This is a genomic window from Plasticicumulans lactativorans (assembly GCF_004341245.1).
GTDB classification, from domain to species: domain Bacteria; phylum Pseudomonadota; class Gammaproteobacteria; order Competibacterales; family Competibacteraceae; genus Plasticicumulans_A; species Plasticicumulans_A lactativorans.
Genome location: NZ_SLWY01000006.1, coordinates 114,518 through 170,949, shown reverse-complemented (window position 1 = coordinate 170,949; position 56,432 = coordinate 114,518). Strand labels below are relative to the sequence as shown.

Genomic DNA, 56,432 nt, shown 5'->3' with positions numbered 1-56,432 from the left:
GGCCGGCGAGGGCTGGGCCGCGCGCAACGCGGCCTACCGGGCGGCGCTGATCGCCGTGGCCGAGGCGGTGTTCGCCGACGTCGTCGCGCCGTACCGCCACGACCCCGAACTGCTCCATGCGATTGCCGCGGCGCGCGGCAAGCTCGCGCGTGACCTGACACCGCTGCGACCGCCGGCGCAAGAGGAGGCCGTCTGACCATGACCGGGAAAACCGACTTCAAGGCACTGTGGGAGCGCTGGAACCGGCTCGACAGCGGAGCGAAGGCGGAGCTCCGCCGGGCGCGCGATCCCGCGGCGCTGACGCAGATACCGGCCTTCTACCGCCTGAGCGGCGGGCAGACATGGGAGGGCTGGCAGCGGGTGGTGTTCTGCCTGCCCTGGGCCGGACACCGCGACGGTGCCGAACCGCTCGGCGCGGCGCTGGCCCGCGCCGGCCTTGGTGAGAAGCGCCTGTTCCAGGTGATCCGCAGTACCGAGCCGAACGATCTCGTGCAGTTGCGCCGCCTACTGCAGCACGTCCGGCCGGTGGTGGACTGGGCGCGCTTCGGGCCGCAGGTGTTCTGGTGGGGCGACGACGACAAGCGCCGCCTGCTCGAGGACTTCTATCGCATGCCTTACGCCGACCGCCCCGCGGCCGGTGCCTGACCCCCGTCCGCAAAGGAGCCTGCCGTGCACAACTTCATCAATTTCCATGTGCTGATCACGCACAGCCCGTCGTGCCTGAACCGCGACGACATGAACATGCAGAAGTCCGCGACCTTCGGCGGGGCGCGCCGGGTGCGCATCTCCAGCCAGAGCCTCAAGCGCGCGATCCGCTGCAGCGACGAGTACCGGCGCCGGCTCGGTGAGCGTTCGGTGCGCACGCGCGATCTCGCCCGCCTGGCCGAACGCTTCGCCGCCGCGCTGGACGGCCGTTATCCGGCCGGGCGCGTGCAGCAGGCCATCGCCTGGATGGCCGGCAAGGACGGCCTCGCCGAAGACGCCGAGGCCAGCGCGGTCGCGCCGTGGGCGGTCGCCGAGGTCGCGCGCATGTGCGAGGCCATCGCGGCCGGCGAAGCCGAGGGGCTGGAGGTGAAGAAGCTGCAGAAGCAGATCGAGAAGGACGCCGCCGCGTTCCGCGACGCCGCGGCGCAGACCCTCGACATCGCGCTGTCGGGCCGCATGTCGACCTCCGATCTGCTGACATCGGTCGACGGCGCGCTCGCCGTCGCCCACGTCATCACCACGCACGCGGTCGACAGCGACATCGACTGGTTCACCGCCGTCGACGACCTGGTCAGCGAGGCCGGCGAAACCGGCGCCGGGCACCTGAACACGCAGGAGTTTTCCAGCGGCACCTTCTACCGCTACGCGAGCCTCAACCTCGCCCAGTTGCAGGAGAACCTCGGCGGCGCCACGCGCGGGCGGGCGCTGGAGATCGCCGGGCACCTGGCGTACCTGTTCGCGACCGTGGTGCCGCAGGCCAAGCAGCAGACCTTCGCCGCGCACAACCTGGCCGACGCGGTGCTGGTCAGCTTCGCGGACCTGCCGGTGTCGCTCGCCAATGCCTTCGAGGCACCGGTGAGCGCCGAGCGCAGCGGCGGTTTTCGCCAACCCTCCCAGGGCCGGCTGTTCGACTACTGGCGGCAGGTCCACCGTGGCTACGGCCTCGCCGAATCACCGGCCGCCTTCGTGCTCGACGGCACGCAGCCACCCGAAGGCATCGCCGCACAACCGGACCTCGCCGCGCTGATCGCGTGGATCGGCCGCGACGGGCGCGACTGAGCCGGGGGCGGAGCGATGGAAAGCTTCCTGATCCTCAAGCTCGCCGGGCCGCTGCAGGCCTGGGGCGGGCACACCTTCGAGGACTTCCGGCCGAGCCACGATGTTCCGACCCGCAGCGGCCTGCTCGGCCTGCTCGGCGCCTGCCTCGGCGTGCGGCGGGACGACCCCGACGGCCAGCAGGCGCTGGCGCGGTCGGTGCGCTTCGCCGTGCGCACCGACCGGCGCACCCTGGCCGACCGCTGGCATGCCGAGGGCGAGTTGAAGCGCCTCGGCGCGCGCTACGCCGGCCTGCAGCAAAGGCCGCTGCCGGCACAGCGCTTCACCGACTTCCACACGGTGCTGGATGCCCGCACCGTCGGTGGCGGCGTGCGCAAGGACCCGGTCGTGTCGCGGCGCGAGTATCTGGCCGATGCCGTGTTCACGGTCGCCGTGGGCGTGCATCCGCAGGCCGGTGTGACGCTCGACGCGCTCGCCGCGGCGGTGCGCCGGCCGGTGTTCACGCCCTCGCTCGGCCGGCGCAGCTGCCCGCCGAGCCGGCCGTTGTTCGAGGCGGTCGTGCAGGGGCGCAGCCTCGTCGCCGCGCTCGATGCGGTCGCCCCGCACGCCGGCCTGATCCACACCGAGGAGGCCGATGCCGACGGGCTGCCGCAACTGCGCGTGCGCGACGTTCCGGTGATCGCCAGGCCACGGCAGTTCGCCACGCGCGAGGTCTACGTCGACGCGCGCGTGCGGGGAGGGCGCGATGTTCCTGAGTCGGATTGAGCTCGACCCGCGCACGGCGCGGGCGCCCTACCAGTGGCACAAGGCGCTGTGGGAGCTGTTCCCCGGCCGCCCCGATGCCGGGCGCGACTTCCTGTTCCGCATCGAGACCGCCACCCCCGGACGGCCCGCGATCGTGCTGCTGCAGTCCGCGACGGCCCCGCAGCCGGCGGCGGAGCGGGCGGGCGTGCTGGCGACGCGCGCCTTCGAGCCGGCGTTCACGGGCGGTCAGATGCTGCGCTTTCGCCTGCTCGCGAATCCGGTGCGCACGGTGCGGGACGCCGACGGCCGGCTGCGCGCGGCCCGGGAGGCGGCGGGGCAGGCCATCGTCAAGCCCTGCCGCGTGCCCTTGCTGAAGGACGAACAGCAGCTCGCCTGGCTCGCGCGCAAGCTGGCCGGCGCGGCGGACGTGCTGGCGGCGACCGCGACGCCGTGCGAACCGCTGCACTTTCGCAAGCCGGGCGAGCCCCCCGGCAAGCTCGTGCCCTGCCTGTTCGACGGCGTGCTGCGGGTTGCCGACGCGGCGCTGCTGACGACGCTGCTGGCGGCCGGCATCGGCCCGGCCAAGGCGTTCGGCTGCGGCCTGCTGAGCCTGGCGCGGGCCTGAAGCATGCTCCCGCCGCTCAAGCCCCTGCCGATGAAGGAGCGCGTGTCGCTGGTGTTCCTGCGCTACGGCGAGATCGACGTGATCGACGGCGCCTTCGTGCTGGTCGACGGCAACGGCGTGCGCAAGCAGATCCCGGTGGGGAGCATCGCCTGCCTGATGCTCGAACCCGGCACACGGGTGTCGCACGCCGCGGCGGCGCTCGCCGCACGGGTCGGGACATTGCTGGTGTGGGTGGGCGAGGGCGGCGTGCGCCTGTATGCCTCGGGGCAGCCGGGCGGGGCGCGGGCCGACCGCCTGCTGTACCAGGCCCGGCTCGCGCTCGACGAGGCCGCGCGGCTCAAGGTGGTGCGCCGCATGTACGCGCTGCGCTTCGGCGAGGAGCCACCGACGCGCAGGAGCGTCGAGCAGTTGCGCGGCATCGAAGGCGTGCGGGTGCGCAAGACCTACCAGTTGCTGGCGCGCCAGTACGGCGTGGCGTGGGACGGCCGGCGCTACGATCCGCACGCCTGGGACACCTCGAACACCGTCAACAAGTGCCTGAGCGCCGCGACGGCCTGCCTGTACGGCATCACCGAGGCGGCCGTGCTGGCCGCGGGCTACGCACCGGCGGTGGGCTTCATCCATACCGGCAAGCCGCTGAGCTTCGTCTACGACGTGGCCGACATCTTCAAGTTTGAAACCGTCGTGCCGGTCGCCTTCCAGGTCGCGCGGCGCGAGCCGGCGCTGCCCGAGCGCGAGGTGCGGCTCGCGTGCCGCGACATGTTCCGGCAGAGCAAAATCCTCGGGCGCATCATCCCGGCGATCGAGGACATCCTCGCCGCCGGCGAGCTGCCGGTGCCGCCCCCGCCCGAGGACGCCATCGGCCCCGCCATCCCCAACCCCGAGAGCCTGGGCGATGCTGGTCATCGTGCTTGAGAACGCCCCGCCACGCCTGCGCGGGCGCCTCGGCGTGTGGCTGCTGGAGGTGCGCGCCGGCGTCTACGTGGGCGACTTCTCGCGGCGCGTGCGCGAGATGATCTGGGGGCAGATCGAGGCGGGGCTGGAGGAGGGCAACGCCGTGATGGTGTGGACCAGCAACAACGAATCCGGCTTCGACTTCCTGACCCTGGGCGCCAACCGGCGCATGCCGGTGGACCTCGACGGCCTGCGGCTGGTGGAATTCCTGCCGCCACCGAAACCCGACGCTGCTCTTTGAAAATCAGGAACTTGTAATCCAGACTCACGCCACCGCCGCGCCCTCCGGTTCGGGCGTTTCGTCGGTGGAATTTTCAGCCTCCTTTTTCGCCTTGTCTTTCAAGGGGATGGAGGAAGTCCGTTCCCCGCATGCGCGGGGATGAACCGATCGGCGAGCGAATCAGACGACTGCGCGAAGCCCGTTCCCCGCATGCGCGGGGATGAACCGGCTGCTGCGCGGCCTCTCGATCGTCGCACGCTCCGTTCCCCGCATGCGCGGGGATGAACCGTAGCGCCGTTCTCGCCCGCTATCGGGGCTGAACCGTTCCCCGCATGCGCGGGGATGAACCGCCGCCACCGGCTACAGCCGCAACGCGATCCACCCGTTCCCCGCATGCGCGGGGATGAACCGCCTCCGGCTACCGCTACCGGCTCCAGAACAACCCGTTCCCCGCATGCGCGGGGATGAACCGTCATTTTGCACGCATGAATTTTTCTCAGAGTTCCGTTCCCCGCATGCGCGGGGATGAACCGCTCGGCGAGACCTTTGCCCCGCTCGCGGTAGTCCGTTCCCCGCATGCGCGGGGATGAACCGCCGTCCAGGCAACTGTCCAGATCACTGCAAAACCGTTCCCCGCATGCGCGGGGATGAACCGCTCAGCGGCATTTCCGACCGCGGGCCAATGGCCCGTTCCCCGCATGCGCGGGGATGAACCGAAATTGCACAATTTTGTAGTCCTCGATGAGAGCCGTTCCCCGCATGCGCGGGGATGAACCGCGCGTCGAACTGCGCTTTCATGTCGGTCGTCGCCGTTCCCCGCATGCGCGGGGATGAACCGCGGTCGGGTTCTGAGGTAGGGGATTGGGTTCGCCGTTCCCCGCATGCGCGGGGATGAACCGTCATTCTGCCTGCGCTTAAAGCTTATCGCGAGCCGTTCCCCGCATGCGCGGGGATGAACCGTATTCCCGCTGGCGCCACTTTCACGTCTGAGCCCGTTCCCCGCATGCGCGGGGATGAACCGGCCGCTTGGGTGGGCCGCTCGATCCGCCCGCCCCGTTCCCCGCATGCGCGGGGATGAACCGCTCCGCCACCAGTCGGGGTCATAGCGGGTCGGCCGTTCCCCGCATGCGCGGGGATGAACCGAGCGTCGCTACCTGAGCGCAGAGGCATCCGCCCCGTTCCCCGCATGCGCGGGGATGAACCGCCCCACTCAGGCAGCCGGTACAGCACGTCGTCCCGTTCCCCGCATGCGCGGGGATGAACCGCGTTCGTTCCCCGAGCAGTCGCTGCGGATGCTCCGTTCCCCGCATGCGCGGGGATGAACCGGCCCTGCTATTTGGGTGCGTGGGCGCATTTCTCCGTTCCCCGCATGCGCGGGGATGAACCGCCTATCGCGAGGTTTGGACGAATATTCCGGTTCCGTTCCCCGCATGCGCGGGGATGAACCGCAACCTCGAGCGTCCGATAGTAGGAGCCAACCCCGTTCCCCGCATGCGCGGGGATGAACCGATCTCGGTACGGGTGCACACGCCGGTGGCGGTCCGTTCCCCGCATGCGCGGGGATGAACCTGTGCCATGCGCACCGCACACGCCCGCCCGGCCCCGTTCCCCGCATGCGCGGGGATGAACCGGTGACGGTGGAGGACGACCCCGCCGCCCGCGACCGTTCCCCGCATGCGCGGGGATGAACCTCCATGCGCAGCAGCCCCGGCAGGTGGAACAGGCCGTTCCCCGCATGCGCGGGGATGAACCGGCACTCTTCGCCGCGCTGCCCATCCCGGCCCACCCGTTCCCCGCATGCGCGGGGATGAACCGCCGACGCCGTATCCCTCGGTCTGCCAGTAGGGCCGTTCCCCGCATGCGCGGGGATGAACCTCGAGCTGCCTGGCGATGCGCCGGTGATCGCGCCCGTTCCCCGCATGCGCGGGGATGAACCGGCGACGGTGAGCTTCCTGGAGTTCGTCGAGGGCCGTTCCCCGCATGCGCGGGGATGAACCGCCTCGGGGTCGAGCAGGTCGAGGTAGCGCCCGCCGTTCCCCGCATGCGCGGGGATGAACCGCGCCGTCGATACGGCATTCCAGTGATCATCGACCGTTCCCCGCATGCGCGGGGATGAACCGAGCAACACCTACGGCTGGCTCGGGCAATTCCCCCGTTCCCCGCATGCGCGGGGATGAACCGGCGAGCTGGCCGGCGGCGTAGTTGACCGTGTACCGTTCCCCGCATGCGCGGGGATGAACCGGGCCGTCAACAAGCGCTCAAACGGCCCTCGATCCGTTCCCCGCATGCGCGGGGATGAACCGGCACACCTCCGGGCGGTGGCCACCGGTGCGCGCCGTTCCCCGCATGCGCGGGGATGAACCGATCCGCGGCAACCTGGGGCTGGTGATCACCGGCCGTTCCCCGCATGCGCGGGGATGAACCGTAGTCAGTGCCGCTGATCGTGGCGGTGTTGCCCCGTTCCCCGCATGCGCGGGGATGAACCGCCGGAGGAAGGAAATAGAAACCGGCGTGGCCGCCGTTCCCCGCATGCGCGGGGATGAACCGGCCTGGGCGTCATCGGCGCCCGCCCCGCCCCCCCGTTCCCCGCATGCGCGGGGATGAACCGGAGATCTGAGCCGTGCCGCTCATCGAAACCGACCGTTCCCCGCATGCGCGGGGATGAACCGCTCTGGCGAGTGCGCGCGACACCTCGGCGGGCCCGTTCCCCGCATGCGCGGGGATGAACCCAGTTCAAAATCACTCGGACCCATGATCAAGCCCCGTTCCCCGCATACGCGAGGATGAACCGAGTTGCCGGAATCTCCGGCCGGTGATCCGGTACCGTTCCCCCGCATACGCGGGGATGAACCGCTCGGCGACGACCTCTTCGACGCCGCCATGGCCCCGTTCCCCGCATACGCAGGGATGAACCGCAGTTTCAGCAGGCGGTAAAACGTGGGCTTGGCCGTTCCCCGCATACGCGGGGATGAACCGCGCAACGGCAACCCCTACAGCCGCACCGCCGTCCCGTTCCCCGCATACGCGGGGATGAACCGCCGGCCAGGACGGCCTGCTCAGCACCAGCCGCCCGTTCCCCGCATACGCGGGGATGAACCGACCCAGCTCGCCCTCACCGACGAGAGCTACCGCCGTTCCCCGCATACGCGGGGATGAACCGCGGCCACCTGCTCGCGCAGAGCGAGCTCGCCCCCGTTCCCCGCATACGCGGGGATGAACCGTGGGGCGATAGCTCGATCTTGAGATGCGCGCCGCCGTTCCCCGCATACGCGGGGATGAACCGGCTATATCCGGGCTGTCTTTCTGGAACTGCGGCCGTTCCCCGCATACGCGGGGATGAACCGGCTAGGCTTAATTGATTTCCGCTGTGCGGAAACCGTTCCCCGCATACGCGGGGATGAACCGCCATGCGCCGCGGAAAAGTCGGTCGCCAGTTGCCGTTCCCCGCATACGCGGGGATGAACCGAGCAGCCGGGATGACGAGCCAGAAAATCGGACCCGTTCCCCGCATACGCGGGGATGAACCGCAATTCGCGCTCATGCGTGCTCGCAGCGACGCCCGTTCCCCGCATACGCGGGGATGAACCGCGGCGAGAATCGGGGCGACCTGCTCATACAATCCGTTCCCCGCATACGCGGGGATGAACCGCGCCTCTCATCCAGGCATTCAGAGGCATAACCCCGTTCCCCGCATACGCGGGGATGAACCGCCATGACCACGCCCTGCGCCGCCGGCGGCTACCCGTTCCCCGCATACGCGGGGATGAACCGCGAGCTGCTTGTCCTCGCGGCAGGCGTTGAAGACCGTTCCCCGCATACGCGGGGATGAACCGCACTACACCGGCGTCGTCGGCAGCGACCTGCGGCCGTTCCCCGCATACGCGGGGATGAACCGCTCGCCGAGCTGGAGGGCGAGGTCGCCGCCTCCCGTTCCCCGCATACGCGGGGATGAACCGGCTTCGGCGATCAGCGCGTAGCGCTGACCGCGCCGTTCCCCGCATACGCGGGGATGAACCGACCTCGCGGTCTACGTGCTGCCAGAGAAACCCCCGTTCCCCGCATACGCGGGGATGAACCGATCGTCGGCGGCATCGAGTACGACCCCATCGGCCGTTCCCCGCATACGCGGGGATGAACCGAAGCAAGGGCGTCGCGGCTGCCGTCTACGGCACCGTTCCCCGCATACGCGGGGATGAACCGGGCACCGATGCCGCCAGCATCATCACGACCCGCCGTTCCCCGCATACGCGGGGATGAACCGCCGGTGGGAGAGGCAGCGTGATGGCCTACCACCCGTTCCCCGCATACGCGGGGATGAACCGGGGCGTCGCGTGCCCGTATTGGGCCCCGCAGTCCCGTTCCCCGCATACGCGGGGATGAACCGGCGGCAGATTTTGCCTCCCCCCCGGCAAAATCCCGTTCCCCGCATACGCGGGGATGAACCGGCCCTGCCGGCCGCGCCAGTTGTAGGGCATCGCCGTTCCCCGCATACGCGGGGATGAACCGCGGCGGATCGCGTAGTAGAAACACTCGCCGTCCCGTTCCCCGCATACGCGGGGATGAACCGATCCACCTCGCCGCGAAGGATCTCGCCCTCACCCGTTCCCCGCATACGCGGGGATGAACCGGCGGCGAGCGTGTCGACGCCCGCCGGCCAGTGCCGTTCCCCGCATACGCGGGGATGAACCGCCAATGCCATGCGGCCGGCGCCGCCGCGACGGCCGTTCCCCGCATACGCGGGGATGAACCGCCCCGGATCGCCGCCGGATCGGTCAGCCAGGTCCGTTCCCCGCATACGCGGGGATGAACCGAATGTGCGGGATCATTCGTGCTCCTACGCCGCCCGTTCCCCGCATACGCGGGGATGAACCGGCCGAATGCGTGAGGTCCGAGAACCGCGTGAGCCGTTCCCCGCATACGCGGGGATGAACCGACGGCGCAATAGATACGCCGTTCGTGATAGGACCGTTCCCCGCATACGCGGGGATGAACCGCTCGCCTAGGGTTTGGTGCCGCCCGGCGCAGCCCGTTCCCCGCATACGCGGGGATGAACCGGCGGTGACGCGCCGCGAGGTCGATCTGGTGGCCCGTTCCCCGCATACGCGGGGATGAACCCAGTTCAAAATCACTCGGACCCATGATCAAGCCCCGTTCCCCGCATACGCGAGGATGAACCGAGTTGCCGGAATCTCCGGCCGGTGATCCGGTACCGTTCCCCCGCATACGCGGGGATGAACCGCTCGGCGACGACCTCTTCGACGCCGCCATGGCCCCGTTCCCCGCATACGCAGGGATGAACCGCAGTTTCAGCAGGCGGTAAAACGTGGGCTTGGCCGTTCCCCGCATGCGCGGGGATGAACCGCGCGACGGCCAGCAGTACCGCCGCGCCTTTCCCCGTTCCCCGCATGCGCGGGGATGAACCGCCCGATGCGCTGGCGCGCCCGCTGGCCGTGTACTGGGATGCGCAGGACGAACGCCTGCTCTATCTGCTGACCCCGCCGACGGCGTCGGGCCGAAACAACCGCGGCTGGTGGTGCATCTCGACTTCATGGCCGGCAAGGCCGGCACCTTGAACTCGGTGCGCTCGGCCTTCCACATCAACCCGCAGGTTTTTGCGGACCAGAACCGTTTCGATCGCATCAGGTAGGTGCGCAGGTGGGAGGCCGGCTGTCCCTCCATCCCCAAGTGCCGATGCGATGGCCTTTGGTTGAACGGACGCCGAAAATTTCCGTTCGTCACCTGCGACTACCCCGAGCATAGCCCATGACCGGCACCACGATCACTCTCACCGTCGATGACCGCGCCGTGCGCCCGTTCCCCGCATGTGCGGGGATGAACCGTCCTTGTACTCGCAGGCGAGGTCCTTGGTCTGCTGCTGCAGCCGCGCGAAAGTGTCAAGCCTCGTAAGCTGCTGCCTGAGCGTGCGCGCGGTCTTGTCGAACTCGCGGCGCACAGCGGCCAGCGCGTCGGCGGCGCCACTGCCGTCGGCGCCGATTTCGATCTCGAACCGGGCTTTGTCGACCATGGGTATTCCACTCCTCAAAGGCGAAGCGCCCGCCCCCCGTTACCGCGCCTGGACGTTCTGGCGCGGGTTGGGGGCGGCCGTGGCGGTATGGCTGTGGGTCGGACTGGCCCTGCTGCTGGCCGGCAGCGGCCCCTGACAGGCGGCGGGCGCGCTGCTGCTGGCGCCGCTCGCGTGGCTGGGTGGGCCGGTGTTGCTCGTGACGCTCGCCGTCGTGGCGGTGCTGGGCTTGCGCGCGCTGCTACGGTAGCCGCGAAGGAAATGCCCGAAGGCACACGGATCGCGATCCTGAAACAGCTCGGCCTCGATTGAGGCCGAGTTTCTCGCTGCACCATCGCCCGCCCGCCACTCAGGAGGCGTGACATGTTGGCCTATCCGCTGCGCATCACCCCCGACACGGTCGGGTTCATGAGCACCTGCCGCGACCTGCCGGCGTCGGCGACACGGTCGAGGACGCCTGCCGGCTGGCCGTCGAAGGCCTGGAAACCACCCTCGGCATCTATATCGACGAGCGCCGCCCCGTGCCCGCACCGTCGGCGCCCGAACCCGGCGAGCACGTGGTGTACGTGCCGGCGCTGACCGCCGCGAAGGCACTGCTCAGCAACGCGATGATCGAGGCCGGCTGGCGCAAGGCCGACCTGGCGCGCGCACTCGACTGCCACGCGCCGCAGGTGGAACGGCTGCTCGACGTCAACCACCACTCGAAGCTCGACCAGATCGAGCGCGCGCTGGCAGCGCTGGGGCGCCGGCTGGTGGTGGACGTACAGCGCGCGGCGTAGCGGTTCGCACCCCGCCACCGCCGCGCCTGATCAGACGTGGCGGGCGCGCTCCAGCAACAGCAGCGCGCCCTCGGCGAGGAACCCGGAGCGCGACTTGAAGCGCGGGTTGTGGCCGACCACGTCGTCGATCCGGCGAAGGAGCCGCCCCGGCAGGGTCACGTTGATCTTCTCGGCCTTGCCGAGGTACGGCGTGATGTCCACGTTCGCCAGCGCCCAGACCCCGCCGGCGTAGTCGGGGCGAGCGACGTACGCCTGCACCGTGCCGGCGTGCGGGATATCGGCGCCCGCCTCGGCCAGCAGTTCGAGGTGCGCCTCGATGGCCTCGTGCGCGCTGGCCATAGCCTCGTCGAGCGTTTTGCCGGACGAGAAGCAGCCGGGAAGGTCCGGCACCGTCACGCCGTAGGACGATTCGCCTGCCTGGTGAACCACGATGGGGAACAGCACGTCAGCCTCCCGGGAAGCCCGCCGCGGGCTCACTTGAGCCCGGCCTGCAGGGTTATTTATGGGCGCGCGCCTGCTCACCAGCCGGCCTCATCCGCCTGGCGATGCACGACCCGCTGCAGGCGCTCGACGGCGCTGAGGGTGCGCAGCGGGCCCCACGCCGTGGCGTGGCTGAGCACGGTGTCGAACGTGTTGTCGTTGCGCAGGGCGACGGCGCATGCGCGGGGATGAACCTGAATGCCCGGCGGGTCGGCATACCTGCTGGATGCGCGGGAATGAGAGCGCCCTTGCCGCCCTGCACGGCGGCCGGCACCCGGCGCGGTTCATGGGGTGCAGCCCAGCGCGCCTTCGTGCCTGAAGCCTAGCCCATGACCGGTACGCACACAGTTCGCGACCTGAGTCGACACGGTGCACGCCAGTGGCAGGGTCGAGAGCCGCCACCGCCGGCATCGTCGTCAAGGATCGGCTTCTGGTCGGGTGCAAGGGCGCGCGATGCTGCTGCCGGCCGTGTACTGGGATGCGCAGGACGAACGCCTGCTCTATCTGCTGGCCCCCGCCGACGATGGCACGGGGCCGAAACAACCGCGCCTGGTGGTGGCGCTCGACTACCGCGAGAAGAAGGCCGGCACGATCAACGCGGTACGCAGTGCCTTTCTGACCGATCCGCTGATCCTGGAAAGCGCACCGCGCTATGACCGCATCCGCTAGAAAGGTGCCGCGGGTGGGAGGCCGGCTACTCCCCTCCATCCCCGAAGGGCCGAGAGGCCCGACGGTTGAACGGACGCCGAAAATTTCCGTTCGTCACCCGCGACTGTCCCGAGCATAGTCCATGGCCGGCACCACGATCACCCTCGTATTTCCCGCATGCGCGGGGATGAACCGCGCCGCCGGTCGTGGCGTTGGGGCCGCATCGGCGCTGCCGCTCACGTGCGCAGGAGCACCTCGGCGCCGAGGATGATGATGACCAGGCCGCCGAAGAAGACGACGAGGGGATGCAGCGACAGCATCAGCCGCGTTCCTTCGCCGCGGGCACCACGAGCACGTCGGCGGGGACCCACGCCAGCAACTGGTTCAGCGGCGAGCCGAGCAGCGCGCCGAGGAAGCCCGCGCTCTCGTGCGAGCCCATCACGACCAGCTCGACCGCATGCCGGCGCACGTAGCGGGTCAGGCTCGCCTCCAGCGAGCCTTCGACCGCCACGACCTCCCTGAGCGCGGCGCGGGGCACGCCGCTCGCGCTCACGAACTGCTCGCAGCGCTGCCGGCAGGCGGGCGCGGCCGGCGTCAGTTCGGCGGCCTGCGGCGGGGCGTCGAGCCCGCGCAGCCGCGGCTGCGCGTGGAACAGCTCCAGGTCGCTTTCGGGGAACCAGCGGGCGGCCGTCCGCAGCACGACGCGGGACTCGTCGGCGAGGTCCGAGGCCACCGTGATGCGCCGGTACCTGCCGTGCGGACGGTTGCGGACGATCAGCAGCGGCCGTTCGAGCGAGCGCGCCAGCCGTTCGACGTTGGAGCCGAGGAGGAAGCGCCCGAGCGGCTCGTCCCGCGCCAGCCCCGTCACCGTCAGGTCGGCCGCGAGGTCCGCGGCCACGCTGCGGATCGTCTCCGCCGGGTCGGGCGAGCGCAGCAGCCTGATCTCGGCCCTGGCGTCGAGCAGCGCGAGGTCCCGGCCGATCTGCCGCCGCGCATCCTGCTGCGGGTCGAAGGCCTTGTCCTCGGCCGCCCAGGCGAGGATCTGGTCGGGCTCCTGCGGCGCTTCGAGGACGTTCAGCACCGTGAGCCCGGCCTGCCAGTCCCGCGCGAGCTGGACCGAGCGATCGAACGCCCGGTCGCAGCGCGGGCTCAGGTCCGTGGCGAGGAGGACGCGCGCAGGCGCCGACGACGCGGTGGCCGGTGTGGACATGATTCGCTCTCCTTCGGTTGAAGCGCCATGACGACAGGTCCCTCGCGCCCGCCCGGGCGCTCGCCCGCGCCGCCTGTGCCGCCTGTGCCGCAGGCGACGCGCCGCCGCGACACCCCCTGGTGGGCCCAGGGCGCGGTTCTCGAAGCTCTGCAGGGGATAGCGCAAGCAAAAAACCACCGACTCCCGCACGGGCGGGCGGCTTCATCTCTCTAGGAGGCACACGGGGCGCATCGGTTCCCTCCCGCGTTCCGCCAGGGCGCCTGCATCCGGATGAGCACCTGCTGCGCATCTACGGACGGTCGGGACGGGCGGGGTGGCCGCGACGCGTCCGCGCACAACGAGGGGTGATGCCATGAACACCGTATTCGTGACCGGTGGCACCGGGTACATCGGCCAGCCGCTGATCGAGGCGCTGCTCGTCCGCGGCTACGCGGTGGACGCGCTGGTGCGGCCGGGTTCGGAGGGGAAGCTGCCGGCGGGGACGCGGGCGGTGGTCGGTGACGCGCTGCGCGCCGAGACCTTCCAGGCGGCGGTGCCGACCGGGGCGACGCTGGTGCACCTGGTCGGCACGCCGCACCCGGGTCCGGCCAGGGCGGCCGAGTTCCGGCGGGTGGACCTGGCGTCGATCCGTGCCAGCGTGGCGGCGGCACGCCACGCCGGGGTGGCGCACATCGTCTACGTCAGCGTGGCGCAGCCGGCGCCGGTGATGCGGGCCTACGTGGCGGTGCGCGAGGAGGGCGAGGCGCTGGTGGCGGCGACCGGCATCCCGGCGACGATCCTGCGGCCGTGGTACGTGCTCGGGCCCGGCCACTGGTGGCCGTATGCGCTGCTGCCGCTGTACGCGCTGCTGCGCCGGCTGCCGGCGACGCGCGCGGGCGCCGAGCGCCTCGGCCTGGTGACGCGCCCGGCGATGCTCGCCGCGCTGGTCGACGCGGTCGCGGCGCCGCCGGCGGCAGGGGTGCGCCTCGTCGAGGTCGCGGACATCCGCCGCGCCGCCGCAGCCGATGGCGGCGCGGGCGTGCGCTGCGCGTGCCGGCCGGCGGGCTGAGGCGGAGATGCTCGTGCGCAACGCATCGTCGCTGAAGGCTTTGCAAGGCTTGCCGCTGGCGCGCCACCTCGGGCGGTGGCTGCCGGCGCCGGGCCACACCTCGTCGCCCGAAGTGCTCACACCGCGGCGGAGGCGGCTTTGAACGTCGCGGCAGCCTTGCGGGCGCCGGCGTTCGTGCGCGGCCTGGCGGAGCTGTCGCCGGCGGCGGACCGCACCTGGCTGCTCGGCCTGGGGCTCGGCCTCGGGCTCACGCTGCTCGCGGCGTTCGGGCCGGGCGGCGCGGCGGCCGGGGCGTTCTGGGTCTACGCCGGGCTGCTCGCGCGCGCCGCGCTGTACCTGCGCGCCGGCGATGCGCTGCACGGGCGCGGCGGCGCGGCGCTCGCCGGGCTGTTCCGCTGCGGCCTCGTCGCCGGCTTCGGCGAACTGCTGGTCGACGGGTGGCTGGTGCACGGCGTGGCGCACGGGCGGCTCGTGTACCTGCCGCCGCACGACGCCGTGCTGCTCGCCTCGCCGGTGTGGATGCCGCTGGCGTGGGCCTGCGTGATCGTCGAACTCGGCTACCCGGCGCTGCGCCTGTACGCGCGGCTGGCGCGGCGCCTGCCGGTGGTGCCGGCGGCGCTGGCGACGAGCCTCGTCATCGGGCTCGCCGCCGGCGTCACCATCGGCTGCTACGAGTACCTCGCCGACCGCGCCGGCTGGTGGCGCTACGCACCGGCCAACGCGATGCTCGGCGAGTTCTGCGCGCTGTACATCCCGCTCGGCGAGGCCTTGATGTTCCTCGCCATCCTGCCGGTCGCCGCCCACGCGCTGGGCGAAGGGCGGCCGTCGCGCGCCCGCGAGATCGATGCCGGCGCGGCGTTCGCGGTGGCGATCGGCGCCGGCTACGGCCTCGCCTACCTGCTGCTCGAAGCCGGCCGGCCGCTCGGCTGAAGCACCACCCCGGCGAGGCGGCGCCGCCGGCCGCGGCCGCACCCGCCGAGCGCGGCGGCGGCGAACAGTGCGAGGGTGCCCGGTGCCGGCACCGCGACGTCGGGGATGTCGAGCGCGTCGAGGTTGTCGGAGAGCCAGTTCATGCCGGGGCCGAGCGGCACCTCCTGCAGGCCGAGGTCGGTGGCTTCGAGGAACAGCCGGTTCAGCATCCCCGGCAGCGCGAGGAACAGGTCGCCGGGGGATTCGCCCTGGTTCCACTCGTCGCGCACCGCCGTGCCGGCGGCGCCGTGCGAGTCGCGGTCGACGCTGAACACCAGCAGGTCGACCAGAGCGTCGAAGATCGGCCAGCCGTCGGGGCCGAGGCCGCCGTGGTCGAGCAGCAGCAGGGCGTCGAGGTTGTCGGTGGCCGGGTCGAGCCCGAGCGAGGCGGCGGTGGCGTAGACGCGGAACTCGCCCTGGTGGTTCGAGACCAGCACGTCGCCGAAATGTCCCGAAGGGCTGTCGCGGTCCAGCGAGAAGAAGCTGAAGCCGTCGACCAGCTCGAAGGTGTCGAAGCTGGAGATGCCGCCCAGTCCTTCGAGCCCGGTCAGGTCGTCCTCGTTGTCGGCGAGCCGTGGCCCGGTCTGGCCCATGAAGTACGAGTCGGCGTAGCTCTCGTTGGTGTTCTTCTGCTGTGCGGGGTGCAGCAGGTCGAGGTCGGCGAGGTTCTTGGTGCGGCGGTTCTGGTTCTCGATCGGCGCGGCGCCGGGGAGCAGGGTCTGGCTGATGAACACGTCGCCCGCCGCCTCGTTGACCACGGTGGCTTCGTTGAGCACGGCGTTGGGGTCGGGGTTGTCGACGCCGAACGGCGACAGCCCGGTCGCGTAGGTGTCGACGCTGAAGAAGATCCTGCCGCCCTTGGTCATCAGCGTGGGGAGATCGTCGCGGCCGAAGCTCAGCGCGTCGATGGCGTCGTCGATGAAGGCGCCGCGCTCGATCAGCCCGAGGTCGGTGCGACCGTCGGCGAACTGGCGGTTGCTGACGTCCATCGTCGAGGTCCAGATGTCGGACTCGACGCCGAACGGCGCGCGGGTGGCGTCGCGGTCGGCCTCGGCGCGCAGCTCGGTGCCGGCGCGGCCCTCGCGGATGCGGTCGGTGCGTGCGCCGGCCGGGCCCTGCGCGTGGATCTGGTCGCGCACGGTGAAGAACACCGGCTGTTCGCCGGGATCGACGTCGACCGGGCTCACCGCGTAGGCGACCGAGAACGGCGCGTTGGCGGTGCCGTTGTTGGTCACCCGCAGCGTGTAGTCGCCGACGCCGCCGGGGCCGATCAGCGCGTTGATGTGCTCGACGCTGCCGCCGGGCCCGGCCGAGGCGCGGCTGGTCGGCCCGTCGAAGTGCAGGTCGAGGTCGGGCTGGCTGGCGGCGGCGGTGAAGCGCGTGGCGAAGGCGCCGCCGCCGTCGTTGACGACGCGATCCCAGGTGACGGTGGCGACGATGCGGGTGTCGGGCCCGACCGCGCCGCTGAACACGTCGACCGGCGCTGGCGGGCCGCCGGCCGGCGGTGCGGCGTTGGCGGTGCCGGTGCTCACGCCCAGGCGCCCGCCGGCGCCGGCGGCGAGCGTCACCGCGCTGCCCCAGCCCTCGAGCGCACCGGCGCCGAGCTGCGGGTCGAGGCCGTGCGCCGTCGCGCTCCACGGGCCGTGGTCGTCGCGGTCGTCGTGGCGCACGGTCTTGTCGGCGGCGTTCATCAGCGCCGCCTTCATCGCGCGGTGGTCGGCGGTGGGGGCGAGCTGGTAGAGCTGCGCGGCGACGCCGGAGACGTGCGGGGCTGCGAAGCTCGTGCCGCTCGCCGGGCTGAAGCCGCGGAAGCGGTTGGGGTCGGCGGGGTCGGGGTCGGTGTTGCTCGGCATGTCGAGGTTGACCCCCGGCGCGACCAGGTCCGGCTTGTTGTAGGCCGGTGCGGCGGTGGTGCCGCGGCTGCTGAAGTTGGCCAGGTGGTTCATCGGCTGGCGCACCGGACCCTGGTGGCGGACGTCGCCGCTGCGGCGCAGCGCACCGACCGACACGCCGTTGAAGGTGTCGCCGGGCACGGTGACGTTGCCCGGTCCGGCGTTGCCGGCCGACTTGACGAACAGGAAGTCGCTGCTGGCGATCAGGCTGTCCATCGCAAGCGTGATGCTGCTGTTGCCGTTGGGGCCGCCGGCGCCCTGGTGGCTCATGTTCAGCACCTGCGGGTTGCGCGCATCGACGTTGGTGACGGCGTTGAAGAGCTGCGCGTTGCCGGCACCGGGGTTGTTGTCGCGGCCGTCGCTGAACAGGCTCGCGTTGCGCGCCATGCCGCGGTTGGTGGCGTCGGTCGACACCAGCACGCCGCCCACCTGGGTGGCGTGGGTGGTGCGGTTCGGCGTGGCGCCGACGTCGTTCGGGTCGACCGCGGTGAAGCTGACGTTGGCGTGGTTGAACGGCACGCCGGATTCGACCTGGCCGATGCGCACGCCGGTGCCGGTCAGGTCGTAGACGCTTTCGATCAGCAGCGACCCGACCTGACGGCGGGTTTCCTCCAGCGGAATGGCAACGGCGCGCTGCGGCAGCCACGCGGCGCCCAGCAGTCCGATCAGGACCCTGATTTCCCATCGCATGTTCTTCTACTCCTCCCGCAGGGCGGGTGGTGATGGGTGAGGGGGCGCCTGCGCGGACCGGAAGTGCTCCGTAGGGCACTCGGCCCGATGGGACGCAGGGCGCCAAAGGGACGATGGCGATTGGTTGGGGGTTGTATCCGGGCGTCGCGCAGCAACTGTGCCAATGAGTTAAATCCTTTTTATTCAGACTGTTGTAACTGCATGGCCACGAGCACTGTAAAGCAGGCTGACGCTGCACCCGGCGCCGTGCGCCGGCGGTTTCGCTCTACGTTTAGGGCACTGCGTTCGGGAGCGCCCCGGCGCGCCGCCGCGACCGTCGCCGATCCGCCGCCGGGGGAGCCCACCGTCATGTCCAAGTTCCATCTCGGCCTGCTGCTGCTCGTCGTGGCCGGCTGCGCCACGCTGGCGCGCGATGCGCTGGTCGAGCGTTTCGGCACGCCCGACCCGGCGCGCTTCGACGCGCCGCGCGCGCCGGCGGCCGACGGCGTGTCGTTCCGCCGCCAGGTGCTGCCGCTCCTCGAACGCCGCTGCGTGGTCTGCCACGGCTGCTACGACGCGCCCTGCCAGCTCAAGCTCGGTTCATGGGAGGGCATCGCGCGCGGGGCGAGCAAGGACGCGGTGTACGACCTGCGCCTGCGCGAGGCGCCGCCGAGCCGCCTGTTCGTCGACGCCGAGCGGGCCTCGGCATGGCGCGAGCGGGGCTTCCACCCGGTGCTCAACGAGTACCCGGCGGCCGTGGCCGAACTGCAGGCGAGCCTGCTGTTCCGCATGCTGCAACTGAAGGCCGAGCACCCGGTACCGGCCGATGCCGTGCTGCCGGCGGACATCGACTTCTCGCTCGACCGCAAGCAGAGCTGCGCCCGCATCGACGAGTTCGACGACTACGCGCGCGAGCAGCCGCAGCAGGGCATGCCCTTCGGCCTGCCGGGCCTGACTCGCACGGAAACCGACACCCTGCGCACCTGGCTGCTGCAGGGCGCGCCCGACGACACCGACGAGCGCCTGCCGGCGGCGGTCGAGCGCCAGGTGGCGCAGTGGGAGGCGTTCCTGAACGGCCCGTCGCTGAAGGAGCGGCTGATGAGCCGTTACCTCTACGAGCACCTGTTCCTCGCCCACCTGTACTTCGACGACCAGCCGCAGCCGCGCTACTTCAAGCTGGTGCGCTCCGCGACGCCGCCGGGCAGCCCGATCCGCCCGCTCACCAGCCGCCGCCCGGTGGACGACCCCGGCGTCGCCGCGTTCCATTACCGGCTGCAGCCCGAGCGCGAAAGCATCACCGTGAAGTCGCACCTGCCGTACGCGCTCGATGCGGCGCGCCTGGCGCGCTGGAAGAGCCTGTTCCTCGACCCCGACTACACGGTGACCGCGCTGCCCGGCTACGGCCCGGAGCTCGCCGCCGACCCCTTCATCGTCTACCGCGAACTGCCGGTGGACGCGCGCTACCGCTTCCTGCTCGACGAGGCGGAGTTCACCGTGATGGGCTTCATCAAGGGCCCGGTGTGCCGCGGCCAGACGGCGCTGAACGTGATCGACGACCACTTCTGGATCTTCTTCCTCGCGCCCGAAGCGCTGCAGCAGAGCGACGCCGAGTTCCTGCGCCACGAGAGCCGCGACCTGCGCCTGCCGGCCAAGCGCGATGGCGTCGGCCTCGCCCCGTGGCTGAGCTACGCGCGCCAGGAGCGCGACTACCTGGAGTCCAAGTCGCGCTACATGGAAAGCCGCCTGACCTCGCCGCAGCAGGTGGGGCTGGAGCTGGTCTGGGACGGCGGGCGGCGCAACCCCAACGCCGCGCTCACCGTGTACCGGCACTTCGACAGCGCGACGGTGCTCAAGGGCATGGTCGGCGGAATGCCGAAGACCGCGTGGGTGATCAGCTACCCGCTGCTGGAGCGCATCCACTACCTGCTGGTGGCCGGCTACGACGTCTACGGCAGCGTCGGCCACCAGCTCGACACGCGCCTGTACATGGACTTCATGCGCATGGAGGGCGAATTCAACTTCCTCGTGCTGCTGCCGCGCTCAAGCCGCATCGCGCTGCGCGACGCCTGGTACCGCGGCGCGAGCGACGACGTGAAGGAACTGGTCTACGGCCGCTACGCGCACCTCGACGTCGATTCGGGCATCGCCTACCGCAGCGCCGACCCGAAGCGGGAACTCTTCGAACTGCTGCGCCAGCGCCTGGGGCCGGTCATCGACGGCGCGCCGGACCTCGGCCGCGAGCCCGACGCCGAGCTGCGCCGCGACCTCGGCCGCCTCGCCGCGGTGCGCGGCACGGCGCTGGCGTGGATGCCCGAGGCGAGCATCCTGCGCATCGACCAGCGCGGGCGCGCCAGCCGCTACTTCAGCCTGCTGCGCAACACCGCGCACAGCAACCTGACCCAGATGCTGACCGAGGACGACACCCTGCTGCCGGCCGAAAACACGCTGGACGTGATCCCCGGCATCGTCGGCGCCTACCCCAACGCCATCTACCGCATCGACCGCCGCGACCTCGGCGCCTTCACCAGCGCGGTCGCCGGCCTCGATTCGGAACAGGGCTACGGCGCGCTGATGACCCGCTTCGGCGTGCGCCGCACCAGCCCCGCGTTCTGGGCCGTCAGCGACGCCCTGCACGCCGACGTCCGCCGCCGCACCCCGATCGAGGCCGGCATCTTCGACTACAACCGGCTGGAGAACCGCTGAGCGCGCGGGCCCCAGCGTGACGATGGGCTTGCTGGGCGCGCACCCGCTCGCCGCGTTACGCCCTTCTCTCCCTGGGAGAAGGGCCTGGGATGAGGGTGCTTTGGCGCCCGATCCCCAACGCGGCGACGCCCGGTACGGCAATGAATGTTGGGGTTCGCGTTCGCTCACCCGCAACCTACGGCCTGGCGGTGACGGCGGGCTGCTCTCCGTAGGTTGGTGGTGAGCGCAGCGAACCCCAACGCGGCGACGCCCGGTGCGGCGGTGGGTGTTGGGGTTCGCATTCGCTCACCCGCAACCTACGGGCTGGCGGTGACGGCGGGCCGCTCTCCGTAGGTTGGTGGTGAGCGCAGCGAACCCCAACGTGGTGGCGCCTGGTGCGACGGTGGGTGTTGGGGTTCGCATTCGCTCACCCGCAACCTACGGGCTGGCGGTGACGGCGGACTGCTCTCCGTAGCTTGGCGGTGAGCGCAGCGAACCCCAACGCGGCGACGCCCGGTGCGACGGTGGGTGTTGGGGTTCGCATTCGCTCACCCGCAACCTACGGGCTGGCGGTGACGGCGGACTGCTCTCCGTAGGTTGGCGGTGAGCGCAGCGAACCCCAACAGGGCGACTGCCACGGCGGTGGGACGTCACTCCGGATCGGGGCCGTCGAGTTCCACGTCCGAGGCCCAGTCCGGCGGATAGAGGCCCTCGGCAACATGGCGGTGGAAGCTCGAATACGGCCAGTCGGCCACCCGTTGCACATGTCCATGCTTCAGTGGATTGACGTGGATGTAATCGACGTGCTGCGCCAGATCACGCTCATCGCGGATCACATGCTCCCAGAAACGGCGTTGCCAGATGCCACGCTCGCCTTTGCCCAAGCGGCTCGGGTCGATCGGTTCGGTTGCGGGCAGCGCCCGCGAGAAACCGGCCTTGATCAGCGCCCAACGGGTGGCGTAGTCGCTGTCGTCCAGTGGCAAGGTCCAGATGGCGTGCAGGTGATCCGGCAACACCACGATCGCCTCGATGCGGAACGGATGCCTCGCCCGTACCTGCGCGAACGTGGTGCGCAGATGGTTGATGTGCTCGACGAGCAAGCGGCTGGATCGGTCAGCGAGGTTGACGGTGAAGAAGTAACTGCCACCCCGGATGTCCGACCGCCGATAGCGCATGTTGCCGAATCCCTCGTCGCGAAACCCTGTTATCGCCGCTGGAGCACCCTCAAGCGTAGGTTGGCAGTGACGGCGGGCCGCTCCCCGTAGGTTGGCGGTGAGCGCAGCGAACCCCAACGTGGTGGCGCCCGGTGCGGCGGTGGGTGTTGGGGTTCGCATTCGCTCACCCGCAACCTACGGGCGGGCGGTGACGGCGGGCCGCTCTCCGTAGGTTGGTGGTGAGCGCAGCGAACCCCAACGTGGTGGCGCCCGGTGCGGCGGTGGGTGTTGGGGTTCGCGTTTGCTCACCCGCAACCTACGGGCGGGCGGTGACGGCGGGCTGCTCTCCGTAGGTTGGTGGTGAGCGCAGCGAACCCCAACGCGGCGACGCCCGGTGCGGCGGTGGGTGTTGGGGTTCGCATTCGCTCACCCGCAACCTACGGGCGGGCGGTGACGGCGGGCTGCTCTCCGTAGGTTGGTGGTGAGCGCAGCGAACCCCAACGCGGCGACGCCCGGTCAGAGCCCCCGCATCCGCTCCTGCTGTTCCCTGAGCTTTGCCAGCGCGGCCTTCTGAGCGTCGAGCTTCTCGCGTTCCTTGGCGACGATCTCGGCCGGGGCCTTGTCGGCGAAGTTGGGGTTGGCGAGCTTGGCCTCGCCGCGCTCGAGGTCCTTGCCGAGGCGCTCGATCTCCTTCGCTAGGCGGGCGAGTTCGGCGTCCTTGTCGACCAGGCCGGCGAGGGGGATCAGGATCTCCAGTTCGCCGACCAGCGCGGTGGCGGCCTGCGGGGCGTCGGCGCCGATCGGCTCGATGCCGCTCAGGCGCCCGAGCGCGCAGAGGAAGACCGCGTTGGCGGCGAGGCGCGCGCGGTCGTCGGCGCTGCCGCCGCGGGCGAGCACGGCGAGCGGCTTGCCGGGGGCGACGTTGAGCTCGGCGCGGATGCGGCGCACGCCGAGCAGGAAGGTCTGCACCCAGGCGATCTCGGCCTCGGCCTCGGGGTCGAGCCAGGCCGGCTCCACGTGCGGGTAGGGCGCGCGCGACACGGTCGGGCCGGCGCGGCCGGCGAGCGGGGCGGCGCGCTGCCAGATCTCCTCGGTGATGAAGGGCATCAGCGGGTGCAGCAGGCGCAGCACGGTTTCGAGCGCGGCGATCAGCGTGTGGCGGGTGCCGCGCTTGGCGGCGTCGCTCGCCTGCCCGGTCAGCACCGGCTTGGAGAGTTCCAGGTACCAGTCGCAGTACTCGTTCCAGACGAACTCGTAGAGGCACTTGGCGACGATGTCGAAGCGGTAGTTCTCGACCGCCTCGTGCACCTCGCCGATCGTGCGCGCGAGGCGCGAGCGGATCCAGCGGTCGGCGGGCGAGTACTCGGCGCCGGCGGGGCGGCAGTCGTGGCCCTCGGTGTTCATCAGCACGTAGCGCGAGGCGTTCCACAGCTTGTTGCAGAAGTTGCGGTAGCCCTCGACGCGGCCGAGGTCGAACACCACGTCGCGCCCGGTGGTGGCGAGCGCGGCGAAGGTGAAGCGCAGCGCGTCGGTGCCGTGGGCGCGGATGCCCTCGGGGAACTGGCGGCGCGTGGCCTTCTCGATGCGCGGCGCCATCTGCGGCTGCATCAGCCCGGTGGTGCGCTTGGCGACCAGGCTTTCGAGGTCGATGCCGTCGACGATGTCGAGCGGGTCGAGCACGTTGCCCTTGGACTTGCTCATCTTCTGGCCGTCGGCGTCGCGCACCAGGCCGTGGATGTAGACGTCGCGGAACGGCACCTCGCCGTCCATGCAGTAGAGCCCCGCCATGATCATCCGCGCGACCCAGAAGAAGATGATGTCGAAGCCGGTGACCAGCACCGTGGTCGGGTAGAAGGTGTTCAGCGCGTAGCCTTCCTCGGGCCAGCCGAGGGTGCTGAACGGCCACAGCGCGGAGCTGAACCAGGTGTCGAGCACGTCCTCGTCCTGGCGCAGCGCGACCCCGGCGCCGAGGTCGTGGCGGGCGCGCACCTCGGCCTCGTCGCGGCCGACGTAGACCCGGCCGGCGTCGTCGTACCACGCCGGGATGCGGTGCCCCCACCAGATCTGGCGGCTGATGCACCAGTCCTGGATGTTGTTCATCCACTCGAAGTAGGTCTTGTCCCAGTTGCCGGGCACGAAGCGGATGCGCCCGCCCTCGACCGCGGCGATCGACGGCCGGATGATGCGCGCGAGCCCGCCGGGGCGGCCGTCGGGCTGCACCTCGCGGGTGAGGTCGACGTACCACTGCTCGGTGAGGAAGGGCTCGATCACCGCGCCGGTGCGGTCGCCGCGCGGCACCATCAGCTTGTGCGCTTTGACCTCGACCAGCAGGCCGGCGGCCTCGAGGTCGGCGACCACGCGCTTGCGCGCCTCGAAGCGGTCGAGCCCGCGGTAGGCGGCGGGGGCGTTGTCGTTGAGGCGGGCATCCTTGGTGAAGACGTTGAGCAGCGGCAGGCCGTGGCGCTTGCCGACCTCGTAGTCGTTGAAGTCGTGCGCCGGGGTGATCTTGACGCAGCCGCTGCCGAAGGCCGGGTCGCAGTACTCGTCGGCGACGATCGGGATGCTGCGGTCGCACAGCGGCAGCGCGATCTGCTTGCCGATCAGGTGGCGGTAGCGCTCGTCCTCGGGGTGCACGGCGACCGCGGTGTCGCCGAGCAGGGTCTCGGGGCGCGTGGTCGCCACCACCACCGCGCCGCTGCCGTCGGCGAGCGGGTAGCGGATGTGCCACAGCGAGCCGTTCTCCTCCTCGCTGACCACTTCGAGGTCCGACACCGCGGTCAGCAGCACCGGGTCCCAGTTGACCAGGCGCGCGCCGCGGTAGATCAGACCGTCGTCGTACAGGCGCACGAAGAACTCGCGCACCGCCGCCGACAGGCCCTCGTCCATCGTGAAGCGCTCGCGGCCCCAGTCGCACGAGGCGCCCATGCGCCGCAGCTGGTTCTGGATGGTGCCGCCGGACTGCGCCTTCCATTCCCAGACGCGCTCGATGAAGGCGTCGCGGCCGAGGTCGTGGCGGGTCCGGCCTTCGGCGTTCAACTGGCGCTCGACCACCATCTGCGTGGCGATGCCGGCGTGGTCGGTGCCCGGCTGCCACAGCGTGTTGAAGCCCTGCATGCGGTGGTAGCGGATCAGCGCGTCCATGATCGTGTCCTGGAACGCGTGGCCCATGTGCAGCGTGCCGGTGACGTTGGGCGGCGGGATCATGATGCAGTACGGCGTCCCCGTGCCCTGCGGCGCGAAGTGGCCCTGGCGTTCCCAGGTCTCGTACCAGCGTTGTTCGATGGCGTGCGGTTCGTAGGTTTTTTCCATGGTGCAGACGTCGCGTCGGGCTGGGGCGGGCGGGACGCAGGAGTATACGCAAGCCTCGGCGCGCTGGCCGAGGTCGCGCGCGGGCGGGAGGCAGGGACGCGGGCCTACAGCACGACCGGGGCGTCGGGCAGCTCGTTGCGGTCGTCGGCGGCGGCCGGAAAGTGCGTGCGCAGTTGCGCGGTGATCGCGGCGATGCCGGCGAGCGCGCCATCGCTGAAGCGCCCGGCGCCGAAGGCGGTCTCGATGTCGCGGCAGATCGCCGCCCAGGCCGCGGCGCCGACGCGGGCGTCGATGCCGCGGTCGGCGACGATCTCGACGGCGCGGTCGGCGAGCAGCACGTAGATCAGCACGCCGTTGTTGTGCTCGGTGTCCCACACGCGCAGGCGCGAGAACACCTCGATCGCGCGCTCGCGCGCGCGCTGCCCGCGCAGCAGCGCCCGCCCGCCGAGCGCCGCCTCGATGGCGAAGCGGAGCTCGCCGGTGTGGGCGGCCTCGCTCGCCTTCACCGCCTGCTCGATCGCCGCCAGCGCGGCCGGCGGGAAGGTCCGGCGCAACTGCCGGTGGGTGCAGAAGGCGTGTCGCAGGATGCGTCGCAGGTCCATGTCACCAGCTCCCCGAGGCGCCGCCGCCCCCGAAGCCGCCCCCGCCGCCGCTGAAGCCGCCACTGCCACCGAAACCGCTGCCCCCGCGGCCGCCGCCGAAGCCACCGCGGCCGAAGCCGTGGTCCTCGGTCCAGCCGCCGTTGTGCCAGCCGCCACCGCTGCCGAAGTCGCCGCCGCGCAGCAGCGCGAAGAGGAACGCGCCGAGGCCGGCGAGCACGCCGATCATCACCAGGCCGGTGATCCACCAGACGAACACGCCCGAGCTCACGCCGACACCGGCGGCGCCGACGACGCGCAGCGGCTCGGGGGCGAACAGCGCCACCGCCCAGGCGAGCCCGAGCGCCACGAACAGGATGAGCGTCAGCGGCGGCGGGCCACCGGGTTCGGCGGGCGGCGGCAGCGCTTCGCCGTCGACGACCGCGATCATGCGCTCGACGCCGGCGGCGATGCCGCCGTGGAAGTCGCCCTGGCGCAGGCGCGGCACGACGATCTCGTCGACGATGCGCTTGCACACGGCATCGTTGAGCGCGCCTTCGAGGCCGTAGCCGGCCTCGATGCGCAGCCTGTGGTCATCCTTGGCGATCAGCAGCAGCGCGCCGTCGTCGACGCCCTTGCGGCCGAGCTTCCACTGCTCGGCGACGCGCAGGCCGTACTGCTCGATCGTCTCCGGGGCGGTGGTCGGCACGATCAGCACCGCGATCTGGCTGCCCCTGCGCTGCTCGAAGGCGGCGAGGGTCTGCTCCAGCGCGGCCTGCTGCCCGCTGCCGAGCGTGCCGGTGAGGTCGGTGACGCGGGCACCGAGCGCCGGCACCGCCACCTGCGCGACGACCGCGAATGCGGCCAGCAGCACCGCCACGCCGCACAGCACGCGGACGGCGGCGGGCGCCTTCACGGCCGCGCCCCCGCCGGGGCGGTGCCGAAGTCCACCGTCGGCGGGCGCGAGATCTCGCGCTCATTGTCGACGGTGAAGTTGGGCTTGACCTCGTAGCCGAACATCATCGCCGTCAGGTTGCTCGGGAAGGCGCGCACGGTGACGTTGTATGCCTGCACCGCCGTGATGTAGCGGTTGCGCGCCACGGTGATGCGGTTCTCGGTACCTTCGATCTGCGCCTGCAGGTCGCGGAAGTGCGCGTCGGACTTGAGCTGCGGGTAGTTCTCGGTGACCACCAGCAGCCGCGACAGCGCGCTCGACAGCTCCCCCTGGGCGGCCTGGAAGCGGGCGAAGGCGGCCGGGTCGTTGAGCAGCTCGGGCGTCGCCTGCAGCGAGCCGACATGCGCGCGCGCCTCGGTGACGCGCGTCAGCACCTCCTTCTCCTGCGCCGCGAAGCCCTTGACGGTGGCGACCAGGTTGGGGATCAGGTCGGCGCGGCGCTGGTACTGGTTGAGCACCTCGGACCAGCTCGCCTTCACCTGCTCCTCGGTGGTCTGCAGGGTGTTGTAGCCGCAGCCGCCGAGGGCGCTGCCGAGCAGCAGCACCCACGCCAGGGAGAACATTCGCAACGTGCGCATGGTGCACCTTCCCGTGGAGTCGACCGGCCCGTCGTCAGCCTAGGCCTCTTGGCCGCCCTATACACCCGCGGGACCGGCGCGGCGCTGATCCAGCGCAGTTCCCCGCACGCGTCAGACCTCGGCCCACATGCGCAGCAGGTTGTGGTAGGTGCCGGTCAGCGCGACCACCGCGTCGGCGCTCGCGCCCTCGCGGGTCAGGCGCTGGATGGCGAGGTCGAGGTCGAACAGCAGGCTGCGCCGGGCGTCGTCGCGCACCAGGCTCTGCACCCAGAAGAACGAGGCGACGCGCGCCCCGCGCGTGACCGGGCTCACGCGGTGCAGGCTGGTCGCCGGGTAGATGACCAGGTCGCCGGCCGGCAGCTTCACCGCGTGCGTGCCGTAGGTGTCCTCGACCAGCAGTTCGCCACCGTCGTAGTCGTCCGGGGCGCTCAGGAACAGCGTCGCGGAGACGTCGGTGCGCAGGCGCTCGGCGCTGCCGGTGATGCCGCGGATGGCGTTGTCGACGTGGTGGCCGAAGTCCATGCCGACCTCGTAGCGGTTGAACAGCGGCGGGAACACGCGCCTGGGCAGCGCCGCGGTGATGAACAGCGCGTGGCGTTCGAGCGCGGCGAGCACCAGGTCGCCGAGCTCGCGCGCCGCCGGCGAGCCCTCGGGCAGTTGCCGGTTGCGTTTGACCTGCGCCGACTGGTGGCCGGCGGTGGCGCGGCCGTCGATCCAGTCGGCGCGCGCGAGCAGTGCGCGGCAGTGTTCGAGTTGCCGGGCGTCGAGCACCTCGGGGATGTGCAGCAGCATGGTCGGTCTCTCCGGTGGGCGCGGGCAGGCGGCGCGCCGGGCCGCCCGCCCGCGGCGGGGGCTCAGAAGCGGTAGTCCACGCTCAGCATGGCGCTGCGGCCGTTGCCGGGCACGGCGTGGCCGGCGTAGACGCCTTCGTAGTAGTGCCGGTCGGTCAGGTTGAAGACGTTCAGGCGCAGGTCGTAGTCCTTCTCCCGGTAGGCGACCTCGGCGTCCCAGCGCGCGTAGCCGGGCACCTGCACGGTGTTGGTGTTGTTGCCGTAGCGCTTGCCGGCGCCCTGCACGCCGCCGCCGACCTGCCAGTGGGCGTCGATGTCGTAGGTGGTCCACAGGCTGTAGGTGTGGCGCGGGGCGTTGGTCGGCACCTTGCCGACCTCGAGCGGGTTGTTCGACTCGGTGATCTCCGGGTCCATCCACGCCGCGCCGGCGAACACCTGCCACTGCGCGTCGAGGCGCCCGGCCACTTCGAGCTCGATGCCGTCCGACACCCAGCGGCCGTCGAGCACGTTGACGTTGAGGCGGTCGGGGTCGAGGGTGCGGGCGTTGGTCTTGTCGGTGCGGAACAGCGCCCCGCGCAGGCTCAGCGCGCCGTCGAGCAGGTCGAACCTGGCGCCGATCTCGTAGTTGACGTTCTTTTCCGGCTCCAGCCCGTCGTTGGCGTTGGAGATCGTCAGCGTCTCCGCGGTCGGGTTGAACGAGGTGCCGTAGGCGACGTAGTACGACTGCGCCGCGTCGGGCTGGTAGATCAGCCCCAGGCGGCCGCTGGTCATCTTGTCGGTGCGCTGCTTGTCGGCACGGCTGGTGAGGGCGCCGGTGGTGGTGTTGAAGGTGTCGGCGCGCGACTCGGCGGCGAAGCGGTCCCAGCGCAGGCCGGCGACCACCTTCCACTGCGTGTTCAGCGCGATCTCGTCGATCGCGTAGAGGTTGAAGCTGTTGGCCGAGGCGTCGGTCTCGCTCGCCGCGCGGCTCATCCGCAGGTTGGGCGCCGGGCTGTACGGGTCGGGGTCGGCGAGGTTCGTCGGCGGGGCGCCGGTGACGGTGTAGCGGCGGGCGTCGCTGGTCTCGCGTGCCACCTCCATGCCGGTCACCAGCGTGTGCCTGAGGCCGTCGGTGTCGAAGCGGAAGGTCACGTCGGTCATGTTCGACAGCACGGTGTCGACGCCCTCGCGCGTCGGCTTGCCGCGGTTGACGCCGATCAGCTCGTAGGGGGTGCCGGCCGGCGGGTTGCCGGCGATGCGCGGCGCGGTGGGCGAGAGGTCGCGCTGGTAGTGCGCGTACTGCGTGCGGTTGCTGAAGTGGAGCGCGTCGCTGAAGCGGTGGTCGACGGTGACGCTGGCGATGTCGACCGTGGTGCGCTCGTAGTCGTGCCGCGCCAGGCCGTAGAAGTTGCTCTCGTCGACGTCCACCGGTTTGCCGAAGCGGTAGGGCACGCCGTAGAACGGGACGTTGTCCTCCTTCTGGCGGAAGTACGAGAAGTTCACCTGCGTGTCGGTGCCGAGGCCGAGGGTCAGCGAGGGCGCGATGCCGTAGCGGTCGAACTCGACCACCTCGGCGGTGGCGCCGGTGTTGTGCCACATGCCGTTGAGGCGGAACGCCGCGGTGTCCGACAGCGGCTGGTTCAGGTCCACCGTGGTGCGCAGCAGTTCGTCGGTGCCGGCGGCGATCCCGGCGGTATAGGCGGTGCCGCGGTGCGGGCGCTTGCTGACCTGGTTGATTGCGCCGCCGGTGGTGCCGCGCCCGAACAGCATCGATGACGGCCCCTTGAGCACGTCCACCTGCTCGATGTTGAAGACGTCGCGCGTGTACTGGCCGTTGTCGCGCACGCCGTCGAGGAACAGATCGTTGCGCGCGGTGAAGCCGCGCAGGTTGATGTTGTCCCCGGAGAAGCCGCCTTCGCCGGCGTTGAAGCTGATGCCGCTGACGTTGCGCAGCGCCTCGCGCAGCGAGGTCGCGCCCTGGTCCTTGATCAGCGTATCGGGGATCACCGTGATCGACTGCGGCTGGTCGCGCAGCGGCCCGGGCAGCTTGCCGAGGCCGGTTTCGTCGCGGCGGTAGCCTTCGGCCTCGGCGCTCACGGTGACGGCCGGCAGGCTGGTCTCGCCGCCTTCCCCGGCGGCGAGCGTGGGGGCCGGCAGCCCGGCGACGAGCGCACCCATCACGCAGCGCGCGAGGGGAGGGCGGGCATAGTGGCGGATGCCCGGGGAGACAGGGGTGTGAGGCATGGCGGTGTTCTCGCTTCTCGATGATGGTCGGAACCGTCCGGTGCACCGTGGCGGCGGTGCAGGGCGGTGGCGGATCGAGGCTGGCGAGGTCCGCGGCGGGGTGTCCCCGCTCCGGTGCCTGGCTGGCGACGGCGCGGCAACGGTGCCGGCCGGGTGGGACGCGGCGTTCGGCCGCAGTCCGGCGCCACGGCCGGCAGGCTGCCGGCGCGGCGACTGCCCGCCGCTACGGGCGGGGCGGTTCGGTGATGAAGCCGATGCGACCGAGGCCGCTGCGCTGCGCCGCGGCCATCACCTCGGCCACGCGCTCGTAGCGCGTGTCGCGGTCGGCGCGCAGGTGCAACTCGGGGGCCGGCGTCGCGGCGGCGGCCGCGGTGAGGCGCCCGGGCAGTTCGGCGTCGGGCAGCGGCGCGTTGTCCCAGTACAGCGCCCCGGCGGCGTCGATCGACAGGTTCACCGCCGACGGCGGTAGCGGATCGGGCCGGGCGCTCGCACGCGGCAGGTCGAGCTTGACCGCGTGGGTGAACAGCGGCGCGGTGATGATGAAGATCACCAGCAGTACCAGCATCACGTCCACCAGCGGCGTGGTGTTGATCTCGGCGTTGGGGCGGGTGAAGGCCCCCGCCTGGCCGAAGCTGCCGAACGCCATCACGCCCCCTGCGCCAGCGGCAGCGGGCGCCGCTCGACCACGGCCGGCACCGGCGGGCGCGACGCCGCCGGCGCGGCCTGCAGTTCCACGTGCAGCCGCGCGTGCAGCGCGTGGCCGAAGGCTTCGAGGTCGGCGAGCAGCAGGCGCTGGCTGCGGGTGAAGGCGTTGTAGGCGAGCACCGCCGGGATCGCAACGGCGAGGCCGAAGGCGGTCATGATCAGCGCCTCGCCCACCGGGCCGGCGATGCGGTCGATCTGCGCCTGGCCCTGCGCGGCGATCGCCGTGAGCGCGTGGTAGATGCCCCAGACGGTGCCGAGCAGGCCGACGAAGGGGGCGGTGCTGCCCACCGACGCGAGCGTGGTCATGCCGTGCTCGAGGCGCGCCGCGGCCTGGTTCAGCCCCTGCTGCAGCGCCGCGCCGATCGCGTCGCCGGCGGCGGTGGGCGGGTGGCCGTGGCGATCGAGCCAGTGCGCGGCCTCCACGCCGTGCTGCAGCAGCACGTGGAACGGCCCCGGGCGCAGGGCATCGAGCCGCGCGCGGGCAGCGGCGACCGAATCGGTGCCCACCCACAGCGTGCGCGCGAGCCGGCGTGCCGGGCGCAGCCGCAGCAGCCTCCAGCCCTTGGCGACGATCAGCGTCCACGCGGCGAGCGACATCAGCAGCAGCGTCGCCGCGGTGGCGGCGCTGACCGCGTCGCCCTGCTCGAGCAGGTGGACGAGCCCGGGCGGCAGCCGGGTGAGCCATTCTTCATACATCGTTCACTTCTCCAGCTTGAAGATGATGGGCACGGTGACGGTCGCGGCGAGCGCGCGTTCGCCTTGGCGCGCCGGCACGAAGCGCCAGCGCCGCACCGCGGCGAGCGCGGCCTCGTCGAGCCGTGCGTGGCCGCTGCCGGCGGCGAGCTCGACCGACTCGGCTGCGCCCTCGGCCGAGACGCGCACGCGCAGCAGCACGCGGCCGGATTCGCCGTTGCTGCGCGACAGCGCCGGGTACGCGGGCGGCGGATTGCGCAGGTAGGCGGCGTCGAAGCGTGCCGCGACGACCGGCGCCGCCGCTTCGGCCTGCGCCGGGGCCGCGACGGCGGGCGCGGGTGCGGCCGGGGCCGGTCGCGGTGCGGGCGTGGCGCGCGCCGGCTTCGGCGCTGCGCGTTGCGGGCGCGGCCGGGGCGGCGGTGGGGCCGGTGTCGCGACCGGCGTGCGCTCCACCGCGGGCGCGGTGACCGGCGTCGGTGCGGGCAGCGGCTCCGGTTGCGGCGCCGGCGGCTCGACGGGTGGTTCGGGCGGTGCCGGCTCCGGTGGTGCGGCTTCGGCGGCCGGCGCGGGCGCCGGCGGCTCGGGGCTGATCAGCCGCGCGATCACCGGCGCGGCGTGCAGGATCCGCGGCGACGTCGTCGGCGCCTGCAGCGCCATCGCGGCGAGCACGCCGGCATGCGCGATCAGCACGATCAGGGCCGGCGCCCAGCGCGTGTCATGTGCGGCTGCGGCGGCATCGAGATGGGCGAGCGGTAGACGTGCCGGCAGGCTGGCATTCATGATGAATCGATCAGAGGCTGAGTCTTGATCTCCTACGCTAATGAGAGCTCTTAACAATTGCAAACATGCCGATACCCATCGGCACGCCGGAGGCCGGCCATGAGGCCCCTGCCGGCCCCGCACCCGGCGTGCCGGAGGCCGTGATGCCGTCGCCCTGGAAGCGCCCGGAGTCGGTGCTCGTGGTCGTGCACAGCGTGGATTCGGCGGTGCTGCTGATCGAACGCACGCAGCCGGCCGGCTACTGGCAATCGGTCACCGGCAGCCTCGAATGGGACGAGCTCGACCCGCTCGCGGCCGCGGTGCGCGAACTCGAGGAAGAGACCGGCATCACCGGCGTCGCGGTGCGGGCGACCGGGTGCACCAACCGCTTCCCGATCCTGCCGCCGTGGCGCCACCGCTACCCGCCCGGCGTGGAGGAGAACCTCGAGCACGTGTTCGTCGTGACGCTGCCGGCCCCGGTACCGGTGCACCTGCGTCCCGACGAGCACGTGGCGAGCCTGTGGCTGCCGCGCGCCGAAGCGGCGGAGCGGGTGTTCTCGTATACCAACCGTGACGCCATACTGATGCTGGTGCCCCCGCCACGGGCGTGAACGCTGCGCGTAACGTGTTGTGGAGTCCGTGGGTGAGGGCGTTCGATGTTGCTAACCTGCCGGGACGCTGGAATTTTGGGGAAATCGCGGTGGGCGACACACATAACAATGAAGGCTGGTACCTCGAGGGCGTCAACGAGGCAGGCGAACACTGGTTCGTGCGCATCAGCGCTTCGCCCTTCACGATCGGCCGGGTCGATACCAACAACCTGTTCCTGCGCAACGACGGTGTGTCGCGCGTGCACGCGGTACTGGAGTTCGACCCGGACGGTCGGCTCTGGCTGCGGGATGGCAGCAGCACCAACGGCACCTTCGTCAACTACCAGCGCCTCGACCCCGCGCAGCCGGTGCCGCTCGGTGACGGCGACATCATCCACTTCGCGAAGATGGCGTTCCGCTGCGTGCGGCGCGAAGTCACCCAGATCACCGCACCGGCCGTCGCACCGAGCCCCGGCACGACGCTGCAGCCGTCGCTGCAGCTGCCGGAGACCTTCGTCGCGCAGTCCCAGGAGTCCTCGCTGCGCGAGATGCTGGCCGGCTGCATGGTGCAGCCGTTCTTCCAGCCCATCGTGCGCCTGAACCCGGCGCCCGCGCTGGTCGCCTACGAACTGCTGGGGCGCGGGGCGCATCCGGCGCTGCCGCAGAGCCCGCCGCAGTTGCTGCGCATCGCCCACGCGCTGGGGCGCATCGTCGACCTGAGCGAGCTGTGGCGCACGGTCGGCGTCAAGCGCGCGCTCGAGCTGCATGCGCCGTGCCTGTTCGTGAACACGGTACCGGCGGAGATGGCCCCGGATTTCCTGCACCGTTCGCTCGGTGCGCTGCGCACGCAGGCGCCGCACCTGCCGGTCGTGCTGGAGGTGCACGAGCACGCCGTGGCCGACGTCTCGCTGATGAGCGAGGTGCGCCACCTGCTGACCGAGCTCGACATGCAGCTCGCCTACGACGACTTCGGCGCCGGCCAGGCGCGCCTGGTGGAGCTGATGGAGGTGCCGCCCGAGGTGCTCAAGTACGACATCGGACTGATCCGCGGCATCGACCGCAAGCCGCCGCACGTGCAGGAGCTGGTGCGGGACCTGGTCCGCATGGCGCGCTCGCTCGGGGTGCTGACCCTCGCCGAGGGCATCGAGACCGACGAGGAGGCCGCCTTCTGCGTGGCGGCCGGCTTCGACCTCGGGCAGGGCTACCGCTACGGCCGCCCGACGCCCGATCCCCTGGCGGCGGCGGCCTGAGCCGGGGCGAAGCGCGCCCCGGCCCGCCTTCAGCGGCCGTCGCCTTTCTTCTGCAGCGCTTCGCGCAACGCGGCGGCCATCGCCGATTCGATCTCTTCGGTCGGTGCTGCGCTGAGCTTCGCCGGCGCCGGGCGTTCGCCGCCGCTGCGTTCGGAGCGCGGCCGCCGCGGCGGCATTCCCTGGTTTTCCTCGCGCGGCGCCTTGCGCGCCCGCGCCGGTCGTTCACGCGCTTCGGCGTCACGGGCGGGGCGCTCGCGGCGGGCACGGCGCGGCGACGGTGCGGCGGCTTCCGCCTCCGCCGTCTCGGCAGCGGCCGGCGGGGTGGCCGCGGGCGCGCTCGCCGCCTTGCCCACCTGGGCGCGCTCCTGGCGCTTCGCGCGCAGGGCCTCGACCTGCTCGCGCGCCTTGGCGCGATGCTCCTCGCTGATCTCGCCGGTGGCTTCGCCGGCGAGGTCGACGCGGCTTGCTTCCTTGGTCAGCGCGACCTGGTAGCGCAGCGCGCGGATGTAGAGGCCGAGGGCGAGGCGCAGGGCCAGGTTGTCGTAGCCCCACTCCTTGATGACCGGCTGCAGGTCCTTGTGCACGCCGAGTTTGAGTGGTCGTACCTGTCGCGCCGAGAGTGGGAAGAACGCCTTGGGGTAGGTGGCGATCAGCCGGTCGAGCAGGGATCGGGACTGCTCCCGTGCGCTGGGCTTCGATGCCTCGGGGACGGGAGCGGGCGATTCTTCGAGCATCACGGGTGTACCTTGGGGACCTGCCTGAAAAAAGGCGCGTAGTGTAACGCCGCTCCGGCCCTTCGCCCACCGTCGCGGCGGATCAGGGGACCTGCGCGAGCGCGGCGAGCGCCTGCGCGTGCACCCGCGCGTCGCCCGCCGCGAGCACGCGGCCGCCGTCGTGGCAGGGGCCGCCGTGCCAGTCGGTGATGTGCCCGCCGGCGGCCTCGATGATCGGGATCAGCGCGGCGACGTCGTAGGGCTGCAGGCCGCTCTCGACGATCAGGTCGAGGTGGCCGGCGGCCAGCATGCAGTAGGCATAGCAGTCGCCGGAATAGCGCGTCATGCGCACCTGCTTGCACAGCGCGTCGAAGGCCGCCCGCTCGGCGCCGGGAACGAACAGGTCGGGGTGCGTCGAGTAGAGCACCGCCTCGCCGAGGCCGGCGCAGGGCCGTACCGCGAGCGCCGTGCGGCCCTCGCGCGTGACCAGTTCGGCGCCGAAGCGCGAGCCGACGAAGCGCTCCCCGGTATAGGGCTGGTCCATCACGCCGAGCACCGGCCGGCTGCCGTCGTAGAGCGCGATCAGCGTGCCCCACAGCGGCATGCCGGTGATGAAGGCGCGGGTGCCGTCGATCGGGTCGAGCACCCAGGTCAGCCCGGTGCTGCCCGCGCGCGCGCCGTGCTCCTCGCCGAACACGCCGTGATCCGGGTGGGTGGCCGTGATCAGGCGGCACATGGCGTCCTCGGCGGCGCGATCGGCGATGGTGACCGGGTCGTAGCCGCGCGTGCCGCCCTTGTCGTCGACCGCGAGCCGGGCGCGGAAGTGCGGGCGGATCGCCGCGCCGGCTGCATCAGCGAGGGCGTGCGCGAAGGCGGTGTAGGCGGACAGTTGTGCGTCGCTGAGGGCGATCGGCGTGGAGCGGGGCAGGGTGGCGGGCATCGGGGCGGTCCTCGGCGGCGGGCGGGGCCGGCAAGCTTAGCCGATCGCCAGGTGCCGCCGGGCGCGCTCAGTCCGCATCGGCGTCCGTGTCGGCAGTGCCCGCCGTGCCTGCGCCGAGCGGGCGGGCGAGCAGCCCGGCGAGCGTGGCGGCCTCGGCCGGCGTCAGCTGGGCCGCGAAGTGGCGGGCGATCGCCTCACGGTAGACCGGCCAGATCCGCCGCATCGCCTCCTCGCCGGCCGCGGTGAGCACCGCGTACAGGCCGCGGCGGTCACCGGTGCAGGCCTCGCGCGCCAGCAGCCCTTCCTTCTCCAGCCGGTCGACCAGCCGCGTCAGGTTGCTGCGGCTCAGCGCGATGCGTTCGCCGAGTTCGTAGAAGCGCAGCCGTCGTTCGGGCGCGCGCCAGAGTTCGTAGAGCACGTCGTACCACTCGAGCGGCGGCAGCCCGGCCGCGGCGAGCTCCCGCTGCACGCGCTCGGTCAGCACCTTCTGGGCCCGCAGCAGGGCGGCCCAGGCCTCGACGTGGGTGTTCAGCGGGTCATCTGGAATGTTCATTTTCAGATTATTGCAAGCGGTACTACATGCGTCTATGCTGGCTATGTCGTTGCAATTGCAACGATACCGGATGCAACCGCCAGAACCCTTCATCCACCCGTCGAGGTCGACATGAACACCATCACCCGCGAACAACTCGTCGCAGCGCTGCAGCAGGGCGGCGTCACGCTGGTCGAGGCGCTGCCCGAGCGCTACTGGCAGGCCTCCCACCTGCCGGGCGCGCTGAACATCAACCACGATGAGGTCGACGCCAAGGCGCCGGCGCTGCTGCCGGAGCGCGACGCCGACATCGTCGTCTACTGCGCGAACGTCAACTGCCAGAACTCCGACATCGCGGCGCACCGCCTCGGCGTGCTCGGCTATTCGAAGGTGCGCGTCTACAAGGGCGGCAAGGCCGACTGGGAAGCCGCCGGGCTGCCGCTGCAGGCGGCCGCACCCGCCGCCGCCTGAAGGGCGACGGGCGGCGGCCTCGTCGCGGGGCGGCTCGGCTACAATCGGGCGTCCCGCCGCTCCGAGTCCCGCCGCCATGCCGCTCCTGAGTTTCACCGACGTCAGCATCGCCTTCGGCCTCGCCAGCCTGCTCGACCACGCCAGCTTCCAGATCGACGCCGGCGAGCGCGTGTGCCTGATCGGGCGCAACGGCACCGGCAAGTCCACGCTGCTCAAGCTGGTCGACGGCACCCAGGCGCCCGACGGCGGCGAGATCTGGCGCCAGCCGGGGCTGAAGATCGCGCGCCTCGAGCAGGAGATGCCCGAGGCCGGCGATTGCACGGTGTTCGAGATGGTCGCCGACGGCCTGCCCGAGATCGGCCGCCTGCTCGCCGACTACCACGCGGTCGCGCACGCCGTGGCGCACGATCACTCCGACGCGCTGCTGAAGCGCATGGAGCACCTGCAGCACGAACTGGAGGCCCGCGACGGCTGGAGCCTCAACCAGCGCGTCGAGCAGATCCTGTCGCGCCTGAGCCTGCCCGCCGACGCCACGCTCGGCGAGCTGTCGGGCGGCTGGCGGCGGCGCGTGCTGCTGGGCCGCGCGCTGGTCGGCGACCCCGACCTGCTGCTGCTCGACGAGCCCACCAACCACCTCGACGTCGAGGCCATCCAGTGGCTCGAAGAGCAGTTGCTCGACTTCCGCGGTGGCGTGCTGTTCGTCACCCACGACCGCGCGCTGCTCGAACGCCTGGCCACGCGCATCCTCGAACTCGACCGCGGCAAGCTCACCAGCTGGCCCGGCGACTACCCGAACTTCCTCGAGAAGAAGGCCGCGGCGCTGGAGGAGGAGGCGCGCCACAACGCGCTGTTCGACAAGAAGCTCGCGCAGGAGGAGGCGTGGATCCGCCAGGGCATCAAGGCGCGGCGCACCCGCAACGAGGGCCGCGTGCGGGCGCTGAAGGCACTGCGCGAGGAGCGCCGCGCGCGGCGCGAGGTGCAGGGCCGGGCGAGCTTCAGCGTCGAGGAGGCGGCGGCCTCCGGCAAGCTGGTCGCCGAGGTCACCGACATCGGCTACGCGTGGGAAGGCAGGCCGATCGTGCGCGACTTCTCGGCGCGCATCATGCGCGGCGATCGCATCGGCCTGATCGGCCCCAACGGCGCCGGCAAGACCACGCTGCTGCGCCTGCTGCTCGGCCAGCTCACCCCCGACCGCGGCAGCGTGCGCCTCGGCACCAAGCTCGAGGTGGCCTACTTCGACCAGCTCCGCGCCCGCCTCGACCCCGAGCTCAGCGTCATCGACAACATCGCCGAGGGCCGCGAGTTCATCGAGATCGGCGGCGAGCGCAAGCACATCATCAGCTACCTGCAGGACTTCCTGTTCAGCCCCGAGCGCACCCGCACGCCGGTGCGCTCGCTGTCCGGCGGTGAACGCAACCGCCTGCTGCTGGCGCGCCTGTTCAGCCAGCCGGCCAACCTGCTGGTGCTCGACGAGCCCACCAACGACCTCGACATCGAGACCCTCGAACTGCTCGAGGAGCGCCTGATGGACTTCGGCGGCACCCTGTTGCTGGTGTCGCACGACCGCGCCTTCCTCGACAACGTGGTCACGTCGAGCTTCGTGTTCGAGGGCGACGGGCGGGTGCGCGAGTACGTCGGTGGCTACTCCGACTGGCTGCGCCAGCGCGGCGCACCGGTGGCGCCGGCGGCCAAGCCCCGGGTCGAGGCGCGCCCGCCGGTGCCGGTCGCCGCCGAGCCGGCCAAGCCGAAGCCGGGCAAGCTGAGCTACAAGGACGCGCGCGAGCTCGACGCCCTGCCGGCGCGCATCGAGGCGCTCGAAGCCGAACAGGCCGCCCTCAGCGCGCGCACCGCCGACGCCGGCTTCTACCGCCAGCCCAAGGCCGAGCAGAACGCGGTGCTCGAACGCCTGAACGCGCTCGGCGACGAACTCGCCGCCGCCTACGCGCGCTGGGACCAGCTCGAGGCGCTGAAGGACGGGCGGGCCTGAGGCGGCCGGGCGCCACGCGCCCTGCGCCGCGGCGGCGGGCGGCTACGCTGGAGGGGTGTACCGCCGAGGACGCCGCCATGCCGCTGCCGAACCGCCATCCGACCCCGCCGCCTGCGCACGGCCGGCGGGCCCTGCCGTGCGGGGGTGCGGCATGAGCGCGCACGGGTGGCGGACGGGCCTTGCCGGGCTGGCGCTGGCGGCGCTCTGCGCGGCGCCGGCGCTGGCGGCGTCGGACGCCGCGGTGCAGGCGCCGACCCTGCGCGTCGACGACACCTGGGTGTACCGGCTCACCGAGGACGGACAGGCGACGCCGCTGATGCAGCGCGTCACCGGCGTCGACGCCGACGGCTACCGGCTCGAATCCCAGGAGATCGATTTCGGCGGCTTCCAGCGGACGCGGCTCGACCGGCAGTTGAACCTCGTCGAGCGCGAGGTCGGCGCGCACCGGCTCGTCAGCTTCACGCCGTTCTACCCGTACTTTCAGTTCCCGCTCGAACCCGGCGCCGAGTGGTCGGGCGAGGTGCAGATCCGCCACAACTGGGAGGCCGGCTTCCTGCTCGACCGCAGCCTGCGCTTCCGCGTCGTCGGCTGGGAGGAGGTGCACGTGCCGGCCGGCATCCTCCACGCGCTGCGCATCGAAGGCGAAGGCCGCAACGGCGGGCGCATCGGCGAGCGCGAACTCCACGGCCGGGTGCACGAGCGCCTGTGGTACGCCCCTGCCGTGCGCAACGTGGTGCGGCGCGAGTTCGACGAGCCCGCCGCCACGGGCGGGCGGCACAAGCAGACCTGGGAACTGCTGGAGTACCACCTGCAGCCGTGATGCCCGCTGCAGGCTGCCGCATCACGGGCGCCCGGTCGGGATGCCCTTGCGGTTGAAGTAGTACTCGATCACCCGCACCACGTAGCGGCGCACGTCGGGGTCGGCGGGCACCCGCCGGCCCGCCGCGAGCACCGGCTGCGCGCCGGCGTAGTACGCCGCCATCACCAGGCTCAGGTTGTGGAAGCGGTCGAGCTGGCGGCGCAGGTAGCGGCTGCCGGCGTCGATGTTGGCGGCGGGGTCGAAGGGCTCGGCGAGGCCGAGCTCGGCGGCGGTCGCCGGCATCAGCTGCATCAGCCCGAGCGCCCCGCGGTGCGACACCGCGCGCGGGTCGTAGCCCGACTCGGCGCGGATCATCGCGTGGATCAGCGCCGGGTCGAGGCGGTGGCGGCGCGCGGCGGCCTCGATCAGCGCATCGAAGCGCGTCGGCCGCGGCGCCGGTGCGGCGCGCGGTGCCGCCGCCGCGTCGGCATCGTCGCCGGCGGCGCCGGCCGGGGCGCAGAGCGCGAGCAGGCCGGCGAGCAGCAGCGCACGCGCCGGCGGCGGCAGCGGGGCGGGGGCGGGCGGGCGCGGCATCTCGGGCATCGGGCGGACGGGTGACGGTGCGGAAGGTCCATCGTAGACCGGGACGCGGTCGCCGCGCAGGAGCCGCTTTGGCATCATGGCCGCTGCCCGTTCCCGCCCGACCGCCGCCATGCCGCATCCGCTCGTCCGCTTCACCGCTTCCGATGGGCAGTCGATCCACCTCAAGCGCCGCGGCCACGGCCGCCCGCTGGTGCTGCTGCACGGCTGGACCTCGAGCCACGCCGACTGGGCCCACGTCACCACCGCGCTCGCCGGCGAATGCGAGAGCTTCGCCTGGGACGCGCGCGCCCACGCCGGGCACCCGCTCACCGGCGCGCCGGCGACGGTCGCGCGGATGGCCGACGACCTCGCCGAGCTGATCGCGCATTTCGCGCTGGTGCGGCCGGTGCTGGTCGGCCACTCGATGGGCGTGCTGACGATCTGGGAGTACCTGCGCCGCCACGGCGGCGCGGCGATCGCCGGGCTGTGCCTGATCGACCAGTCGCCGAAGCTCGTCACCGACGCCGGCTGGCGCCACGGCATCTACGGCGACTTCGACGCCATCCGCGCGCGCTGGTTTGCCGCGCGCCAGCGCGAGGACTTCGCCGAGGCGGTGCTGGAGCTCGCCGCCGGCGGCCACAACCGGCGCATGGCCGAGCGCTACGCGCGCGAGCCCGAGAAGTTCCAGCGCAGCCGCGAGCACCTGCGCGGGCTCGACGCCGCGGCCCTCACCGCGTGCTGGCTGACGCTCGCCGCCGGCGACTGGCGCGCCGTGCTGCCGACGATCGCGGTGCCGACGCTGCTGGTGTACGGCGCCGAGAGCAACTTCTACGCCGCCGCCACCGCCGCCTGGGTGCAGGCGCAGATCCCCGGCGCGCAGCGCCTGAGCTACCCCGGCGCCGACCACAGCCCGCACTTCTGGCACCGCGACCGCTTCGTCACCGACCTGCGCGGGCTGCTCGCGCGCGTCGACGGTGGCGCCGCGTGAGCCGCCCGGCACCGCTCGCGGTCGTCTACGCCGACGCGGACTTCGTCGCCGTCGACAAGCCCGCAGGGCTGCTGATGCACCGCAGCGACCTCGCCGCCGAGGTCGGCGAGGTGCTGATGCAGCGCCTGCGCGACCAGTTGCGGCGGCGCGTGTACCTGGTGCACCGGCTCGACCGGCCGACCTCGGGGGTGGTGCTGTTCGGGCTCTCGGCCGCCGCGGCGCGCGCCGCCTGCGCGCAGTTCGAAGCCCGCAGCGCCACCAAGACCTACCTCGGCGTGGTGCGGGGCTGGGCCGACCCGGCCGGCGTGATCGACCACCCGCTGGTGGAGGAGGAAGGGCGCGCGCCGCAGACGGCGACCACCGCCTACCGCTGCCTCGCCACCGCGACCTGGCCGCTCGCGGTCGGCCGCTACCCGAGCGCGCGCTACTCGCTCGTCGCGGTGCAGCCGCAGACCGGCCGCCGGCACCAGATCCGCAAGCATTTCCACCACGCCAGCCACCCGCTGATCGGCGATACCACGCACGGCGACGGTCGCCACAACCGCGTGTTCCGCGAGCACCTCGACTGCCACCGCCTGCTGCTGCACGCCGCGCGCCTGCGCCTGCCGCACCCGGCCGGCGGCGAGCTCGACGTGCAGGCGCCGCCGTCCGGCGCCTTCGCCGCGGTGCTGGAGCGCCTCGGCTGGAGCGCGGCGGCGCAGAGCGTCTACCGCTGAGCCGCGGCCGCGCCGCGCTTGGCAGCGGTGGGCGGGCGCGCGGAGAATGGCGGCCCCGTTTCCGACCCCAGCAGCGAGCCCGCCATGTCCGGCAATACCTACGGCAAGCTCTTCAGCGTCACCACCGCCGGCGAAAGCCACGGCCCCGGCCTGGTCGGCATCGTCGACGGCTGCCCGCCCGGGCTCGAACTGTGCGAGGCCGACCTGCAGCACGACCTCGACCGCCGCCGCCCCGGCACCAGCCGCCATACCACGCAGCGGCGCGAGCCCGACGAAGTGCGCATCCTCAGCGGCGTGTTCGAGGGCCGCACCACCGGCAGCCCGATCGCGCTCGTCATCGACAACGTCGACCAGCGCTCGAAGGACTACGGCAAGATCGCCGCGCAGTTCCGCCCCGGCCACGCCGACTACACCTACCACCACAAGTACGGGCACCGTGACTACCGCGGCGGCGGGCGCTCGTCGGCGCGCGAGACGGCGATGCGGGTGGCGGCCGGCGCGATCGCCAAGAAGTGGCTGCGCGAGCACCACGGCACCGAGGTGCGCGGCTACCTGTCGCAGCTCGGCCCGATCCGCCCCGAGCGGCTGCTGTGGGAAGCGGTCGACGACAACCCGTTCTTCTGCCCCGACCCGGACAAGCTGCCCGAGCTCGAAGCCTTCATGGATGCGCTGCGCAAGTCCGGCGACTCGGTCGGCGCCAAAGTGACGGTGGTCGCGTCGGGCGTGCCGGTGGGGCTCGGCGAGCCGATCTTCGACCGCCTCGACGCCGAGCTCGCGCACGCGCTGATGAGCATCAACGCGGTCAAGGGCGTCGAGATCGGCGACGGCTTCGCCTGCGTCGAGGCGCGCGGCACCGAGTTCCGCGACGAGCTGACGCCGGCCGGCTTCCTCAGCAACCACGCCGGCGGCATCCTCGGTGGCATCTCCACCGGGCAGGACGTGGTCGCGCACATCGCGCTCAAGCCGACCTCCAGCATCCGCCTGCCCGGGCGCAGCATCGACGTCGACGGCGTGCCCTGCGAGGTGGTCACCACCGGGCGCCACGACCCCTGCGTCGGCATCCGCGCCACGCCGATCGCCGAGGCGATGGTCGCGCTGGTGCTGATGGACCACGCGCTGCGCCAGCGCGCGCAGAACGCCGACGTGCGCGTGGCCACCCCGGCGATCCCCGGCCGCGTCGGCTGACGCCGCCGCGCACGATGTTCGTCCGCCTCGGCGCGTACTACTTCCTGTTCTTCGCCGCGGTCGGGGTGTTCATCCCCTACTGGCCGCCGTACCTGCAGGCGCGCGGCCTGTCGCCGGAGGCGATCGGCAGCCTGCTCGGCCTCGCCTCGGCCACCCGCGTGGTGGTGCCGAACCTGTGGGGCTGGCTCGCCGACCGCCGCGGCCGGCCGATGGCGGTGGTGCGGCTGGCGGGCGGGCTCGCCGCGCTCGCCGTCGCGGCGCTGCTGGTGGTGCCCGACAGCGTCGCGGTGCTCGCCGCGGTCACCGTCGCCTACGTGGTGTTCTCGGCCGGCACGCTGTCGCAGTTCGAGGCGACGACCTTCGCGCACCTCGGCCGCGACGGCGCGCGCTACGGCCGCATCCGGCTGTGGGGCTCGGTCGGCTTCATCGTCGCGGTGAGCGGCTTCGCGCCGCTGCTCGAGCGCCTCGGCAGCGGCGTCACGCCGCTGCTGCTGGGCGGGCTGCTGGCGGCGCTGTGGCTGCTCAGCCTGGCGGTGGCCGACGGCCCGGTGCAGCGCCACGACGCCGGGGGCGGCGGCCTCGGCAGCGTGCTGCGCCGCCGCGAGGTGCAGGCGCTGCTCGCGGTGAGCTGCCTGGTGCAGGTCGCGCACGGCCCTTACTACACCTTCTACTCGATCCACCTGGCGGCGAACGGCTACGGCCGCGAGGCCGTGGGCGCGCTGTGGAGCCTCGGCGTGCTCGCCGAGATCGGCGTGTTCATCGTGATGCCGCGGCTGTGGACGCGCTTCGGCCCGCGCCGCCTGCTGCTCGCGGCGCTGCTGCTGAGCGCGCTGCGCTGGACGCTGGTCGGACTCGCCGCCGCACAGCTCGGCGCCGTGCTGCTCGCGCAACTGCTGCACGCGGCGAGCTTCGGCATCTGCCACGCGGTGGCGGTGCAACTGGTGCAGCGCTGGTTCGGGCCGCGCCACCAGGGGCGCGGGCAGGCGCTCTACGCGAGCATGAGCGGCGGCCTCGGCGGCGGCCTCGGCGCCTGGCTCTCCGGGCAGGTCTGGCCGGCGTTCGGGCCCGCCGCGACCTTCCTGGTCGGTGCCGCGGTGTTCCTGCTCGCCTTCACGGTGGCGCTGCTGGCGGTGCGGGAGCCGGCCGGCGCGCCGGCTTGACCCACGTCAGCCGCGCACGGGGCCGCCGGTGTGCCGGGCGTGGCGCCCGGCTATGCTGCGCGCGCCACTCGCCCGCAGGCCCAGGAGAGCCTTACGCCATGCAGATCGTCGTCTTCAGCACCCAGCGCTACGACCGCGAACTTCTCACCGCGGCCAACGCCGAGCACGGCCATGCGCTCGTGTTCGAGGAAGCCCCGCTCAGCCTCAGCACCGCGAGCCTCGCCGCGGGCGTGCCGGCGGTGTGCATCTTCGTCAACGACCACGCCGACGCCGCCACGCTCGCCAAGCTCGCCGCCGGCGGCACGCGGCTGGTCGCACTGCGTTGCACCGGCTTCAACAACGTCGACCTGGACGCCGCGGCGCGGCTCGGCATCCGCGTGGTGCGCGTCACCGACTACTCGCCGTACTCGGTCGCCGAGCACGCGGTGGCGCTGCTGCTCGCGCTCGACCGCAAGGTGCACCGCGCCTACAACCGCACCCGCGACGGCAACTTCGCGCTCGACGGGCTGATGGGCTTCGACCTGCACGGGCGCAGCGTGGCGGTGCTCGGCACCGGCAAGATCGGCCGCGTGTTCGCGCGCATCATGGCCGGCTTCGGCTGCGAGCTGCTCGGCTACGACGCCTACCCGAACGCCGAATTCGAGGCGCTCGGCGGGCGCTACGCCGGGCTCGACGAGATCATCGATCGCGCCGACGTGATCTCGCTGCACTGCCCGCTGACCCCCGAGACGCGCCGCATCATCAACGCCGACACGCTGGCGCGGATGAAGCGCGGCGCGCTGGTGATCAACACCAGCCGCGGCGGGCTGCTCGACACCGAGGCGGCGATCGGGGCACTGAAGAGCGGCCAGCTCGGCGGGCTCGGGATCGACGTCTACGAGCAGGAGGCGGGGGTGTTCTTCCGCGACCTGTCGTCGTCGATCATCGCCGACGACGTGCTGCAGCGGCTGGTGGCGTTCCCGAACGTGATCGTCACCGGCCACCAGGGCTTCTTCACCCGCGAGGCGATCGGCACGATCTGCGCGACCACGCTGGCGAGCGCCAGCGCCTTCGAGCGCGGCGAGCCGCTCGTCAACGAACTGCACGCCGGCTGAGGCCGGCGCGCGCGCAGGGCTCAGCCGAGCCGCACGAGGCCGCGGCGGAAGCGCGCGGCGTTGTCGACGTAGTGGCGGGCGCTTCGCGCGAGCCCGTCGATCTGCTCGGGGGTGAGCGTGCGCGCCACCCGCGCCGGGCTGCCGACGATCAGCGAGCCGTCGGGGAACGCCTTGCCCTCGGTGACCAGCGCGCCGGCGCCGACCAGGCAGTGCCTGCCGATGCGCGCGCCGTTCAGCACCACGGCGCCGATGCCGATCAGCGAGCCGTCGCCGATGCTGCAGCCGTGCAGCATCGCCTGGTGGCCGACGGTGACGTGGTCGCCGATCTCCAGCGGCCTGCCCGGATCGGCGTGCAGCACGCTGGCATCCTGGATGTTGGTGCCGCGGCCGATGCGGATGGTGTCCGGGCCGTCGCCGCGGATCACCACGCCGAACCAGACGCTGGCGTCCTCGCCCAGCGCGACGTTGCCGATGACTTCGGCGCTGTCGGCGACCCAGGCCGATGCGGCAATCGTCGGGGCCACCCCGTCCAACGCGTAAATCGCCATGTGCATGCCCTCAAGCGCAGCGGCGGCGCTGCGCCGCACGTCGGGAGGCGGCCGGCCGCGCGGGAAGGCGGCGGCCGCCGGTGAGCGGGGCCGGCCTCAGTCGTCCTCGGTGAAGGCCTCGTCGCGCTTCCTGCGCAGCGCCGGGCTCAGCACCGCGATGAGCCCGGCGAGCGCCAGCAGCAACATCACCGCGCTGATCGGGCGGGTGACGAACACGCTCGGGTCGCCCTTGGACAGCAGCAGCGCGCGGCGCAGGTACTCCTCCATCATCGGGCCGAGGATGAAGCCGAGCATCAGCGGCGCCGGCTCGCAGTCGAGCTTGGCGAAGACGTAGCCGGCGAGTCCGAACAGCGCCATCAGGTGGACGTCGAAGGTGCTGTTGTTGAGGCTGAACACGCCGATCGCGCAGAACACCAGGATCGCCGGGTAGAGCAGGTGGTAGGGCACCAGGATCATCCGCACCCACAGCCCGATCAGCGGCAGGTTGAGCACCAGCAGGAAGAAGTTGCCGATCCACATCGACACGATCAGGCCCCAGAACAGCGTCGGCTGCTCGGTCATCACCGCCGGGCCGGGCTGGATGCCCTGGATGATCATCGCGCCGATCATCAGCGCCATCACCGGGTTCGACGGAATGCCGAGCGTCAGCATCGGGATGAACGAGGTCTGCGCGCCGGCGTTGTTGGCCGATTCGGGCGCCGCCACGCCCTCGATCGCGCCCTTGCCGAAGTTGGCCGCGTTCGGCGAGACCTTCTTCTCCAGCGCGTAGGCGGAGAACGACGCGAGCATCGCGCCGCCGCCGGGGAGGATGCCGAGCACCGAGCCGAGCGCGGTGCCGCGCAGCACCGGGGCGATGATGCGCCTGAAGTCCTCGCGCGTCGGCAACAGCCCGGTGACGCGCTTGATCATCACCTCGCGCGTCATCTCGTGCTCCAGGTTGCGCACGATCTCGCCGATGCCGAACACGCCCATCGCCACCACGACGAAGTTGATGCCGTCGGCGAGCTCGGGCAGGTCGAAGGTGTAGCGCGCGGTGCCCGAATTGACGTCGGTGCCGACCAGGCCGAGCAGCAGGCCGAACACGATCATGCCGACGGCGTGCAGCAGCGAGCCGTGGGCGAGCACGATCGAGGCGACCAGGCCCAGCACCATCAGCGAGAAGTACTCGGCCGGGCCGAAGGTCAGCGCCACGTCGGCGAGCGGCGGGGCGAAGAAGGCGATCAGCAGCGTCGACAGCGTACCGGCGATGAACGAGCCGATCGCCGCGGTGGCGAGCGCCTTGCCGGCGTGCCCCTGGCGCGCCATCTGGTAGCCGTCGAGCGCGGTGACCACCGAGGACGATTCACCCGGCAGGTTGACCAGGATCGCCGTGGTCGAGCCGCCGTACTGCGCGCCGTAGTAGATGCCGGCGAGCATGATCAGCGCCGCCACCGGCGGCAGGCCGAAGGTGGCCGGCAGCAGCATCGCGATGGTGGCGACCGGGCCGAGGCCGGGCAGCACGCCGATGGCGGTGCCGAGGAACACCCCGAGCAGGCAGTAGGCGAGGTTGGCGAGGCTCATCGCCGTTTCGAGGCCGAGCCACAGGTTGGCGAGGATCTCCATCGCGTCAGCCTCCGAACCACGTGCCGAGCATCGGCATCGGCACGCCGAGGCCCTTGACGAAGACCAGCACGCTGAACACCGTCAGCCCGGCGGCGAGCAGCAGCGAGGGCGCCAGGCGGAAGCGCTTGCTGGCGAAGGCGCCGATCACCACCAGCGCGGGCAGCGCGACGACGAGCCCGGCGCTGCGCACCAGGAAGCCGAACAGCAGCACGGCGCCGAGCACCAGCGCCACCTCGCCCAGCGCGAAGCGGCCGATGCCCTCACCGTCGCCGAAGAAGGCGCGCACCGCCGAGATCAGCCCGATCAGCGCGAGCAGCGCGCCGAGCACGGTGGGGAAGTAGCCGGGCCCCATGCGCCCGGCGCTGCCCATGCCGTAGTCGCGCGCCAGCCACACGGCGGCGAGGCCGAAGGCGAGGTACATCACCCCCGACCAGAAATCCTTCGGGTGCCGGATCACGCTCATCGTCTTGCTCCTCTCGAGGTGGGTGGGCGGAGGCGACATCCGCGTCGCTACGCCGTTGCGGGTTCGCCGCGGCCGGGCCGCTCCGCCGCCGCGGATCACGTCATCCGCCGGGCCGCACGACCGCTCGCGCCCCGAACCATAGCCGACGGCTCCGGGCTTCGCCGCGGCGGCCAGGGGCGACGACGGCGGCCGGGGCGGGCGGGTTGCGTGCGGTGTGAGTTCGAGTGGGTGGGCGCCGGCCCGTCTCCGTCACCGCGGGCCGGCCGCGGCGAGGGCGGGACTGGCGCCCGGCGGTATGCCGTCCATGGCATCAGGGCTGAGCGGGCGCGCGTGCCGCCGCGTCCTGTTCGTCTGCGACGGCCTGCTCCAGGGTTTCCCGATCCGCATCCGTCAGCGCGGCCAGGCCCTGGCAGTCCGCATCGCCGAGTCGTGCGGCCAGTGCTTGCGCGAGGCCGAAGTCGGCGTCGCCCGTGTCGATGCCGCGAAGGAACCGTTCAAAAACTGACCACCGCCGAGTGAGTCCGCGTGCGACGTCCGCGTCTGCACACGCCCGTCGCATGAGCGCTGGAAGATGTTTTTCGGCGCGGAACGCCGCGAAGTCCCGACCCTGTTCACGACAGCCGAGCGCCTCGGGGCCGAAGCAGTCACCTGTGATGCGCAGCGTGCCGAAGCCCTGCTGCCGGGCCGCCGCGAGGCGCGCGGTGAAGGCTTCCAGCGCTCCGGGGTCGAGGTACGGTTCGACGCCTTGCCGCAGCGCCTCGACCGCGTCGGCGCTCAGCAGCTGATCCGACACGCCGCGCAAGGCGGCGGCTTCAGCAGAGACGCCCGTCCCTGTAGCGCCGGCAAGCGCTGTGCGACTCAGATCGGCCGCATCAAGTTGGGCGAGGTCGAGGCTCGCGCCCTGGAGTTGGGCGCCGCCGAGGCTCGCGCCCTGGAGTTGGGCGGTGAAGAGGCTCGCGCCCTGGAGTTGGGCGGTGAAGAGGCGCGCGCCCTGGAGCCGGGCGCCGTCGAGGCTCGCGCCCTGGAGCCGGGCGCCGACGAGGCTCGCGCCCTGGAGCTGGGCGCCGTCGAGGCGCGCGCCCTGGAGCTGGGCGAAGTCGAGGCGCGCGCCCTGGAGCTGGGCGTTGACGAGGTACGCGCCCTGGAGCTGGGCGAAGTCGAGGCGCGCGCCCTGGAGCTGGGCGCCGACGAGGCTCGCGCCCTGGAGCTGGGCGAAGTCGAGGCGCGCGCCCTGGAGCTGGGCGAAGTCGAGGCGCGCGCCCTGGAGGTTGGCGCGGTCGAGGCTCGCGCCTTGGAGGTAGGCGAGGTTGAGGCGGGCACCCTGGATCTGGGCGCTGACGAGATTCGCCCCGGCCAGGCGTGACTCGCTCAGATCGGCGAGCGGCAGCACGGCGCCGCTGAGGTCGGCGCCCTGCAGGTCGCGCCCCTTCAGCTTGCCGAGTGGCACCGTCTGGGCGAGCGCGTCCTTCAGCGTTTTCTGTTTCTCCGACGCGTTCTCCGCCGGCGCTGGCGCCGCCCCGGCTCCGGTGATGGTCCGTCCGGCCGGCAGGCGGTCGAGATCGCCCCGCAGCGCGTGCCGCACTTCGGCGGAGGGTTTCTCGTCCAGCAGCACCTCGCCGTGCAGGTCGAGGTAGCGCTCGGGGAGCAGGCGTGCGAGCAGCGGCTCCGCTTCGGTGCCGATCGCTCTACCTCGCGCATCACGATGCGGGTCGAACAGCCAGGCGGTGAGCCACAGCGTCGGGCCGAGCTTGCCGCGAACATCCTGATCCGCGCAGGCGGCGGGTGGTTCCGAGTCCTTGTCAGCCGCTTCGGCTCGAACCCGGAGCGTAAGCGCGCCGCCGACCAGCCAGCGGCATCGCCCCCAATCCGACAATGTGCTGCGATTGAGCCAACGCACCAGTTGGCCTTCGAAGCCGTCGAGGTGCCAGACCAGCTTCGCGGAGTCTCCTTCGCCCTGCGTCTCGTAGCGCTGGCCCGGCACCAGGGCGACGGTGGCGAAGCCGACCGTAATCAGAAAGCCGATCGCCATCGCACGCGTCGCCAGCCACGGCGAGGCACCGATCTTGCGACCGGATTTGTCATGCCAGCACTCCGATTGGAAACCACTCTCCCAAATGCCGCTGCGCGAGGCGATCAGCGGCCATAACAACCTCACCGTAATCGCATCCATCCACACCGCGCCGCGCTGCGACCAGGTGATCGCCTCCGAGTGATAGGCGAGAAACTTCACCTGCACGAACAGCAGCACGAACCACGGAAACGCGATCACGCTGGTGAACACCGCCACCGCCAGCAGCGGCCGCACCAGCCGGCCGGCGCCGTGCAGCAGGTAGTGGACGAAGGGGAACAGGTACAGGCGTGGCGCCAGCGCGGCGTAGTCGGTGGTGGTCGAGAACGCCCAGGTCTTGCGCGCCAGCAGTTCGAACTGGATCAGCAGGTTCAGGTGCACCAGCCAGTACAGCCACGGCACCGCAGCGTAGAAGCTGGTGAGCCCCACCTGCACGTCGATCAGCGGCAGCTTCACCGGGCTGTCGAGCGCGAGGTCGCGGTGGGTGGTGCCCCACACCGTCACCACCACGTAGGCGCTGAGCGCCATGAAGGCGACGTGCAGCCCGGCGACCGTGCCGGCGGCCGCGTTGACGGTGTCGAGCAGGTCCTTGCCGGAGGGGGTGGCGTCAGTCGGGGCGGCTTCCGGCGCTGGCGTCGTTGCAGGTTCCGTGGCCGGCGCTGCCGCAGCGTCAGTCGTCGCGGGCGCTGGCGGTGGCACCGGGGCCGACGCGGGCGTCGACATCCCGGTCGCCAGGGCGCGCCACGGGTCCAGCGGCTTGCGGGGGCCATGCGGCTTCACGGGTGCGCTCCCAGCGGATCTTCTTCGTTTCCCATCGAGCTTAGCCGGCCGCCGGCACGTCGCCACGGTCGCGGGGTGCGGCGGTCGCCGGCCATTGCACAACGGGGGTGCGCTTTGTAGCCGGGTGACTACATTTGAGCGTGTGCCGGTACGCAGGGTGGTCCGGGTACCGGGTTCCATGCTGGCCAACGCTTACGGGGTACGCTTCATGTTCCAGTCACGCCTGTGCCTGGCGGCCGCGGTCGCCGCCTCCCTGATCGCCGCGCCGGCGTTCGCCGCGAAGACGCTGGTGTATTGCTCCGAGGCGAGCCCCGAGGGCTTCAATGCGCAGTTCTACACCGCCGGCACGACCTTCGACGCCGTCTCGCAGCCGCTCTACAACCGCCTGGTGGAGTTCGAGCGCGGCGCGACGACGATCATCCCGGGCCTCGCGGAACGCTGGGAGGTGTCACCCGACGGGCTGCAGTACACCTTCCACCTGCGCAAGGGGGTGAAGTTCCACACCACCGCCGACTTCAAGCCGACGCGCGACTTCAACGCCGACGACGTGGTGTTCAGCTTCCTGCGCCAGCTCGACAAGAACCACCCGTACCACAAGGTCTCGGGCGGCACCTACGAGTACTTCGAGGGCATGGACCTGCCGGCGCTGATCGACAAGGTCGAGAAGGTCGACGACGACACCGTGCGCTTCGTGCTGAAGCACCCGGAGGCGCCGTTCCTCGCCGACATCGCGATGGACCTCGGCTCGATCATGTCGGCCGAGTACGCCGACGCGATGATGAAGGCGGGCAGGCCCGAGACCATCGACCTGAAGCCGGTCGGCACCGGGCCGTTCCAGCTCGTCAACTACCAGAAGGACGCGGTGATCCGCTACAAGGCCAACGCCGACTACTGGCGCGGCAAGGCGCCGATCGACACGCTGGTGTTCGCGATCACGCCCGATGCCTCGGTGCGCTACGCCAAGCTCAAGGCCGGCGAGTGCCACGTGATGTCCTACCCCAACCCCGCCGACCTGGCGGCGATGAAGACCGACCCGAACATCAACCTGCTGTCGCAGGAAGGGCTCAACATCGGCTACCTGGCGTTCAACACGCAGAAGAAGCCCTTCGACGACATGCGCGTGCGCCAGGCGCTGAACCTGGCGGTGAACAAGGCGGCGATCATCGAGGCGGTCTACCAGGGCGCCGGCAAGGTGGCGAAGAACCCGATCCCGCCGACCATCTGGTCGTACAACGACGCGGTGCAGGACTACCCCTACGACCCCGAGAAGGCCAGGGCGCTGCTCAAGGAGGCCGGCCTCGGCGACGGCTTCGAGACCGACCTGTGGGCGATGCCGGTGCAGCGGCCCTACAACCCCAACGCCCGGCGCATGGCCGAGATGATCCAGGCCGACTGGGCCAGGATCGGCGTGAAGGCGAAGATCGTCAGCTTCGAATGGGGCGAGTACCTGAAGCGGCTGAAGGCCGGCGAGCACCAGACCGCGCTGATGGGCTGGACCGGCGACAACGGCGACCCGGACAACTTCCTCGCCACGCTGCTGTCCTGCGAGTCGGCGAAGACCGGCAGCAACTACGCCAAGTGGTGCTACGCGCCCTACCAGGAGCTGATCACCAAGGCGCGCATGGTCTCCGACGTCGCCGAGCGCACCAAGCTCTACGAGCAGGCGCAGGTGGTGTTCAAGGAGCAGGCGCCGTGGATCACCATCGCGCACTCGGTGGTCTACCAGCCGGTGCGCAAGGAAGTCGTCGACTTCCGCATCCACCCCTTCGGCCTCAACCTGTTCTACGGGGTCGACATCAAGTGAGCCCGCGCCCGGGCCCGGCGCAGCCGCCGGGTCCGGGCACGGCCATCGGGAGCGTGCCGCCATGCTGAGCTTCGTGCTGCGCCGTGTGGGCCTGCTGGTGCCGACCTTCATCGGCGTCACGCTGATCGCCTTCGCCCTGATCCACCTGATTCCCGGCGACCCGATCGAGCTGCTCGCCGGCGAGCGCGGCATCGACCCCGCCCGCCACGCGCAACTGATGCGGGAGATGGGCTTCGACCAGCCGCTGTGGCAGCAGTACCTGAACTACATCGGCGCGGCGCTGCAGGGCGACCTCGGCCGCTCGATCAAGACCCGCGAGCCGGTGCTGACGGAGTTCTTCACGCTGTTCCCGGCGACCATCGAGCTGTCGCTGTGCGCGATGCTGTTCGCCGTCGTCATCGGGCTGCCGGTGGGCATCCTCGCCGCCATCAGGCGCGGCTCGGTGTTCGACCACACGGTGATGGGTGTCTCGCTCGCCGGCTACTCGATGCCGATCTTCTGGTGGGCGCTGCTGCTGATCCTGGTGTTCTCGGTCAACCTGGGCTGGACGCCGGTGTCGGGGCGCATCGCGGTGGCCTACTTCGTCGAGCCGGTGACCGGCTTCATGCTGATCGACACGCTGCTCGCCGGCGACACCGACGCCTTCGCCTCGGCGCTGCACCACCTGGTGCTGCCGTCGATCGTGCTCGGCACCATCCCGCTCGCGGTGGTGGCGCGGATGACGCGCTCGTCGATGATGGAGGTGATCCGCGAGGACTACATCCGCGTGGCGCGCGCCAAGGGGCTGTCGCAGACGCGGGTGATCCTGGTGCACGCGCTGCGCAACGCGCTGATCCCGGTGGTGACCGTGATCGGCCTGCAGATCGGCACGCTGCTCGCCGGCGCCATCCTCACCGAGACCATCTTCGCCTGGCCGGGCGTGGGCAAGTGGCTGGTGGACTCGATCAGCCGCCGCGACTACCCGGCGGTGCAGGGCGGCATCCTGCTCGTCGCCGCCGTGGTGATGCTGGTCAACCTGCTGGTCGACATGCTCTACGGCCTGATCAACCCGCGTATCCGCCACGCCCGCTGACCCTTCGGAGCTGCCGCCATGAGTGCCACCGAGCCCGTCGTCGTCGAACAGGAAAAACCGCCGGGCCCCTGGCTCGAGAACTGGCGCCACTTCGCCGCCAACCGCGGCGCGCTGGCCGGGCTCGCGGTGATCGTCGTGATCACCGTGCTCGCGCTGCTGGCGCCGTGGGTGGCGCCGCACGCCCCGCACGAACAGTTCCGCGACGCGCTGCTGCTGCCGCCGGCGTGGAGCGCCGGCGGCGATGCGCGCTTCCTGCTCGGCACCGACGACGTCGGCCGCGACATCCTGTCGCGGCTGTTGTTCGGCGCGCGGCTGTCGCTGCTGGTCGGGGCGATCGTGGTGACGCTGTCGCTCGCCGTCGGCATCACGCTCGGGCTGATCGCCGGCTTCTTCCGCGGCACGGTCGAGAGCCTGATCATGCGGCTGATGGACATCCTGCTGGCGCTGCCGAGCCTGCTGCTGGCGATCGCCATCGTCGCGATCCTCGGCCCGAGCCTCGCCAACGCGATGGTCGCCATCGCCATCGTGGTGCTGCCGCACTACGTGCGCCTGACCCGCGCCGCGGTGATCGCCGAGACCAGCAAGGACTACGTGATCGCGAGCGAGGTCGCCGGCGCCGGGCTGCTGCGGCAGATGTTCGTCAACGTGCTGCCGAACTGCATGGCGCCGCTGATCGTGCAGGCGACGCTCGGCTTCTCCTCGGCGATCCTCGACGCCGCCGCGCTCGGCTTCCTCGGCCTGGGGGCGCAGCCGCCCACGCCCGAGTGGGGGACGATGCTCGCCGACGCGCGCCAGTTCATCCAGCGCGCGTGGTGGGTGGTGACCTTCCCCGGCGTTGCGATCCTGGTCACCGTGCTCGCCTTCAACCTGATGGGCGACGGGCTGCGTGACGCCCTCGACCCCAAGCTCAAGCGCTGACGCCATGGCCATGCTCGAAATCGACAGGCTCACCGTGGAGTTCGGCCGCGAGGAGGCGCCGTTTCGCGCGGTCGATGGCGTCAGCCTCAGCGTGGACCGCGGCGAGGTGGTCGGCATCGTCGGCGAGTCCGGCTCGGGCAAGTCGGTGACCTCGCTCGCGCTGATGGGGCTGATCGACTACCCCGGCCGGGTGCGCGCCGAGCGCCTGCGCTTCGACGGCCAGGACCTGCTCGCCGCCTCCGACCGGCAGCGGCGGCGCATCGTCGGCAAGGACATCGCGATGATCTTCCAGGACCCGATGACCAGCCTGAACCCCTGTTACACGGTGGGCTTCCAGATCATGGAGGCGCTCGCGGTGCACGCCGGCGGCAGCCGCGCCGAGCGCCGCACGCGCACGCTGGAGCTGCTGGAGCAGGTCGGCATCCCCGACCCGGCGAGCCGCATCGACGCCTACCCGCACCAGCTCTCGGGCGGCATGAGCCAGCGCGTGATGATCGCGATGGCGATCGCCTGCAACCCCAGCCTGCTGATCGCCGACGAGCCCACCACCGCGCTCGACGTGACCATCCAGGCGCAGATCATGGACCTGCTGCGCGAGCTGCAGACGCGCAACCGCATGGGGCTGATGCTGATCACGCACGACCTCGCGGTGGTCGCCGAGAGCTGCCAGCGCATCGTGGTGATGTACGCCGGCCAGGTGGTCGAGACCGGCGCGGTCGAGGCGGTGTTCGCCGCGCCGCGCCACCCCTACACCGCGGCGCTGCTCGCCTCGCTGCCCGAGCACGGCAGCTACAAGTCGCGGCTCGCCTCGCTGCCCGGCGTGGTGCCCGGCCAGTACGACCGCCCGCGCGGCTGCCTGCTCAACCCGCGCTGCCCGCACGCCACCGAACGCTGCCGCGCCGAGGCGCCGCAGTTGCGCAGCGACGATCGCGGCGGCGTTCGCTGCCACACGCCCCTCGCGGCCGACGGGAGGCCCACGCCATGAGCGGACCCGAAGCGGTGATGGAGGCGCAGGACCTGCGCCGCTACTACGAGCTGTCGCGCGGCTGGCTCGCCCCGAAGGCGACGGTGAAGGCGCTCGACGGCGTGTCGTTCACGCTGGCGCCGCACCGCACCCTCGCCGTGGTCGGCGAGAGCGGCTGCGGCAAGTCCACGCTCGCGCGCCAGCTCACGCTGATCGAGCCGCCGTCGTCGGGGGCGCTGCGCCTCAACGGGCGCGACTACGCGACGGCCAGCGAGGCGGAGCGCCGGCGCGCGCGCCGGCAGGTGCAGATCATCTTCCAGAACCCCTACGGCTCGCTCAACCCGCGCAAGAAGATCGGCGCGATCCTCGCCGAGCCGCTTGCGATCAACACCGATCTCGGCTCCGTCGAGCGCGAGGCGCGGGTGCGCGAGGTGATGGCCAAGGTCGGCCTGCGCCCCGAGCACTACATGCGCTACCCGCACATGTTCTCGGGCGGCCAGCGCCAGCGCGTCGCGATCGCCCGTGCGCTGATGCTGAAGCCGCGCGTGGTGGTGGCCGACGAACCGGTGTCGGCGCTCGACGTGTCGATCCAGGCGCAGGTGCTCAACCTGCTGATGGACCTGCAGGACGAGCTCGGCATGGCCTACGTGTTCATCTCGCACGACCTCGCCGTGGTCCGCCACATCGCCGACGACGTGCTGGTGATGTACCTCGGCCGGCCGGTGGAGCAGGGGGCCTCGGCGGAGGTGTTCGCGCGG

At 71.7% G+C, this 56,432-nt stretch carries 49 protein-coding genes and 1 CRISPR repeat array (2 of these 50 running past the window's edge); of the genes, 27 read left to right on the top strand and 22 right to left on the bottom strand.

The window, feature by feature from the left end:
* The 7 genes in view from casA to cas2e are tightly spaced (at most 24 nt apart) and all read left to right on the top strand, a layout consistent with a single transcriptional unit that may run on beyond the window.
* A protein-coding gene (gene casA / locus EV699_RS06550; protein ID WP_132540350.1) for a type I-E CRISPR-associated protein Cse1/CasA crosses the window boundary here: on the top strand, positions 1-196 show its 3' end. It extends 1,325 nt beyond the left edge of the window; the window shows 196 of its 1,521 coding nt (coding positions 1,326-1,521); its start codon lies off the left edge, out of view; the stop codon is at positions 194-196.
* A gap of 2 nt (positions 197-198) precedes the next feature.
* Entirely contained in the window at positions 199-645 is a 447-nt protein-coding gene (gene casB / locus EV699_RS06545) for a type I-E CRISPR-associated protein Cse2/CasB (protein ID WP_132540347.1), read from the top strand.
* Positions 646-669: 24 nt separating this feature from the next.
* The gene (gene cas7e / locus EV699_RS06540; protein WP_132540343.1) at positions 670-1,764 is read left to right on the top strand and encodes a type I-E CRISPR-associated protein Cas7/Cse4/CasC; all 1,095 of its coding nucleotides are present in this window, start codon (positions 670-672) and stop codon (positions 1,762-1,764) included.
* Positions 1,765-1,779: 15 nt separating this feature from the next.
* Positions 1,780-2,526: a type I-E CRISPR-associated protein Cas5/CasD gene (gene cas5e, locus EV699_RS06535; protein WP_132540340.1), complete on the top strand. Its 747-nt coding sequence runs from the start codon at positions 1,780-1,782 to the stop codon at positions 2,524-2,526.
* Complete coding sequence (gene cas6e / locus EV699_RS06530) at positions 2,507-3,130, top strand: type I-E CRISPR-associated protein Cas6/Cse3/CasE (RefSeq protein ID WP_132540336.1); 624 nt, start codon at positions 2,507-2,509, stop codon at positions 3,128-3,130. Before cas5e ends, cas6e begins: the two co-directional genes overlap by 20 nt.
* Before the next feature lie 3 nt (positions 3,131-3,133).
* Entirely contained in the window at positions 3,134-4,045 is a 912-nt protein-coding gene (cas1e, locus tag EV699_RS06525) for a type I-E CRISPR-associated endonuclease Cas1e (RefSeq protein ID WP_132540333.1), read from the top strand.
* On the top strand, positions 4,026-4,325 hold the full coding sequence (gene cas2e / locus EV699_RS06520; RefSeq protein WP_132540330.1) for a type I-E CRISPR-associated endoribonuclease Cas2e: 300 nt from the start codon (positions 4,026-4,028) through the stop codon (positions 4,323-4,325). The genes cas1e and cas2e overlap by 20 nt, the downstream gene beginning before the upstream one ends.
* Positions 4,326-4,442: 117 nt before the next feature.
* A CRISPR array of direct repeats spans positions 4,443-9,727; the repeat unit is 29 nt; unit sequence CCGTTCCCCGCATGCGCGGGGATGAACCG.
* A 362-nt stretch (positions 9,728-10,089) separates the two neighbouring features.
* Here the strand turns inward: cas2e and EV699_RS06515 are convergent.
* Positions 10,090-10,329 carry a hypothetical protein gene (locus tag EV699_RS06515; RefSeq protein ID WP_132540327.1) on the bottom strand — a complete coding sequence of 80 codons (240 nt, stop codon included), beginning with the start codon at positions 10,327-10,329 and terminating at the stop codon, positions 10,090-10,092.
* A 518-nt stretch (positions 10,330-10,847) separates the two neighbouring features.
* Here EV699_RS06515 and EV699_RS20200 point away from each other — a divergent pair.
* Entirely contained in the window at positions 10,848-11,105 is a 258-nt protein-coding gene (locus EV699_RS20200; RefSeq protein WP_243662580.1) for a helix-turn-helix domain-containing protein, read from the top strand.
* A gap of 30 nt (positions 11,106-11,135) precedes the next feature.
* Here EV699_RS20200 and EV699_RS06505 read toward each other — a convergent pair whose 3' ends face one another.
* Positions 11,136-11,549 carry a type II toxin-antitoxin system HicB family antitoxin gene (locus tag EV699_RS06505; RefSeq protein ID WP_132540324.1) on the bottom strand — a complete coding sequence of 138 codons (414 nt, stop codon included), beginning with the start codon at positions 11,547-11,549 and terminating at the stop codon, positions 11,136-11,138.
* A gap of 489 nt (positions 11,550-12,038) precedes the next feature.
* Between EV699_RS06505 and EV699_RS06500 the strand changes: the two genes are divergently transcribed.
* Positions 12,039-12,254, top strand: a complete 216-nt coding sequence (locus tag EV699_RS06500) for a hypothetical protein (protein WP_132540321.1) — start codon at positions 12,039-12,041, stop codon at positions 12,252-12,254.
* Between the two features lie 298 nt (positions 12,255-12,552).
* Here EV699_RS06500 and EV699_RS06495 read toward each other — a convergent pair whose 3' ends face one another.
* Positions 12,553-13,443, bottom strand: a complete 891-nt coding sequence (locus EV699_RS06495; protein WP_132540317.1) for a universal stress protein — start codon at positions 13,441-13,443, stop codon at positions 12,553-12,555.
* 352 nt (positions 13,444-13,795) lie between these two features.
* Here EV699_RS06495 and EV699_RS06490 point away from each other — a divergent pair, with 352 nt between their 5' ends.
* Together EV699_RS06490 and EV699_RS06485 are read left to right on the top strand one after the other, a co-directional pair.
* On the top strand, positions 13,796-14,491 hold the full coding sequence (locus EV699_RS06490; RefSeq protein ID WP_132540314.1) for an SDR family oxidoreductase: 696 nt from the start codon (positions 13,796-13,798) through the stop codon (positions 14,489-14,491).
* A gap of 138 nt (positions 14,492-14,629) precedes the next feature.
* Positions 14,630-15,421, top strand: a complete 792-nt coding sequence (locus EV699_RS06485; RefSeq protein ID WP_132540311.1) for a DUF6989 domain-containing protein — start codon at positions 14,630-14,632, stop codon at positions 15,419-15,421.
* Here EV699_RS06485 and EV699_RS06480 read toward each other — a convergent pair.
* Complete coding sequence (locus EV699_RS06480) at positions 15,385-18,042, bottom strand: S8 family peptidase (protein ID WP_132540308.1); 2,658 nt, start codon at positions 18,040-18,042, stop codon at positions 15,385-15,387. The two genes, EV699_RS06485 and EV699_RS06480, sit on opposite strands and share 37 nt — an antisense overlap.
* Positions 18,043-18,390: 348 nt before the next feature.
* Between EV699_RS06480 and EV699_RS06475 the strand changes: the two genes are divergently transcribed.
* Positions 18,391-20,724, top strand: coding sequence for a fatty acid cis/trans isomerase (locus tag EV699_RS06475; protein WP_132540305.1), 2,334 nt, complete (start codon positions 18,391-18,393; stop codon positions 20,722-20,724).
* A gap of 629 nt (positions 20,725-21,353) precedes the next feature.
* Here EV699_RS06475 and EV699_RS06470 read toward each other — a convergent pair.
* The 10 genes from EV699_RS06470 to EV699_RS06425 form a co-directional block, all read right to left on the bottom strand.
* On the bottom strand, positions 21,354-21,878 hold the full coding sequence (locus tag EV699_RS06470) for an REP-associated tyrosine transposase (protein WP_132540302.1): 525 nt from the start codon (positions 21,876-21,878) through the stop codon (positions 21,354-21,356).
* Positions 21,879-22,373: 495 nt separating this feature from the next.
* A complete protein-coding gene (locus EV699_RS06465) occupies positions 22,374-25,166 on the bottom strand; it encodes a valine--tRNA ligase (RefSeq protein WP_132540299.1) in 2,793 nt (930 codons plus the stop codon).
* A gap of 104 nt (positions 25,167-25,270) precedes the next feature.
* Positions 25,271-25,768: a TPM domain-containing protein gene (locus EV699_RS06460; protein WP_132540296.1), complete on the bottom strand. Its 498-nt coding sequence runs from the start codon at positions 25,766-25,768 to the stop codon at positions 25,271-25,273.
* A gap of 1 nt (position 25,769) precedes the next feature.
* Complete coding sequence (locus tag EV699_RS06455) at positions 25,770-26,660, bottom strand: TPM domain-containing protein (protein ID WP_132540293.1); 891 nt, start codon at positions 26,658-26,660, stop codon at positions 25,770-25,772.
* On the bottom strand, positions 26,657-27,277 hold the full coding sequence (locus tag EV699_RS06450; RefSeq protein ID WP_132540290.1) for a LemA family protein: 621 nt from the start codon (positions 27,275-27,277) through the stop codon (positions 26,657-26,659). Before EV699_RS06450 ends, EV699_RS06455 begins: the two co-directional genes overlap by 4 nt.
* Before the next feature lie 111 nt (positions 27,278-27,388).
* A complete protein-coding gene (locus tag EV699_RS06445; protein WP_132540287.1) occupies positions 27,389-28,069 on the bottom strand; it encodes a Fe2+-dependent dioxygenase in 681 nt (226 codons plus the stop codon).
* A gap of 62 nt (positions 28,070-28,131) precedes the next feature.
* The gene (locus EV699_RS06440) at positions 28,132-30,291 is read right to left on the bottom strand and encodes a TonB-dependent receptor (RefSeq protein ID WP_132540284.1); all 2,160 of its coding nucleotides are present in this window, start codon (positions 30,289-30,291) and stop codon (positions 28,132-28,134) included.
* A gap of 223 nt (positions 30,292-30,514) precedes the next feature.
* A complete protein-coding gene (locus EV699_RS06435) occupies positions 30,515-30,937 on the bottom strand; it encodes an ExbD/TolR family protein (protein ID WP_132540281.1) in 423 nt (140 codons plus the stop codon).
* The gene (locus EV699_RS20420) at positions 30,937-31,692 is read right to left on the bottom strand and encodes a MotA/TolQ/ExbB proton channel family protein (RefSeq protein ID WP_132540278.1); all 756 of its coding nucleotides are present in this window, start codon (positions 31,690-31,692) and stop codon (positions 30,937-30,939) included. Before EV699_RS20420 ends, EV699_RS06435 begins: the two co-directional genes overlap by 1 nt.
* A 3-nt stretch (positions 31,693-31,695) precedes the next feature.
* On the bottom strand, positions 31,696-32,469 hold the full coding sequence (locus EV699_RS06425; protein ID WP_243662579.1) for an energy transducer TonB: 774 nt from the start codon (positions 32,467-32,469) through the stop codon (positions 31,696-31,698).
* Between the two features lie 143 nt (positions 32,470-32,612).
* Here EV699_RS06425 and nudB point away from each other — a divergent pair, with 143 nt between their 5' ends.
* Both nudB and EV699_RS06415 read left to right on the top strand, forming a co-directional pair.
* Positions 32,613-33,059, top strand: a complete 447-nt coding sequence (nudB, locus tag EV699_RS06420; protein ID WP_132540275.1) for a dihydroneopterin triphosphate diphosphatase — start codon at positions 32,613-32,615, stop codon at positions 33,057-33,059.
* A gap of 89 nt (positions 33,060-33,148) precedes the next feature.
* On the top strand, positions 33,149-34,288 hold the full coding sequence (locus EV699_RS06415) for an EAL domain-containing protein (RefSeq protein WP_165904057.1): 1,140 nt from the start codon (positions 33,149-33,151) through the stop codon (positions 34,286-34,288).
* Between the two features lie 29 nt (positions 34,289-34,317).
* Here EV699_RS06415 and EV699_RS06410 read toward each other — a convergent pair whose 3' ends face one another.
* From EV699_RS06410 to EV699_RS06400, 3 genes are all read right to left on the bottom strand, one after another.
* On the bottom strand, positions 34,318-35,022 hold the full coding sequence (locus tag EV699_RS06410; protein ID WP_132540269.1) for a ProQ/FINO family protein: 705 nt from the start codon (positions 35,020-35,022) through the stop codon (positions 34,318-34,320).
* 82 nt (positions 35,023-35,104) lie between these two features.
* Positions 35,105-35,911 carry a histidinol-phosphatase gene (gene hisN / locus EV699_RS06405; protein WP_132540526.1) on the bottom strand — a complete coding sequence of 269 codons (807 nt, stop codon included), beginning with the start codon at positions 35,909-35,911 and terminating at the stop codon, positions 35,105-35,107.
* A 97-nt stretch (positions 35,912-36,008) separates the two neighbouring features.
* Positions 36,009-36,494, bottom strand: a complete 486-nt coding sequence (locus EV699_RS06400; protein ID WP_132540266.1) for a MarR family winged helix-turn-helix transcriptional regulator — start codon at positions 36,492-36,494, stop codon at positions 36,009-36,011.
* 111 nt (positions 36,495-36,605) lie between these two features.
* Between EV699_RS06400 and EV699_RS06395 the strand changes: the two genes are divergently transcribed.
* The 3 genes from EV699_RS06395 to EV699_RS06385 all read left to right on the top strand — a co-directional run bounded on the left by EV699_RS06395 (position 36,606) and on the right by EV699_RS06385 (position 39,751).
* Positions 36,606-36,944: a rhodanese-like domain-containing protein gene (locus EV699_RS06395; protein WP_132540263.1), complete on the top strand. Its 339-nt coding sequence runs from the start codon at positions 36,606-36,608 to the stop codon at positions 36,942-36,944.
* 76 nt (positions 36,945-37,020) lie between these two features.
* On the top strand, positions 37,021-38,931 hold the full coding sequence (gene uup / locus EV699_RS06390) for an ATP-binding cassette ATPase Uup (protein WP_132540260.1): 1,911 nt from the start codon (positions 37,021-37,023) through the stop codon (positions 38,929-38,931).
* A 151-nt stretch (positions 38,932-39,082) separates the two neighbouring features.
* Positions 39,083-39,751 carry a hypothetical protein gene (locus tag EV699_RS06385; protein WP_132540257.1) on the top strand — a complete coding sequence of 223 codons (669 nt, stop codon included), beginning with the start codon at positions 39,083-39,085 and terminating at the stop codon, positions 39,749-39,751.
* Between the two features lie 21 nt (positions 39,752-39,772).
* On the opposite strand, the gene EV699_RS06380 is transcribed toward EV699_RS06385, so the two are convergent.
* Positions 39,773-40,324, bottom strand: a complete 552-nt coding sequence (locus EV699_RS06380; protein ID WP_165904056.1) for a lytic transglycosylase domain-containing protein — start codon at positions 40,322-40,324, stop codon at positions 39,773-39,775.
* Positions 40,325-40,442: 118 nt separating this feature from the next.
* Here EV699_RS06380 and EV699_RS06375 point away from each other — a divergent pair, with 118 nt between their 5' ends.
* The 5 genes from EV699_RS06375 to EV699_RS06355 all read left to right on the top strand — a co-directional run bounded on the left by EV699_RS06375 (position 40,443) and on the right by EV699_RS06355 (position 45,455).
* A complete protein-coding gene (locus EV699_RS06375; RefSeq protein ID WP_165904055.1) occupies positions 40,443-41,300 on the top strand; it encodes an alpha/beta fold hydrolase in 858 nt (285 codons plus the stop codon).
* Entirely contained in the window at positions 41,297-42,016 is a 720-nt protein-coding gene (locus EV699_RS06370) for a pseudouridine synthase (protein WP_132540248.1), read from the top strand. The genes EV699_RS06375 and EV699_RS06370 overlap by 4 nt, the downstream gene beginning before the upstream one ends.
* Before the next feature lie 84 nt (positions 42,017-42,100).
* Positions 42,101-43,201, top strand: coding sequence for a chorismate synthase (gene aroC, locus EV699_RS06365; RefSeq protein ID WP_132540245.1), 1,101 nt, complete (start codon positions 42,101-42,103; stop codon positions 43,199-43,201).
* Positions 43,202-43,215: 14 nt separating this feature from the next.
* A complete protein-coding gene (locus tag EV699_RS06360; protein ID WP_132540242.1) occupies positions 43,216-44,361 on the top strand; it encodes an MFS transporter in 1,146 nt (381 codons plus the stop codon).
* A 98-nt stretch (positions 44,362-44,459) separates the two neighbouring features.
* Positions 44,460-45,455, top strand: a complete 996-nt coding sequence (locus EV699_RS06355) for a 2-hydroxyacid dehydrogenase (RefSeq protein WP_132540239.1) — start codon at positions 44,460-44,462, stop codon at positions 45,453-45,455.
* Positions 45,456-45,475: 20 nt separating this feature from the next.
* Here the strand turns inward: EV699_RS06355 and EV699_RS06350 are convergent, their stop codons facing one another.
* The 4 genes from EV699_RS06350 to EV699_RS06335 form a co-directional block, all read right to left on the bottom strand.
* The gene (locus tag EV699_RS06350; protein ID WP_132540236.1) at positions 45,476-46,003 is read right to left on the bottom strand and encodes a gamma carbonic anhydrase family protein; all 528 of its coding nucleotides are present in this window, start codon (positions 46,001-46,003) and stop codon (positions 45,476-45,478) included.
* Positions 46,004-46,099: 96 nt separating this feature from the next.
* The gene (locus EV699_RS06345) at positions 46,100-47,605 is read right to left on the bottom strand and encodes a tripartite tricarboxylate transporter permease (protein ID WP_132540233.1); all 1,506 of its coding nucleotides are present in this window, start codon (positions 47,603-47,605) and stop codon (positions 46,100-46,102) included.
* A 4-nt stretch (positions 47,606-47,609) separates the two neighbouring features.
* A complete protein-coding gene (locus EV699_RS06340; protein WP_132540229.1) occupies positions 47,610-48,068 on the bottom strand; it encodes a tripartite tricarboxylate transporter TctB family protein in 459 nt (152 codons plus the stop codon).
* A gap of 310 nt (positions 48,069-48,378) precedes the next feature.
* Positions 48,379-50,916, bottom strand: coding sequence for a pentapeptide repeat-containing protein (locus tag EV699_RS06335; RefSeq protein WP_165904054.1), 2,538 nt, complete (start codon positions 50,914-50,916; stop codon positions 48,379-48,381).
* A 178-nt stretch (positions 50,917-51,094) separates the two neighbouring features.
* Between EV699_RS06335 and EV699_RS06325 the strand changes: the two genes are divergently transcribed.
* The 5 genes from EV699_RS06325 to EV699_RS06305 form a co-directional block, all read left to right on the top strand.
* A complete protein-coding gene (locus tag EV699_RS06325) occupies positions 51,095-52,720 on the top strand; it encodes an ABC transporter substrate-binding protein (protein WP_279389402.1) in 1,626 nt (541 codons plus the stop codon).
* 61 nt (positions 52,721-52,781) lie between these two features.
* Positions 52,782-53,792 carry an ABC transporter permease subunit gene (locus EV699_RS06320; protein ID WP_132540220.1) on the top strand — a complete coding sequence of 337 codons (1,011 nt, stop codon included), beginning with the start codon at positions 52,782-52,784 and terminating at the stop codon, positions 53,790-53,792.
* Positions 53,793-53,810: 18 nt separating this feature from the next.
* Entirely contained in the window at positions 53,811-54,710 is a 900-nt protein-coding gene (locus EV699_RS06315) for an ABC transporter permease subunit (RefSeq protein WP_132540217.1), read from the top strand.
* A gap of 4 nt (positions 54,711-54,714) precedes the next feature.
* Positions 54,715-55,695, top strand: a complete 981-nt coding sequence (gene dppD, locus EV699_RS06310) for a dipeptide ABC transporter ATP-binding protein (protein WP_132540214.1) — start codon at positions 54,715-54,717, stop codon at positions 55,693-55,695.
* A protein-coding gene (locus tag EV699_RS06305) for a dipeptide ABC transporter ATP-binding protein (protein WP_132540211.1) crosses the window boundary here: on the top strand, positions 55,692-56,432 show its 5' portion. Its footprint extends 237 nt past the window's final position; only the first 741 of its 978 coding nucleotides appear in the window; the start codon lies at positions 55,692-55,694; the stop codon falls past the right edge of the window. The genes dppD and EV699_RS06305 overlap by 4 nt, the downstream gene beginning before the upstream one ends.

What these genes read in the sequence shown, in the direction of transcription:
- EV699_RS06500 (WP_132540321.1), top strand. Translation starts at nt 12,039, where the DNA reads ATGCTGCTGCCGGCCGTGTACTGGGATGCGCAGGACGAACGCCTGCTC.
- EV699_RS06445 (WP_132540287.1), bottom strand. Translation starts at nt 28,069, where the DNA reads ATGCTGCTGCACATCCCCGAGGTGCTCGACGCCCGGCAACTCGAACAC.
- EV699_RS06460 (WP_132540296.1), bottom strand. Translation starts at nt 25,768, where the DNA reads ATGGACCTGCGACGCATCCTGCGACACGCCTTCTGCACCCACCGGCAG.
- EV699_RS06350 (WP_132540236.1), bottom strand. Translation starts at nt 46,003, where the DNA reads ATGGCGATTTACGCGTTGGACGGGGTGGCCCCGACGATTGCCGCATCG.
- nudB (WP_132540275.1), top strand. Translation starts at nt 32,613, where the DNA reads ATGCCGTCGCCCTGGAAGCGCCCGGAGTCGGTGCTCGTGGTCGTGCAC.
- cas1e (WP_132540333.1), top strand. Translation starts at nt 3,134, where the DNA reads ATGCTCCCGCCGCTCAAGCCCCTGCCGATGAAGGAGCGCGTGTCGCTG.
- EV699_RS06320 (WP_132540220.1), top strand. Translation starts at nt 52,782, where the DNA reads ATGCTGAGCTTCGTGCTGCGCCGTGTGGGCCTGCTGGTGCCGACCTTC.
- cas5e (WP_132540340.1), top strand. Translation starts at nt 1,780, where the DNA reads ATGGAAAGCTTCCTGATCCTCAAGCTCGCCGGGCCGCTGCAGGCCTGG.
- EV699_RS06475 (WP_132540305.1), top strand. Translation starts at nt 18,391, where the DNA reads ATGTCCAAGTTCCATCTCGGCCTGCTGCTGCTCGTCGTGGCCGGCTGC.
- dppD (WP_132540214.1), top strand. Translation starts at nt 54,715, where the DNA reads ATGGCCATGCTCGAAATCGACAGGCTCACCGTGGAGTTCGGCCGCGAG.
- EV699_RS06410 (WP_132540269.1), bottom strand. Translation starts at nt 35,022, where the DNA reads ATGCTCGAAGAATCGCCCGCTCCCGTCCCCGAGGCATCGAAGCCCAGC.
- EV699_RS06395 (WP_132540263.1), top strand. Translation starts at nt 36,606, where the DNA reads ATGAACACCATCACCCGCGAACAACTCGTCGCAGCGCTGCAGCAGGGC.
- EV699_RS06385 (WP_132540257.1), top strand. Translation starts at nt 39,083, where the DNA reads ATGAGCGCGCACGGGTGGCGGACGGGCCTTGCCGGGCTGGCGCTGGCG.
- EV699_RS06325 (WP_279389402.1), top strand. Translation starts at nt 51,095, where the DNA reads ATGCTGGCCAACGCTTACGGGGTACGCTTCATGTTCCAGTCACGCCTG.
- EV699_RS06345 (WP_132540233.1), bottom strand. Translation starts at nt 47,605, where the DNA reads ATGGAGATCCTCGCCAACCTGTGGCTCGGCCTCGAAACGGCGATGAGC.
- EV699_RS06355 (WP_132540239.1), top strand. Translation starts at nt 44,460, where the DNA reads ATGCAGATCGTCGTCTTCAGCACCCAGCGCTACGACCGCGAACTTCTC.
- EV699_RS06465 (WP_132540299.1), bottom strand. Translation starts at nt 25,166, where the DNA reads ATGGAAAAAACCTACGAACCGCACGCCATCGAACAACGCTGGTACGAG.
- casB (WP_132540347.1), top strand. Translation starts at nt 199, where the DNA reads ATGACCGGGAAAACCGACTTCAAGGCACTGTGGGAGCGCTGGAACCGG.
- EV699_RS06470 (WP_132540302.1), bottom strand. Translation starts at nt 21,878, where the DNA reads ATGCGCTATCGGCGGTCGGACATCCGGGGTGGCAGTTACTTCTTCACC.
- cas2e (WP_132540330.1), top strand. Translation starts at nt 4,026, where the DNA reads ATGCTGGTCATCGTGCTTGAGAACGCCCCGCCACGCCTGCGCGGGCGC.
- uup (WP_132540260.1), top strand. Translation starts at nt 37,021, where the DNA reads ATGCCGCTCCTGAGTTTCACCGACGTCAGCATCGCCTTCGGCCTCGCC.
- EV699_RS06490 (WP_132540314.1), top strand. Translation starts at nt 13,796, where the DNA reads ATGAACACCGTATTCGTGACCGGTGGCACCGGGTACATCGGCCAGCCG.
- EV699_RS06450 (WP_132540290.1), bottom strand. Translation starts at nt 27,277, where the DNA reads ATGCGCACGTTGCGAATGTTCTCCCTGGCGTGGGTGCTGCTGCTCGGC.
- EV699_RS06375 (WP_165904055.1), top strand. Translation starts at nt 40,443, where the DNA reads ATGCCGCATCCGCTCGTCCGCTTCACCGCTTCCGATGGGCAGTCGATC.
- EV699_RS06480 (WP_132540308.1), bottom strand. Translation starts at nt 18,042, where the DNA reads ATGCGATGGGAAATCAGGGTCCTGATCGGACTGCTGGGCGCCGCGTGG.
- EV699_RS06400 (WP_132540266.1), bottom strand. Translation starts at nt 36,494, where the DNA reads ATGAACATTCCAGATGACCCGCTGAACACCCACGTCGAGGCCTGGGCC.
- EV699_RS06495 (WP_132540317.1), bottom strand. Translation starts at nt 13,443, where the DNA reads ATGTCCACACCGGCCACCGCGTCGTCGGCGCCTGCGCGCGTCCTCCTC.
- EV699_RS06425 (WP_243662579.1), bottom strand. Translation starts at nt 32,469, where the DNA reads ATGAATGCCAGCCTGCCGGCACGTCTACCGCTCGCCCATCTCGATGCC.
- aroC (WP_132540245.1), top strand. Translation starts at nt 42,101, where the DNA reads ATGTCCGGCAATACCTACGGCAAGCTCTTCAGCGTCACCACCGCCGGC.
- EV699_RS06380 (WP_165904056.1), bottom strand. Translation starts at nt 40,324, where the DNA reads ATGCCGCGCCCGCCCGCCCCCGCCCCGCTGCCGCCGCCGGCGCGTGCG.
- EV699_RS06440 (WP_132540284.1), bottom strand. Translation starts at nt 30,291, where the DNA reads ATGCCTCACACCCCTGTCTCCCCGGGCATCCGCCACTATGCCCGCCCT.
- cas6e (WP_132540336.1), top strand. Translation starts at nt 2,507, where the DNA reads ATGTTCCTGAGTCGGATTGAGCTCGACCCGCGCACGGCGCGGGCGCCC.
- EV699_RS06340 (WP_132540229.1), bottom strand. Translation starts at nt 48,068, where the DNA reads ATGAGCGTGATCCGGCACCCGAAGGATTTCTGGTCGGGGGTGATGTAC.
- EV699_RS20420 (WP_132540278.1), bottom strand. Translation starts at nt 31,692, where the DNA reads ATGTATGAAGAATGGCTCACCCGGCTGCCGCCCGGGCTCGTCCACCTG.
- EV699_RS06315 (WP_132540217.1), top strand. Translation starts at nt 53,811, where the DNA reads ATGAGTGCCACCGAGCCCGTCGTCGTCGAACAGGAAAAACCGCCGGGC.
- EV699_RS06360 (WP_132540242.1), top strand. Translation starts at nt 43,216, where the DNA reads ATGTTCGTCCGCCTCGGCGCGTACTACTTCCTGTTCTTCGCCGCGGTC.
- EV699_RS06515 (WP_132540327.1), bottom strand. Translation starts at nt 10,329, where the DNA reads ATGGTCGACAAAGCCCGGTTCGAGATCGAAATCGGCGCCGACGGCAGT.
- EV699_RS06435 (WP_132540281.1), bottom strand. Translation starts at nt 30,937, where the DNA reads ATGGCGTTCGGCAGCTTCGGCCAGGCGGGGGCCTTCACCCGCCCCAAC.